The organism is Pseudomonas sp. SYWMCR5 (assembly GCF_057197165.1).
This window is the reverse complement of the sequence record NZ_JBXUNH010000002.1, coordinates 961,236-1,018,258: the sequence shown is the minus strand read 5'-3', so window position 1 is coordinate 1,018,258 and position 57,023 is coordinate 961,236. Positions and strand designations below refer to the sequence as shown.

48 protein-coding genes and 1 pseudogene (2 of these 49 cut by a window edge) are annotated in these 57,023 nt (G+C 64.8%); 30 read left to right on the top strand and 19 right to left on the bottom strand.

Annotated features, from left to right (window positions below; translation table 11 throughout):
• From AC2CGW_RS10370 to AC2CGW_RS10355, 4 genes are all read right to left on the bottom strand, one after another.
• Positions 1 to 881 carry the 5' portion of a LysR family transcriptional regulator gene (locus tag AC2CGW_RS10370; RefSeq protein ID WP_186669743.1) on the bottom strand. Its footprint begins 58 nt before the window's first position, so 881 of the gene's 939 nt are visible here — the first part of the coding sequence; it begins with the start codon at positions 879 to 881; its stop codon lies off the left edge, out of view.
• Between the two features lie 96 nt (positions 882 to 977).
• Positions 978 to 2,501, bottom strand: a complete 1,524-nt coding sequence (locus AC2CGW_RS10365; RefSeq protein ID WP_186669741.1) for a tripartite tricarboxylate transporter permease — start codon at positions 2,499 to 2,501, stop codon at positions 978 to 980.
• Entirely contained in the window at positions 2,498 to 3,028 is a 531-nt protein-coding gene (locus AC2CGW_RS10360) for a tripartite tricarboxylate transporter TctB family protein (RefSeq protein WP_186669739.1), read from the bottom strand. The genes AC2CGW_RS10365 and AC2CGW_RS10360 overlap by 4 nt, the downstream gene beginning before the upstream one ends.
• A gap of 20 nt (positions 3,029 to 3,048) precedes the next feature.
• Entirely contained in the window at positions 3,049 to 4,062 is a 1,014-nt protein-coding gene (locus tag AC2CGW_RS10355) for a Bug family tripartite tricarboxylate transporter substrate binding protein (RefSeq protein WP_186669737.1), read from the bottom strand.
• Positions 4,063 to 4,289: 227 nt separating this feature from the next.
• Between AC2CGW_RS10355 and AC2CGW_RS10350 the strand changes: the two genes are divergently transcribed.
• The 8 genes from AC2CGW_RS10350 (at position 4,290) to AC2CGW_RS10315 (ending at position 14,367) form a co-directional block, all read left to right on the top strand.
• Positions 4,290 to 5,615, top strand: coding sequence for an MFS transporter (locus AC2CGW_RS10350; protein WP_484574000.1), 1,326 nt, complete (start codon positions 4,290 to 4,292; stop codon positions 5,613 to 5,615).
• The gene (locus AC2CGW_RS10345; protein ID WP_186669734.1) at positions 5,608 to 6,567 is read left to right on the top strand and encodes an amidohydrolase family protein; all 960 of its coding nucleotides are present in this window, start codon (positions 5,608 to 5,610) and stop codon (positions 6,565 to 6,567) included. Before AC2CGW_RS10350 ends, AC2CGW_RS10345 begins: the two co-directional genes overlap by 8 nt.
• The gene (locus AC2CGW_RS10340) at positions 6,564 to 7,577 is read left to right on the top strand and encodes a 4-hydroxythreonine-4-phosphate dehydrogenase PdxA (protein WP_186669732.1); all 1,014 of its coding nucleotides are present in this window, start codon (positions 6,564 to 6,566) and stop codon (positions 7,575 to 7,577) included. The genes AC2CGW_RS10345 and AC2CGW_RS10340 overlap by 4 nt, the downstream gene beginning before the upstream one ends.
• Positions 7,578 to 7,680: 103 nt before the next feature.
• Entirely contained in the window at positions 7,681 to 8,931 is a 1,251-nt protein-coding gene (locus AC2CGW_RS10335; RefSeq protein WP_186722503.1) for an OprD family porin, read from the top strand.
• 257 nt (positions 8,932 to 9,188) lie between these two features.
• Positions 9,189 to 10,502, top strand: a complete 1,314-nt coding sequence (locus AC2CGW_RS10330; RefSeq protein ID WP_484573999.1) for an MFS transporter — start codon at positions 9,189 to 9,191, stop codon at positions 10,500 to 10,502.
• 32 nt (positions 10,503 to 10,534) lie between these two features.
• A complete protein-coding gene (locus AC2CGW_RS10325) occupies positions 10,535 to 11,710 on the top strand; it encodes an L-lyxonate dehydratase (RefSeq protein ID WP_186669726.1) in 1,176 nt (391 codons plus the stop codon).
• 55 nt (positions 11,711 to 11,765) lie between these two features.
• Entirely contained in the window at positions 11,766 to 12,761 is a 996-nt protein-coding gene (gene araD1, locus AC2CGW_RS10320) for an AraD1 family protein (protein ID WP_186669724.1), read from the top strand.
• Positions 12,762 to 12,777: 16 nt separating this feature from the next.
• A complete protein-coding gene (locus AC2CGW_RS10315) occupies positions 12,778 to 14,367 on the top strand; it encodes an aldehyde dehydrogenase (NADP(+)) (protein WP_186722507.1) in 1,590 nt (529 codons plus the stop codon).
• A gap of 155 nt (positions 14,368 to 14,522) precedes the next feature.
• On the opposite strand, the gene AC2CGW_RS10310 is transcribed toward AC2CGW_RS10315, so the two are convergent.
• Positions 14,523 to 15,440, bottom strand: coding sequence for a DUF6708 domain-containing protein (locus AC2CGW_RS10310; protein ID WP_484573998.1), 918 nt, complete (start codon positions 15,438 to 15,440; stop codon positions 14,523 to 14,525).
• 227 nt (positions 15,441 to 15,667) lie between these two features.
• On the opposite strand from AC2CGW_RS10310, the gene AC2CGW_RS10305 reads away from it, so the two are divergent.
• The gene (locus AC2CGW_RS10305) at positions 15,668 to 16,084 is read left to right on the top strand and encodes a hypothetical protein (RefSeq protein WP_484573997.1); all 417 of its coding nucleotides are present in this window, start codon (positions 15,668 to 15,670) and stop codon (positions 16,082 to 16,084) included.
• Between the two features lie 15 nt (positions 16,085 to 16,099).
• Here the strand turns inward: AC2CGW_RS10305 and AC2CGW_RS10300 are convergent, their stop codons facing one another.
• Entirely contained in the window at positions 16,100 to 17,221 is a 1,122-nt protein-coding gene (locus AC2CGW_RS10300; protein ID WP_484573996.1) for a mechanosensitive ion channel family protein, read from the bottom strand.
• Between the two features lie 211 nt (positions 17,222 to 17,432).
• On the opposite strand from AC2CGW_RS10300, the gene AC2CGW_RS10295 reads away from it, so the two are divergent.
• The 4 genes from AC2CGW_RS10295 to AC2CGW_RS10280 all read left to right on the top strand — a co-directional run bounded on the left by AC2CGW_RS10295 (position 17,433) and on the right by AC2CGW_RS10280 (position 22,411).
• Positions 17,433 to 17,948 carry a sigma-70 family RNA polymerase sigma factor gene (locus tag AC2CGW_RS10295; RefSeq protein ID WP_186669697.1) on the top strand — a complete coding sequence of 172 codons (516 nt, stop codon included), beginning with the start codon at positions 17,433 to 17,435 and terminating at the stop codon, positions 17,946 to 17,948.
• Positions 17,945 to 18,892 carry a FecR domain-containing protein gene (locus AC2CGW_RS10290; protein ID WP_186669696.1) on the top strand — a complete coding sequence of 316 codons (948 nt, stop codon included), beginning with the start codon at positions 17,945 to 17,947 and terminating at the stop codon, positions 18,890 to 18,892. The genes AC2CGW_RS10295 and AC2CGW_RS10290 overlap by 4 nt, the downstream gene beginning before the upstream one ends.
• Positions 18,893 to 18,959: 67 nt before the next feature.
• Complete coding sequence (locus tag AC2CGW_RS10285; protein ID WP_484573995.1) at positions 18,960 to 21,353, top strand: TonB-dependent siderophore receptor; 2,394 nt, start codon at positions 18,960 to 18,962, stop codon at positions 21,351 to 21,353.
• A gap of 152 nt (positions 21,354 to 21,505) precedes the next feature.
• Positions 21,506 to 22,411, top strand: a complete 906-nt coding sequence (locus AC2CGW_RS10280) for a LysR family transcriptional regulator (protein WP_054892743.1) — start codon at positions 21,506 to 21,508, stop codon at positions 22,409 to 22,411.
• 64 nt (positions 22,412 to 22,475) lie between these two features.
• Here AC2CGW_RS10280 and AC2CGW_RS10275 read toward each other — a convergent pair whose 3' ends face one another.
• Entirely contained in the window at positions 22,476 to 22,892 is a 417-nt protein-coding gene (locus AC2CGW_RS10275) for a RidA family protein (protein WP_063544388.1), read from the bottom strand.
• Positions 22,892 to 24,211: a flavin-containing monooxygenase gene (locus tag AC2CGW_RS10270; protein WP_186711117.1), complete on the bottom strand. Its 1,320-nt coding sequence runs from the start codon at positions 24,209 to 24,211 to the stop codon at positions 22,892 to 22,894. The genes AC2CGW_RS10275 and AC2CGW_RS10270 overlap by 1 nt, the downstream gene beginning before the upstream one ends.
• A gap of 281 nt (positions 24,212 to 24,492) precedes the next feature.
• Here AC2CGW_RS10270 and AC2CGW_RS10265 point away from each other — a divergent pair, with 281 nt between their 5' ends.
• Complete coding sequence (locus AC2CGW_RS10265; RefSeq protein ID WP_186711116.1) at positions 24,493 to 25,170, top strand: DUF1028 domain-containing protein; 678 nt, start codon at positions 24,493 to 24,495, stop codon at positions 25,168 to 25,170.
• Complete coding sequence (gene argE, locus AC2CGW_RS10260) at positions 25,163 to 26,323, top strand: acetylornithine deacetylase (protein ID WP_186669689.1); 1,161 nt, start codon at positions 25,163 to 25,165, stop codon at positions 26,321 to 26,323. The genes AC2CGW_RS10265 and argE overlap by 8 nt, the downstream gene beginning before the upstream one ends.
• 323 nt (positions 26,324 to 26,646) lie before the next feature.
• On the opposite strand, the gene AC2CGW_RS10255 is transcribed toward argE, so the two are convergent.
• Positions 26,647 to 27,558, bottom strand: coding sequence for a LysR family transcriptional regulator (locus AC2CGW_RS10255; RefSeq protein WP_186722104.1), 912 nt, complete (start codon positions 27,556 to 27,558; stop codon positions 26,647 to 26,649).
• A gap of 121 nt (positions 27,559 to 27,679) precedes the next feature.
• Between AC2CGW_RS10255 and AC2CGW_RS10250 the strand changes: the two genes are divergently transcribed.
• The 7 genes from AC2CGW_RS10250 (at position 27,680) to AC2CGW_RS10220 (ending at position 33,495) form a co-directional block, all read left to right on the top strand.
• On the top strand, positions 27,680 to 28,378 hold the full coding sequence (locus tag AC2CGW_RS10250) for a CoA transferase subunit A (protein WP_054893208.1): 699 nt from the start codon (positions 27,680 to 27,682) through the stop codon (positions 28,376 to 28,378).
• Positions 28,379 to 28,412: 34 nt separating this feature from the next.
• The gene (locus AC2CGW_RS10245) at positions 28,413 to 29,069 is read left to right on the top strand and encodes a CoA transferase subunit B (RefSeq protein ID WP_054893209.1); all 657 of its coding nucleotides are present in this window, start codon (positions 28,413 to 28,415) and stop codon (positions 29,067 to 29,069) included.
• A gap of 189 nt (positions 29,070 to 29,258) precedes the next feature.
• Positions 29,259 to 30,677, top strand: a complete 1,419-nt coding sequence (locus tag AC2CGW_RS10240; RefSeq protein ID WP_054893210.1) for a short-chain fatty acid transporter — start codon at positions 29,259 to 29,261, stop codon at positions 30,675 to 30,677.
• A gap of 181 nt (positions 30,678 to 30,858) precedes the next feature.
• Positions 30,859 to 31,080 (top strand): MbtH family protein, encoded by a 222-nt coding sequence (locus tag AC2CGW_RS10235; protein WP_054893211.1) that lies wholly within the window; start codon positions 30,859 to 30,861, stop codon positions 31,078 to 31,080.
• A 3-nt stretch (positions 31,081 to 31,083) separates the two neighbouring features.
• Positions 31,084 to 31,803, top strand: a complete 720-nt coding sequence (locus tag AC2CGW_RS10230) for a thioesterase II family protein (protein WP_484573994.1) — start codon at positions 31,084 to 31,086, stop codon at positions 31,801 to 31,803.
• 61 nt (positions 31,804 to 31,864) lie between these two features.
• Positions 31,865 to 32,416, top strand: a complete 552-nt coding sequence (locus AC2CGW_RS10225) for a hydrolase (RefSeq protein WP_186669687.1) — start codon at positions 31,865 to 31,867, stop codon at positions 32,414 to 32,416.
• A gap of 26 nt (positions 32,417 to 32,442) precedes the next feature.
• A complete protein-coding gene (locus AC2CGW_RS10220) occupies positions 32,443 to 33,495 on the top strand; it encodes a DUF1615 domain-containing protein (protein ID WP_484573993.1) in 1,053 nt (350 codons plus the stop codon).
• A gap of 42 nt (positions 33,496 to 33,537) precedes the next feature.
• Here the strand turns inward: AC2CGW_RS10220 and AC2CGW_RS10215 are convergent, their stop codons facing one another.
• Entirely contained in the window at positions 33,538 to 34,764 is a 1,227-nt protein-coding gene (locus AC2CGW_RS10215) for an MFS transporter (protein ID WP_186711112.1), read from the bottom strand.
• Positions 34,765 to 35,099: 335 nt separating this feature from the next.
• Between AC2CGW_RS10215 and AC2CGW_RS10210 the strand changes: the two genes are divergently transcribed.
• The 6 genes and pseudogenes from AC2CGW_RS10210 (at position 35,100) to AC2CGW_RS10185 (ending at position 39,128) form a co-directional block, all read left to right on the top strand.
• Complete coding sequence (locus AC2CGW_RS10210; RefSeq protein WP_484573992.1) at positions 35,100 to 36,083, top strand: DUF1852 domain-containing protein; 984 nt, start codon at positions 35,100 to 35,102, stop codon at positions 36,081 to 36,083.
• A gap of 26 nt (positions 36,084 to 36,109) precedes the next feature.
• Positions 36,110 to 37,138: a methionine synthase gene (locus AC2CGW_RS10205; protein WP_411384237.1), complete on the top strand. Its 1,029-nt coding sequence runs from the start codon at positions 36,110 to 36,112 to the stop codon at positions 37,136 to 37,138.
• 12 nt (positions 37,139 to 37,150) lie between these two features.
• Positions 37,151 to 37,651: a flavin reductase family protein gene (locus AC2CGW_RS10200; protein ID WP_484573991.1), complete on the top strand. Its 501-nt coding sequence runs from the start codon at positions 37,151 to 37,153 to the stop codon at positions 37,649 to 37,651.
• A gap of 44 nt (positions 37,652 to 37,695) precedes the next feature.
• Positions 37,696 to 37,818: pseudogene (locus tag AC2CGW_RS10195) on the top strand (LysR family transcriptional regulator); the annotation flags it as partial.
• A 160-nt stretch (positions 37,819 to 37,978) separates the two neighbouring features.
• Entirely contained in the window at positions 37,979 to 38,530 is a 552-nt protein-coding gene (locus tag AC2CGW_RS10190) for a GNAT family N-acetyltransferase (RefSeq protein ID WP_484573990.1), read from the top strand.
• Between the two features lie 64 nt (positions 38,531 to 38,594).
• Entirely contained in the window at positions 38,595 to 39,128 is a 534-nt protein-coding gene (locus tag AC2CGW_RS10185) for a P-loop NTPase family protein (RefSeq protein WP_186669679.1), read from the top strand.
• Here AC2CGW_RS10185 and AC2CGW_RS10180 read toward each other — a convergent pair.
• Entirely contained in the window at positions 39,122 to 39,856 is a 735-nt protein-coding gene (locus AC2CGW_RS10180; protein WP_186722120.1) for an SDR family oxidoreductase, read from the bottom strand. The two genes, AC2CGW_RS10185 and AC2CGW_RS10180, sit on opposite strands and share 7 nt — an antisense overlap.
• 334 nt (positions 39,857 to 40,190) lie before the next feature.
• Between AC2CGW_RS10180 and AC2CGW_RS10175 the strand changes: the two genes are divergently transcribed.
• Positions 40,191 to 41,108 carry an AraC family transcriptional regulator gene (locus tag AC2CGW_RS10175; protein ID WP_484573989.1) on the top strand — a complete coding sequence of 306 codons (918 nt, stop codon included), beginning with the start codon at positions 40,191 to 40,193 and terminating at the stop codon, positions 41,106 to 41,108.
• A gap of 100 nt (positions 41,109 to 41,208) precedes the next feature.
• Here AC2CGW_RS10175 and AC2CGW_RS10170 read toward each other — a convergent pair whose 3' ends face one another.
• The 8 genes from AC2CGW_RS10170 to AC2CGW_RS10135 are packed head-to-tail and all read right to left on the bottom strand — an operon-like array spanning position 41,209 to position 47,290.
• Complete coding sequence (locus tag AC2CGW_RS10170; RefSeq protein ID WP_484573988.1) at positions 41,209 to 42,111, bottom strand: metal ABC transporter solute-binding protein, Zn/Mn family; 903 nt, start codon at positions 42,109 to 42,111, stop codon at positions 41,209 to 41,211.
• Entirely contained in the window at positions 42,108 to 43,007 is a 900-nt protein-coding gene (locus AC2CGW_RS10165; RefSeq protein ID WP_186711106.1) for a metal ABC transporter permease, read from the bottom strand. The genes AC2CGW_RS10170 and AC2CGW_RS10165 overlap by 4 nt, the downstream gene beginning before the upstream one ends.
• Positions 43,007 to 43,753 carry a metal ABC transporter ATP-binding protein gene (locus tag AC2CGW_RS10160; RefSeq protein ID WP_186669673.1) on the bottom strand — a complete coding sequence of 249 codons (747 nt, stop codon included), beginning with the start codon at positions 43,751 to 43,753 and terminating at the stop codon, positions 43,007 to 43,009. Before AC2CGW_RS10160 ends, AC2CGW_RS10165 begins: the two co-directional genes overlap by 1 nt.
• Entirely contained in the window at positions 43,750 to 44,652 is a 903-nt protein-coding gene (locus tag AC2CGW_RS10155; protein WP_484573987.1) for a metal ABC transporter substrate-binding protein, read from the bottom strand. Before AC2CGW_RS10155 ends, AC2CGW_RS10160 begins: the two co-directional genes overlap by 4 nt.
• Before the next feature lie 16 nt (positions 44,653 to 44,668).
• Positions 44,669 to 45,238, bottom strand: a complete 570-nt coding sequence (locus AC2CGW_RS10150; RefSeq protein ID WP_484573986.1) for a DUF6162 family protein — start codon at positions 45,236 to 45,238, stop codon at positions 44,669 to 44,671.
• Complete coding sequence (locus tag AC2CGW_RS10145) at positions 45,235 to 45,555, bottom strand: hypothetical protein (RefSeq protein ID WP_484573985.1); 321 nt, start codon at positions 45,553 to 45,555, stop codon at positions 45,235 to 45,237. The genes AC2CGW_RS10150 and AC2CGW_RS10145 overlap by 4 nt, the downstream gene beginning before the upstream one ends.
• Positions 45,555 to 46,097, bottom strand: a complete 543-nt coding sequence (locus AC2CGW_RS10140; RefSeq protein ID WP_054893235.1) for a hypothetical protein — start codon at positions 46,095 to 46,097, stop codon at positions 45,555 to 45,557. The genes AC2CGW_RS10145 and AC2CGW_RS10140 overlap by 1 nt, the downstream gene beginning before the upstream one ends.
• Positions 46,094 to 47,290 carry a PepSY-associated TM helix domain-containing protein gene (locus AC2CGW_RS10135; protein ID WP_112897992.1) on the bottom strand — a complete coding sequence of 399 codons (1,197 nt, stop codon included), beginning with the start codon at positions 47,288 to 47,290 and terminating at the stop codon, positions 46,094 to 46,096. The genes AC2CGW_RS10140 and AC2CGW_RS10135 overlap by 4 nt, the downstream gene beginning before the upstream one ends.
• Positions 47,291 to 47,927: 637 nt before the next feature.
• Here AC2CGW_RS10135 and AC2CGW_RS10130 point away from each other — a divergent pair.
• On the top strand, positions 47,928 to 57,023 hold the 5' portion of the coding sequence (locus AC2CGW_RS10130) for an amino acid adenylation domain-containing protein (protein ID WP_484573984.1). The gene runs 102 nt beyond the window's last position; the window shows 9,096 of its 9,198 coding nt (coding positions 1–9,096); it begins with the start codon at positions 47,928 to 47,930; the stop codon falls past the right edge of the window.

Here is a 57,023-nt window from a genome sequence, read left to right as displayed (position 1 = left end):
TGCACGCGATTGCGCCGGGTGATCAAGCCATACGGCGGCAGGCGCGGTTCAAGCTGGATGGGCAGCACGGCCAACAGGTGCCGCCCCGCGTAGTCCTCGACCACCGAGCGGGGCGTGATGCCGATCATGTCGGTTTGCTGCAGCAGTGACAGCAGGGTCATGATCGAAGTGGTTTCGACGATGCTGCTGGGCAGGTCGATGCGGGCGTTGTGGAACGCCTGGTTGACGATGGTGCGCATTGGGCTGGGGTGCTGCTGCAGCACCCAGGTCATGTCCTGAAGCTCGGTCCAGGCCAGTTTTTTCTGCTTGGCCAAGGGGTGTTGGGCGCCGGCGATCACGCACAGGTCTTCTTCACCCAGGCTGTCGAACTGCAGGTCGTCGGTGCGTGCGTTGCTGGGGATGCGCCCCAGTACCACATCCAGTTGGTCCTGCTGCAGGGCTTGCACCAGCACGTCGCTGGTGTCCACCTGCAGGCTCATCGACAGGCGCGGGTGGCTTTGCTTGAGGGTGGCAATGGTGCGGGTGAGCAAACCCGAAGCCAGCGCCGGGATGGCGCCGATGGTGACCCGGCCCAGGTTGCCTGACTCCAGGGCGACCATTTCCTCGCGCATGCCCGACAGCTCGGCAAAGATCATGCGTGCGTAGTAAATCAGTGTTTCGCCAAACGGAGTGGGGCGCATGCCGCGCGCCAGGCGTTCGAACAGCTCGACGCCCAGCAAGTCTTCGGCTTCATGCAGCATCTTGGTCGCGGCCGGTTGGGTCATGCCGATTTCCTCGGCGGCCCGGCGCAGCGAGCCCAGTTCATCCAGGGCCAGCATCAGGCGCAGTTGCCGCAAACGCAGGCGGCTGTGGATGATGTTGGCGTCGGGGATGCGGGACATGGTCTGGCTCGTGGTCATGGGGAGGGCCAAGATTGACAAGAATTGGGCGAGGGCGCCAGCCGCGCAGGGGCACATGTGCCCCCGCGCGGTGGCGGGTCAGGCGATGCGCCGGGCCAGCGTGCGGCCAAGCAGGGTGCGCAGGCCGTTGATGCCTTTGGCCAGCAACGGCCAGCACAGCATCACCAGTGCCGCGCAGGTCAGGCTGCCCACCAGCGGGTTGGACCAGAAGATCGACAGTTGCCCGTCCGAGAACAGCATCGACTGGCGGAACGCATCCTCGGCCTTGTCACCCAGCACGGCAGCCAGCACCAGCGGCGCGATGGGGTAGCCAAGCTTCTTGAACAGGTAACCCAGCGCGCCGAACACCAGCATCAGGCCCACGTCGGTCATGGAGTTGTGCACCGAGTAGGCACCGATGGCGCACACCATGATGATGATCGGCGCGATGATCGAGAACGGGATGCGCAGGATCGAGGCAAACAGCGGCACTGTGGCCAGCACTACGATCAGGCTGACGACGTTGCCCAGGTACATGCTGGCAATCAGGCCCCAGACAAAATCGTGCTGTTCAACAAACAGTGTCGGCCCCGGGTGCAGGCCCCAGATCATCAACCCGCCCAGCATCACTGCTGCCGTGGCCGAGCCGGGGATGCCCAGGGTGAGCATCGGCAGCAGGGCGCTGGTGCCGGCGCTGTGGTCGGCGGTTTCCGGCGCGATCACGCCTTCCACCTCGCCGCTGCCGAAGCGCTCGCGGTTTTTCGAGAAGCGCCGCGCCAGGCTGTAGCTCATGAACGACGCCGCCGTCGGGCCTCCCGGGGTCACACCCATCCAGCAGCCGACCAGCGCGCTGCGCAGCCAGGTCAGCCAGTAGCGGGGCAACTTGGCCCAGGTACGTAATATCACCATGGGCGTGATGCGTGCCCGTTCGCCGCGAAACACCAGGCCTTCCTCGACGGTGCAAAGGATTTCGCCAATGCCGAACAGGCCGATCACCGCCACCTCGAAGCTCAAACCCGACAGCAGCCAGGGTTGGTCGAAGGTCAGGCGCAGTTCGCCGGACACCGTGTCCATGCCCACCGCGGCCATGCCGAAGCCGATCATCATCGCCACCACGGTTTTCAGTGGCGGGTTTTTGCTCAGGCCGATGAAGGTGCAAAACGCCAGCAGGTACACCGCAAAAAACTCCGGTGAACTGAATTCCATGGCGAACTTGGCAATGTGGGTAGACAGGAACGTCAGCAGCAACACACCCATCAGGGCACCCAGCAGTGCCGAAGTGAACGCTGCCGTAAGTGCTTCGCCGGCCTGGCCGTTGCGGGCCATGGGGTAGCCGTCGAAGGTGGTCGCCACCGATGAAGGCTCGCCGGGGATGTTGAACAGGATCGAGGTGATCGAACCGCCGAACAACGCCCCCCAGTACATGCACGACAGCAGAATGATTGCCGACACCGGCTCCATGGTGAAGGTCAGCGGCAACAGCAATGCCACGCCGTTGGGTGCACCCAGCCCCGGCAGCACACCGACCAGTATGCCAAGCAGCACGCCGACCACCATCAGGCCCAGGTGGTGGGCGGTGAGAATCAGGCTCAAGCCCTGCATCAACGAATCGATTTCACTCATGGCCGCAGCCCTCCCAGGTAGCTCGCCAGGTCACCCAGCACGCCGGCCTGCAGCGGTACCTTGAACCAGACCGCGAAAATCAGGTAGCTGGCCAGTGCGGCGCAGCAGGGGATCAGCGCGATGGTCAGCCAGCGGTGGCCTTGCCCAGCCTTGCGCGCTCGCCACATGAACCCGCCGATGAACAGCACCGAAGCCAGGTAGATGCCCATAAAGGGCATGGCCGCCACGTACACGGCAATGGGTACGAACACGGCCAGCACCTGGGCAAATGCCCGGCGCCCGACGAACGCTTCGGCCATGGCCTGGCGCCGCACCACGGCCAGCAGCAGGTTGCCCAGGCTGGCGCAGCTCAGCAGCAGGCCGATGTAGAACGGGAAGTAGCCCGCCTCTGGCCCGGCATCGCCCCAGCCAATGCCGATGGCCAGGCTGCCGTATATGAGGGTGCCGCCCAGCGCGGCGGTGAACAGGGCCAGGCCGATTTCCACCCAGCGGGTGGCAACCAGAGGCGCATCGTTGGTGGTGGACATGGTGGTCTCCCTTGTCGCGCTCACTGGCGCAGCCAGCCGGCGTCCTTGAACAGTGGCATCACGCGTTCACGGTCCTGTTCGATGTAGCTCACCAGCGCCTGGCCTTCGAGGAAGGTCGGCGCCAGCGCCGAGCGCTCGATGTAGGCCTTGAACTCTGGCGTCTGGCTGACTTTGCGCAGCAACTCCACATAGAACGCCCGCTGTTCGTCGCTGATCGCGCCGGGCAGGAAGACTGTGCGGGGGAAGCGGTACTGCTCAATGGCCAGGCCCTGTTCATGGCAGGTAGGGATGTCGGCCCAGGACTGTTCGGCGGTGACCTTGTCGCGGTAGATCATCCGCTCACGGCTGAACACGCACAGCGGCCGCACCTGGCCGCCGCGCCACTGGCTGAGGCTTTCGGCCGGGTTGTTGAGGTTGGCGGCAATGTGCTTGCCGGCCAACTGGATCGAAGCCTCGCTGCCGCTTTTGAAGGGGATGTAGGTGAGCTTGCTGCCCACCTGCTGGCCAATCAGCAGGGCCAGTGTCTGGTCCACGTCCTTGGACTGGCTGCCGCCAAAGCGCATCTTGCCGGTATTGCTTGCGAGCGCCTCCTTGAACGCGGCGGCGTCGCCCCAGGGGGCGTCCTGGTAGGTCCAGAGAATGAAGTCGTCCTCGGCCACGGCGGCCACCGGGGTAAGGTCGGTCCACTGGTAGCCCAGCTTGGCCACCAACGGCAGCAGGTACACGTTGTTGGTGCCGATCACCAGCTTGTGGGCATCGCCCTGGGCCAGTTTCATGTCGAGGAAGGCTTCGGCGCCGTTGCCACCGCCTTTGTTCAGCACCACGGTGTTGACGTCCAGCAGGTGATGCTGGCTGATCGCTTGCTGGATCAGGCGCGCCAGCTGGTCGGTGCCGCCGCCGGGGCCGCCGGCCACGACGATCTCGACGTTCTTCTCGGGCTTCCAGGTGTCGGCAAGGGCAGGCAGGGCGGTGGCGCACAGCAGGCCGCAGGCGGCCAGCAACGACGAAATGTGACGCGCGTAGGCGTTTCGCATGGGGACCTCTTTGTTGTCTTTGTTATGGGTCACCGAAGTCTGCGCAGCTAACCGATAAGCGTCCACTCAAAGTTACGCATACACCGATAGCCAGGGGTTATAGCTGAGCGATAACCACAGGCAATGGCTGTATGAGCAGCTTTGATTAGACGGTTATCGACGGCCCGGCCATATTGGCACTGCCGGACATTACCGGATTACAACAATAACAAGCAGAGGTACCTCCCATGGCTCAGGCACAAAACCCTGTGCTGCACGCTGGGCAATCGGCCGACACACCTGTCGCGCTGAAGGCCAGCAACGTGCGCTGGCGCATCTTCGCAATCATTTTTGCCCTGACGGTGATCAACCTGATCGACCGTGTTTCGCTGTCCATTGCCATGCCTACCATTGCCGCGGAGTTCGAGCTTTCGCCCAGCATGCAGGGGCTGATTCTCAGCAGTTTCTTCTGGGCTTACGCGCTGTTACAAATTCCTGGTGGCTGGTTGATTGACCGCTTCGGCCCGCGCCGGGTCATTGGTTGGTCCACCGGCCTGTGGGGCGCGTTCCAGACCTTGGCGGCGTTCACCACCGGTGGCCTGTCGCTGATGTTCGCCCGGGTTGCCCTGGGTGCGGCGGAGGCGCCACTGTTCCCCTCGGGCGGCAAGCTCAACTCATTGTGGCTGGGCGCCAACGAGCGCAGCCGCGGCGCGGTGCTGATGGATTGTGGCGGCCCGCTGGGCGCGGCCTTGGGCGGTTTGATCATCGCCTACCTGATCGCCGTGCTTGGCTCGTGGCGCATCGCCTTCTTCGTCGCCGGTATCGCCACGCTGGCCATGGCCTGGCTGGCCTGGCACTACCTGCGCGACAACCCCGCCGAGCATGCCGCCGTCAACGCCGCTGAGCTGGACAAAATCAACCACGGCCGCGCCGTACCGTTGGCCGAGGCGGCGCAACAGCCGGCCAAAGGGCTGGGCATCGCGGCGCGTTCGCTTACCGGCATCCTGCTGGGCCGCGCCAGCTGGGCGATGGTGTTCTTTGGCTTGCTGACCTGGGGGCCGAGCTACCTGGCCCATGCCCGTGGCTTCGACATCAAGGGCATCGGGGCGGCCACGTTCATCATTTTCCTGTGTGGCGCAGTGGGCTCGCTGGTGGGCGGATTCCTGTGCGACACCCTGATCCGCAAGGGTGTGCGCCGTGGTTTGGCGGCCAAAGGCCTTTTGACCTTCTCGGGCCTGGTGGCGCTGTGCGCCTTCCTGCTGCTGCCTAGCCTGAGCGACGCCTACGCGGCGGTGGCGCTGCTGTCTTTGACGGCGTTCTTCCTGATGTGGGGCAGCTTGTACTGGAGCTTCCCGGCGCTGCTCGCGGCACCGTCGCGGGTGGGCCTGATCGGTGGGGTGATGAACCTGGCCGGCAGCCTGGGCGGCATCGTGGTGCCGATCCTGGTGGGCGTGCTGTTGCAGCACCTGGGCGGCTACCCGGCGGTGCTTGGCTTCTTTGCCCTGTGCTCGGGGCTGTTCATCGTCGGCACGCTGTTGATCTCGCTGGACAAGACCGAGGTACACCATGGCTGAGTTGTACGAAGGGCCGATCGTCGATGCCCATCATCATTTCTGGGACCCGCTGAACAACCCGCACCCGTGGCTGTCGGGCACCGGAAACATCCCGTTTCGTTACGGGGATTACAGTGCCCTCAAGCGGCGCTACTTTCCCGAAGATTACCTGGCCGACGCAGGCAGGCATCAGGTGGTCGAAACCGTCTACGTGGAAACCGAATGGGACCCGCGTGACCCAGTGGGTGAAACGCGCTTCATCCATGGCCTGGCAGCACGTTACGGGGCGCCCAATGCCGTGGTGGCCCAGGCTTGGCTGGACGCGCCGGACGCCGCCCGGGTGCTGGCCGAACAGGCGGCGTTCGAGCGAGTACGCAGCGTACGCCACAAGCCCGGTGGGCCATCGTGCCCGGCCGAGGTTGGGCGCCTGCACAGCCTGATGAGCGACGTGAACTGGCGCCATGGCTATGCGCAGCTGGCGCGCCACGGCCTGCATTTCGACCTGCAAACCCCGTGGTGGAACCTCGACGAGGCTGCCCGCCTGGCGCAGGACTTTCCCGATACGTTGCTGATTCTGAACCATGCCGGCCTGCCTTCGGACCGCAGCCCGCAAGGCCTGGCGGACTGGCACGCGGCCATGGCGCGGTTTGCCCGATGCGACAACGTGGCGGTGAAGATCTCGGGCATTGGCCAGGCCGGCCAACCCTGGCGTGCCGAGGACAACGCCTGGATCGTGCGCCAGGTCATCGCGTTGTTTGGCAGCGAACGGGCGATGTTTGCCAGCAACTTCCCGGTCGATGGCCTGTGCGGCAGCTTCGACACCATTTACAGCGGCTTCAAGCACATCGTCGCCGACTTGCCGCACACCGCCCAGCAACAGCTTTTCTACAGCAACGCACGGCGCCTGTACCGCACCGTGCCCGACACCTTGCGCCTGAATCAGGTGTTGCCCCACACAAGGACCCCCGCATGAACAAGCAAACCCTTCCACGCCTGGCCATGGTACTGGGTGACCCGGCCGGTATCGGCCCCGAACTGATTGCCCGCCTGTTGGCCGAACCCGAGGTGCGCGGCAAGGCGCAAGTGGTGCTGATTGCCGATGAGCAGGAGATGCGCCGTGGCATGCAGATCGCGGGTTGTGAGTTCCCGTACCGGCGTATCGATTCGCTCGACGTGCTGGATTTTGCCGACGACACGCCGCTGTTGTTCCCCTACCGAGGCGCCGCCATTGGCGAGTTCCCGCGCAGCGAAGCCAGCGTGATTGGCGGGCGTTACAGCCTCGACACCTTGGCCGTGGCGCTGGAGCTCACCGACTCGGGCAAGACCGACGCCATCCTGTTCGGCCCGCTGAACAAGACTTCGCTGCACATGGCCGGCATGGGCCACAGCGACGAGCTGCACTGGTTTGCCGAACGCCTGAATTTCAGCGGGCCGTTCTGCGAATTCAACGTGCTCGATAACTTGTGGACCTCGCGAGTAACTTCCCACGTGGCGTTGGCCGAAGTGCCCGGCATGCTCAGCCAGGCGCGCGTGCTCGAAGCCATTGGCCTGATCGACACCGCGCTCAAGCGCAACGGTTTGCAGCGCCCACGCATCGGCGTTTGTGGCCTGAACCCGCATAATGGCGACAACGGCAGCTTTGGCCGCGAAGAGCTGGACATCATCGGCCCGGCGGTGCAGCGCGCGCGGGAGCAGGGCATCGACGCCGATGGCCCCTACCCGGGGGACACTATCTTCCTGAAGGTGCAGGGCGACGCCCAGGCCTTTGATGCGGTGGTGACCATGTACCACGACCAGGGCCAGATCGCCATCAAGCTGATGGGCTTCTCCCGTGGTGTGACGGTGCAGGGTGGCCTGCCAATCCCGATCACCACCCCGGCCCACGGCACCGCGTTCGACATCGCAGGCCAGGGCAAGGCCAATGTCGGCGCCACCCGCCAGGCCTTCGAGATTGCCTGCCGCATGGGGCGCAACGCCCGCTGAGTGCATGGCGGCTCCGTTCGGGGCCGCTTTTTCCTGCTTTCAACCGCGCCTGGAGCCTGTCGGCTCCACGGCTCGCATCACCCTGTAAAAAGGAAAAACAACAATGACAAAAGCCTTTTCCTACCTGCTGACCGGCAGTGCGGTGACACCGCTGTTGCTTACCTGCTTGCCACAAATCGCTAGTGCAGAAGGGTTTATCGACGATGCCAGCATCACGTTGGGCCTGCGCAACCTGTATTTCAACCGTGACTTTCGCCAGCCCGGCGCGGCGCAGTCGAAGCAGGAAGAGTGGGCTCAGGGCTTTTTGTTGCAAGCCAACTCGGGGTACACCGCCGGGCCGTTGGGTGTGGGCGTCGACGTGCTTGGCCAGTTGGGCGTGAAGCTCGACAGCAGCCCCGCGCGCAGCGGCTCGGGGCTACTGCCCCGGCACGATGATGGCCGGGCGGCGGATGAGTTCTCGCGGGTGGGGTTGGCGCCCAAGCTGCGGTTTTCAAAGACCGAACTGAAGGTGGGCGAGTTGATGCCCGAGCTGCCGATCCTGCTGCGCAACGACGGCCGCCTGCTGCCGCAGACCTTTCAGGGTGGCATGCTGAGTTCGAAGGAAATTGCCGGCCTGAACCTGCAGGCCGGGCAGATGCGTTCGCTGAGCCAGCGCAACTCCACCAACCATGAAGACTTGTCGGTGGACGGCCGCGGTGGTGTGTTTGCCGACCGTTTCAACTATGTGGGCGGCGATTACCGCTTCAATGCCGAGCGCACCCAGGTAGGCGTGTGGCAGGCCCGGCTGCAGGACATTTATCGGCAGAACTACTACAGCTTCAGCCACAAGCAGCCACTGGGTGACTGGACCCTGGCCGCCAATGTGGGCTGGTTCAGCACCCGTGAAGACGGCAGCGCCGACCTGGGCAACCTGGATAACCGCGCCCTCACCAGTTTCGTCAGTGCCAAGCGTGGCGGGCATACCCTTGGCGCGGGTTACCAGCGCATGTATGGCGACAACGGGATGGTCTACATCGCGGGTACCAGCACGCCGTTGGTCAACGACATCCAGGTGCGCAACTTCACCACGGCGGGTGAGCGCTCCTGGCAGGTGCGATATGACTATGACTTCGTTGCCCTTGGCATCCCGGGTTTAACGTTTATGACTCGCTACGCCAGCGGTGATCACGCCCAGGTGGCAGGCGGCAGCGATGGGCAAGCGTGGGAGCGCGACCTGGACGTCACCTATGTGATCCAGAGCGGGCCGCTGAAGAACCTGGGCGTTCGCTGGCGCAATGCGGCGGTGCGTTCCAATCATGTGGCCGATGTGGATGAGAACCGGCTGATTCTGACGTATACCCTCAAACTGTTGTAGGCCACAGGGCCAGCTGGATTGTGTTGCCTGTGCTGGCCTCTTCGCGGGGCAAGCACAGGCAACACGCTTTCTGGGTCTCAAAGGCGATAACCCCACCACCCCTGAACCGTAAAAAGGTATTACCCCAGGCTATTGATGGATACGCATAAGTGATTATCCAGTCAGGCCTGCCCACTCTAAAGTCGCCCCAACACCAACAACAAAAAGCCCGCCCCAAAGCGTCTCGGGGCACACAGGGCAACAGCGGGGACACCTCCATGAGCGATCACGCCAGCTCCCTGGCTTCGGCCATTTCCACCAGCCGCGCGCGGCTGCTGCCTTTTCTGATCCTGATGTACGTCTTGGCCTTCATCGACCGCGCGAACGTCGGTTACGCCCGGGCTTTCCTGCAGGCCGACACCGGCCTGAGCGACGTCGCCTTCGCCTTCGGTGCCAGTATCTTCTTCATCGGCTACGCCTGCTTCGAAGTGCCCAGCAACCTGATGCTGCACCGCCTGGGCGCCCGCGTCTGGCTGTGCCGGATAATGGTCACCTGGGGCCTGGTCAGTGCGGCGATGATGTTTGCCGACAACGCCACCACCTTCTACGTGCTGCGTTTCTTGCTGGGCATTGCCGAGGCCGGCTTCTTCCCCGGCATCATCCTCTACCTCACTTACTGGTTCCCGCAGCGCAGCCGCGCCCAGGCGCTGGGCCTGTTCTACTTTGGCCTGCCGCTGGCGCTGGTGCTGGGCGGCCCGTTGTCGGGCTGGCTGCTGGAGTTTCATGACGTGTTCGGCCTGCGCAACTGGCAGTGGCTGTTCGTGGTGGAAGGGTTGCTGGCCTCGCTGGTTGGCATCGCCGCCTACTTCTACCTGGTCGACCGCCCACGCCACGCCCGCTGGCTGAGCGATGCGCAAAAGGATGCACTTGAAAGCCAGCTGGCCGAAGAAGATGCACAAAAGCAGGCCCAAGGCCCGCACGGCTTCCTGGGCGCATTGCGCAACGGCCAGGTGATGAAGTTCTGCCTGGTGTATTTCACCGTGCAGATGAGCGTGTACGGCGTGGTGTTCTACCTGCCGACGCGCATCGCCAGCTTCCTGGATGGCCAGGTGGGCCTGAGCGTGGGCTTGTACACCGCTATCCCCTGGGCCTGCGCCCTGGTGGTGACGCGCCTGGTCACCCGCCATGCCGACCGCACCGGCCAGCATCGCCAACTGGCGGTGGCCATGTTGGCCATGGCCGCGGCGGGCATTGCTGCCTCGGCACTGGCCGGCAGCCTGCCACTGGCGGTGCTGGCGTTCTGTTTCGCCGCCGCAGGCTTTGTTGCCGTGCAGCCGTTGTTCTGGACCTTGCCCACCGGCTACCTCAGCGGCGCGGCCGCCGCCAGCGGCATCGCCCTGATCAACTCGCTGGGCAACCTCGGCGGCTTCGCGGCACCGAACCTCAAGACCCTCACCGAAACCCTGTTCGCCGACCCGCGTGCGGGCATGTTCGCCCTGGCGATCGTGGGTGTGCTGGGCGCCTGGCAGCTGTCCCGGCTCAAATTCTCCAAACCCACGCCTGCCGCGCTGGAGCCGGCGCAGGTTGGCTGATCAACACGCTCTATTGAAAGGAACCTGCAAGCATGAAAATCAAAGCCGTTCGTACCCGTGTTTTTGAATGGAAAGGCAAGGTCGTGCCGCCCCAGGCGCACTTCTGCACCAACGCCAGCGACATCCTGTTCGAGCGTGGCGATGCCATGGGCTCGTTCCGCTTCCACGGCTGGCTGGTGGTCGAAATCGAAACCGACACCGGCATCGTCGGCATCGGCAACTGCGCCCTGGCGCCACGGGTGGCCAAGGAAATCATCGACCTGTACCTGGCGCCGATCTGCATTGGCGAAGACCCGTTCGACAGCGAGTACATCTGGCAAAAGATGTACCGCCGCACCCACGCCTGGGGCCGCAAGGGCATTGGCATGGCCGCCATTTCGGCAATTGACCTGGCGATCTGGGACATCATGGGCAAGGCGGTGAACAAGCCGGTGTTCAAGCTGCTGGGTGGCCGCACCAAGGAAAAGATCTGGACCTACGCCTCCAAGCTGTACGCCAATGACAACCTCGACCTGTTCCTCGAAGAAGCCCAGGGCTACCTCAACCAAGGCTTCACTGCCCTGAAAATGCGCTTTGGCTACGGCCCCAAGGACGGTCCGGCCGGCATGCGCCGAAACATCGAGCAAGTGCGCGCCCTGCGTGAACTGGCCGGCCCCGACGTGGACATCATGCTTGAGTGCTACATGGGCTGGACGCTGGAATATGCCCGCCGGATGCTGCCAAAACTGGCCGAATTCGAGCCGCGCTGGCTGGAAGAGCCGGTGATCGCCGACGACATCGAAGGTTATATCGAGCTGAAGAAGATGGGCATCATGCCGATTTCAGGCGGCGAGCACGAGTTCACCGGCCATGGCTTCAAGGACCTGCTCGAGCGCCGCGCCGTGGACGTGATCCAGTACGACACCAACCGCGTCGGCGGCATCACTGCCGCGCGCAAGATCAACGCCATGGCCGAAGCCTGGTCGGTGCCGGTCATTCCCCATGCCGGGCAGATGCACAACTACCACCTCACCATGGCCAGCACCGCCTCGCCGATGGCCGAGTTCTTCCCAGTGTTCGACGTAGAGGTGGGCAACGAGTTGTTCTACTACGTGTTCAAGGGCGAGCCGCAGCCCGTCAACGGCTATATCCAGCTGGACGACGACAAGCCGGGCCTGGGCCTGGAAATTTCCGAAGAGTACCTCTCGGACTTCAACATCATCGAATGAATGCGCGGGGGCACCCCGGCGCGGCGGTGCCCCGGCCAGGCAAGGAGAGTGACACATGCGGTTGATTCAATTCGAAGACGTGGCCGGCCAGCGCCGGGTGGGCGTGGTGGAAGGTGCCCAGGTGCACCCGGTACGTGCAACCTCCAGCACCCGTGAGCTTGCCCTGGCGGCAATCCGTGCCGGGCATGGCCTGGTTCAGCAAGTGCTGGCGCGTGGCACTGACCCAGGCCCCGACTACGCCGAGCTGCTGGAAGCGGGCAGGGTACTGCCGCCGCTGGACCACGAAGACCCGGCCCATTGCCTGGTCAGTGGCACCGGCCTGACCCACCTGGGCAGCGCGGCGACGCGTGATAAGATGCACCAGCATGGCGAGCAGGATGAAACGTCGCTGACCGACACCATGCGCATCTTCAAATGGGGCCTGGAAGGCGGCAAGCCGGCAGCGGGTGAGGTTGGCGCGCAACCGGAGTGGTTCTACAAGGGGGATGGCAGCATCGTCGTGCGCCCCGGGGCCGATCTGCCGCTGCCGGCTTTTGCCGAGGATGCCGGTGAGGAACCCGAGCTGGTGGGCCTGTACGTGATCGGCGATGACGGTACGCCCCACCGCCTGGGGTATGCCTTGGGCAACGAGTATTCCGACCATGTCATGGAGCGGCGCAATTACCTGTACCTGGCCCATTCCAAGCTACGCGCCTGTGCCTATGGCCCGGAGTTGCGGGTGGGCGAACTGCCGGCGCACCTGCAAGGCAGCAGCCGCATCTGGCGTGATGGCAAGGTGCTGTGGGAGCGTGAGTTCCTGTCTGGCGAGCAGAACATGTGCCACAGCCTGCAGAACCTGGAATTTCACCACTTCAAGTACGCGCAGTTCCAGCGGCCGGGTGATGTGCACGTGCATTACTTCGGCACGGCCACTCTGTCGTTTGCCGACGGCATCAAGGCCGCGCCGGGCGATACCTTTGAAATTGCCATCACCGAGTTCGGCGCGCCACTGCGCAATGGCATTGTCGAGGCGCAAGCACCGAGAGTGCCCGGGTCGGTTGCCATTCTCTGAGGTTGAAGAGGTCGTTATGCCCAATCTACTTGGTTACAACTACATCGCCGGGGCCCGCAGTGCTGCTGGTTCCGTGGCACTGTACAGCGTCGATGCCAGCACTGGCGAAACGCTGCCTTACCGGTTTACCCAAGCCACCCCTGACGAGGTGGACGCCGCTGCGCAGGCTGCAGAGGCGGCGTTCCCTGCCTACCGGCACTTGCCACCCGAACGGCGGGCCGCGTTTCTCGATGCCATAGCCGAAGAAATCGACCTGCTGGATGACACCTTCGTTGCCCTGGTGTGCCGCGAAACAGCCTTGCCCGAAGCGCGCATCAAGGGCGAGCGGGCGCGCACCAGCAACCAGATGCGCCTGTTCGCCCAGGTGCTGCGCCGCGGCGAGTGGTTGGGGGCGCGTATTGACCGTGCCCAGCCCGAGCGCCAGCCGTTGCCACGGGTGGACCTGCGGCAATGCCAGGTCGGCATTGGGCCGGTGGCGGTGTTTGGGGCCAGCAACTTCCCGCTGGCCTTTTCCACCGCAGGTGGCGATACCGCCGCTGCGCTCGCAGCGGGTTGCCCTGTGGTGTTCAAGGCGCACTCCGGGCACATGGCCACTGCCGAGTGCGTGGCCGATGCCATCGTGCGGGCGGCCCAACGCACCGGCATGCCTGATGGCACCTTCAACATGATTTTTGGAGGGGGCGTTGGTGAGCAGTTGGTGAAGCACCCGGCGATTCAGGCCGTTGGTTTTACCGGCTCGCTCAAGGGTGGCCGTGCCCTGTGCGACATGGCCGCTGCCAGGCCGCAGCCGATTCCGGTGTTCGCCGAAATGAGCAGCATCAACCCGGTGGTCATATTGCCAGGCGCGCTGACTCGACGTGGCGAAGGCATCGCGGCGGACCTGGTGGCGTCGGTGGTGCAAGGGGGCGGACAGTTCTGTACCAACCCGGGTTTAGTCATCGGCCTTCGCTCTCCGGCGTTCTCGCAGTTTGTCGAGCACCTTGCCGGGCACATGGCCGAGCAGCCGGCACAGACCATGCTCAACGCTGGCACCCTCGCCAATTATGCTCGCGGTGTCGCGGCCCTGCACGCACACCCCCGCATTCACCACCTGGCCGGCTCATCCCAGCAAGGGCAGCGGGCTCAGCCCCAGCTGTTCCAGGCCGATGCCCGGTTGCTGTTGTTGGGAGACGCGCTGCTCCAGGAGGAGGTGTTCGGCCCGGCCACCGTGCTGGTGGAGGTGGCTGACCAAGCGCAGTTGCTGCAAGTATTGCAGTCATTGCATGGCCAGCTCACGGCAACGCTGATTGCCGAGCCGGATGACCTCCAGGCGTTTGCCCCATTAGTACCGGTGCTTGAACGCAAGGCGGGGCGTTTGTTGCTTAACGGTTACCCCACTGGCGTCGAGGTGTGTGATGCCATGGTGCATGGCGGGCCATACCCGGCGACGTCGGACGCGCGCGGTACCTCGGTGGGGAGTCTGTCGATCAACCGCTTCCTGCGGCCGGTGTGTTACCAGAACTACCCGGATGCATTGTTGCCGGATGCGCTAAAGGACTCTAATCCGCTAGGTATCGTGCGTTTGGTGGATGGAGTACAGAGCGCGGCTACGGTGTCGAGAGGTTAGGGCAATCCCAGACGCTAGCCTTGCCAGGCTGGCGTTAACTGTGCTTGAGCTTGGCCGGGCGGCTTGCTGATGAGTTAGGGAAACTCCGAACAAGTTGCTCATCAGCCGGAATGGGCGGTTTAGGGATACCGAAAAGCCTGATTTTCAGCCGCTGATCAATGGATAACCAAGGCAAAGCCTTGGTTATCTGCCCTCACCAGGCCGATCTTGGTGATTCGAGAGGAGGTACGAAAATAGCGGGTCAGCCCTTCGAATTGAGGTGTGAAGGCTTGCCAGGGCCAGGGGAAGTGCGAGGTGATGCGAGGGCGCGGTAGACCCTCTGGTCCCTCATCCATGAAGCGGCGGATGAACTCCCATTCGTCTTGTAGTTCCGCGAAGTTGTTGGTGGCCTTGCCTACGTAGATGAATTCGGGGTGAAGTGCGCCGGCGAACGATGCCGGCCATACGAGATTCAAAGGAAGGCTCAAGCCACCGGCAGTGGCGTATTTTTTATCCGAGCCACTAGACGTCACACCGCGCCATGGGAGTGTGACGATGCCGCCACAGTACGATGGGCGATGCAGGTAGACTTGCTGGGTAGTGCGGTTGAAACGTATCAGCAAGTGGCGGGATGTGAACATCTCGAATCGTGTGAAGCGAAGCCCAAATTTTAAGTAAAGCCATAATGTGCCTATGCCCATGGTTAGGAAAAATGATGCTAGGAAAAGTTGTTCGCCATAGGGCTCGCCTTGATAGGTTTGAGTGAGTGGTATTAAGATTCTTATGGATTTTATCGCGTTATATGCGTCGCTCATTATCATGAATATTATAGTGAGAGACAGTATGCTAATTAGACCTCGCTTATCTTCCCACATGCCGCTACGCATTTCCAATATGTGCTCATTATAAATATATACTGGTCCACGACTTTTGGGTGTGTTGCAGGCAGGCTTTTTGGCGGACTCGAGCATTTCCAGGTCATCGCTTTCGTATAAGGCTTTTCTTTTGACTTTCTTATGTTGCTTTTCAAAAGCATCGCGCTCTTCTTTTGGATCAATGTAGGCAAGCCATGTGAGCCATTCAACAAAATACATTATATGACCTCACTTATCGCACTGAACAAAGCCTCAAGTTCTTCTGCATCCTTGGCGTAACCTTTGTGAGATAGTTGAATGCGGAAGCAGCATTTGCTGCACCATTTTTCTAGCGCGTTTTCATCGAGAATCATTAAGGCGATACTGCTAACGAGCACGATGGCGCCTCCAATCCTGCTTTGCCAACGAGTGGCTGAAAGCTGTAACGCAAGTCAGATTGGCTAGGCATGAGTGGTGCGATTCTGTGCCTGTACGTGCTGTTCCACCTGGCCAATCATCTGACCGGGCTGGTCGGGCCCGAGCTGCACGTTGAGGTCATGGACCTTGGCCGTACCCTTTACCGGGCGGGCTTCATTGAACCGCTGCTGGTACTGGCATTCGTCTTCCAGGTGGTCAGCGGCCTGCATCTGGCCTGGCGTTGGAGCGCGCGCGTGCTGCTCGATCCCTGGAACATCCGCCTGGTGCCGCACTACGCCCTGGGTGTGTTCCTGGTACTGCTGCACCTGCTGCTTGGGCTGCGCATGGTGATGCAGGCGCACGGTTTACAGGCTCGGGCAGTGCGTCTGATCTGGCGCAGTGGCGTGATCGCCTGCGCGGCCATTGCGCTGGCGATCATTGCCGGGATGTGCGGGGTGCGGCTGTAGCGCCGGGGGCGGCGTTCAGTTCCCCTGCGAGTCCCGTCCCCTGACATGAGTAAGCTGGTTCGAAGCCTCCGGCAAGCCTGTCACCTTGATCGAGCGCGCGCCGACGGCAAACTTGGCGCCGACCTTGGAGAAGCGTTCGAGCAACTGGAAGTTGATCGCCTGCTGGATGTCCATGTACAGGTTGTAGCCCGGGTCGAGCACGATGTAGACCGCTTCGAACTCCAACGCCTCCTTGCCGAAGCCGCGCAGGTGGGCGCGGTCGAAGCGCACCTGGCCCTGGGCCTTGATCGACTCCTCGACGATCGCCGGGGCCTTTTTCACAGCCTCGGTGGGCGTGTCGTACGACAGGCCGAACTCGAAGACGATGCGCCGTTCCTGCAGGCGCTTGTAGTTCTGGATGGTGCTGCTGATCATGCCGGCGTTGGCCATGACGATCTGTTCGCCGCCGAGGCTGCGGATGCGCGTGGTCTTCAGGCCGATGTTCTCCACGGTGCCGGCGAGCGAGCCGATGACGATGAAGTCGCCGACCTCGAACGGTTTGTCGACGGCAATCGACAGCGAGGCGAACAGGTCGCCCAGCACATTCTGCACCGCCAGCGCCACGGCGATGCCGCCAACGCCAAGGCTGGCGACGAAGGCGGTGATGTTCACGCCCAGGTTCGACAGCATCGCCAGCAGCACCACCGACCACAACAGCACCCGCGCGCCCCAGCCCGACAGGGTCGCCAACGCGCTGCCGCGGTAGGCATTGCCGCTGTCGTGGCGGGCGAAGTAGCGGGTCAGGCCGAGGGCGATGGCGCGGTTGGCCCACAGGCCGATCTGCAACGCAGCGACCACGAACCACAGGCTGCCGACCCGGTCCAGCCAGCGTTCCGGCAGGTCCAGCACGCCAAGGCCGACCAGCAGCGAGGCGAGCATCAGCAGGAAGTTGCTGGTGCCTTCGAGTACTTGGGTGATGAGCCTGCTGAGCTGCCCGTCATGGCTGGACCACTGGCGGGCACGGCGCTTGAGGAAACTCAGCGCCCAGCGCGTCACCAGGAAGGTGATCACCGTCACCGTCAGTGCCAGCAGCAGGTTGAGGATGGAGATGCCGAATACCGTGGTGGTGGTCAGCAACTGCAGAAATCGTTCGTCCATCGGGTCCCCCTCCGAGGTGTTGTTGATTGCAGGGTGTGCCGTGGGCACAACCTGTTTAGAAGGGGGAGGTGGGTGAGGGTTTAATTGGATTTTGCCGGTGGCCGTAGCCGCCGCTTCGCGGGCGGATGACAGCAGGGCACCTTGGCGAGCGGATGAGAAATAATTAGAATCACTCGCATTCGTATCTCATCCTCCCTCAGCGTGCCTCCGAATGTCCGACCCCGCCGCGGCAGCCGAACCCAGTTTCAACACCCTCTATCGCGACCATCGCAGTTGGCTGCAAGGTTGGTTGCACCGGCGCCTGGGCGATGCCTGGACTGCGGCGGACCTGACCCAGGACACCTTCCTGCGGGTGCTCGCGGCGCAGCAGGGCAACGCCGTGCCGAGCCTGCGCGAGCCACGGGCCTACCTGCTGACGGTCGGGCGCCGGTTGCTGGTCAACCACTACAAGCGGCGCAGCCTCGAACAGGCCTATCTGGATGCCCTCGCCAACCTGCCCGAGGCGCTGGCGCCGTCGCCGGAGCAGCGCTGGTTGCTGCTGGAAACCTTGCAGGCCCTGGATGACCTGCTCGATGGCCTGCCTGCCGTGGTACGCCGGGCCTTTCTCTGGTCGCAGCTAGAAGGGCTGGACTACGCCAGCATCGCCGGGCGCCTGGAGGTGTCAGAGCGAACGGTGAAACGCTATATGGCCAAGGCATACGAACACTGCCTGCTGGTGGACCTGTGAGCACCCCGGTGGATGCCGGTGCACGCCAGTTGGCCCGTGAGGCGGCGCAGTGGCTGGCCTTGCAGGATGCCGGCCAGCTCGACACGGAGCAGGCTGCTGCACTGCAACGCTGGCGAGCCCGCAGTGCCGCCCATGAAGCCTTGTGGCAGAAGGCCGAGGGTCTGCGTCAGCGCTTCGCCCAGGTCCCGGCGCCACTGGCGGTGGCTTGCCTGGACCGTCCCGATCCGGATCGCCGCCGCCTGCTGGGGCAAGTGCTGGGCTTCGGCGCACTGGCACCGCTGGCCTGGCTGGGTTATCGGCAGTTGCCGCTGGACGACTGGCGTGCCGACCTGCGTACCGCCACGGGCGAGCGCCGCGGCTTGACCCTGCCCGATGGCAGCCGGTTGCAGCTCAACACCGGCACTGCGGTCAATCTGGACTTCGCCGAAGGTCGCCACAGGCTGCAACTGGTGCAGGGCGAAATTGCCCTCGACACCGTGGGCCCGCTGCAGGTGCAGACCCGCGACGGTCTGGTGCGGGTGCATGGGGCCAGTTTCTGCGTGCGTGAGCGTGCGCAGGGCTGTGTGGTGTCGGTGACACGTGGCCAGGTCAGCCTGCAACCGCTGGCCGGGCCGACGGTTCGCCTGGAGGCCGGGCAGCGGGCGATGCTGAGCGCCTCCGGGGTGACAGCCAGCCAGCCGTTCGACGCCCAACTGCCGGGTTGGCAGCAGGGGTTGTTGATCGTCGACGACCAGCCCCTGGGCGATCTGCTGCGTGAACTGGATCGCTACCGCCCCGGGCTGCTGCGTTGGGACCCGGCGCTGGAGCAGTTGGCGGTGACCGGCACCTTCCAGCTCGATGACACCGACCGCATTCTCGCCCTGCTGGCGGCGAGCCTGCCGCTTCAGGTGCATTACCGCACCCGCTACTGGGTGTCGCTGACCCCTCGCAAGAAAATTGCCTGAAGCCTGTCCCTTTTTTTGCGCCCGCTTGTCATCAAGGGTATCCACCCCTGACCTGAGAGCGTTCCGGATGTCCCGCACCCCTTTGCTTCGTCCTCTATCCCTGCACCTGATGCGCGCTGGCCTGCTGCTTGCGCTGGGGCTGCCCGCGCCAGGTTGGGCCGATGAAGCGCGGCGCAGCTACCAGGTGCCGGGCGGCAGCCTTGGCGCGGTGCTGACACGCTTTGCTGGCCAGGCTGGGGTCAGTTTGTCGGTGGACCCGGCGTTGGTTGCCGGGCGCAGCAGCCTGGGGCTTGCGGGCGAATACGGGGTGGAGGAGGGCTTCGCCGCCTTGCTGCAGGGCTCGGGCCTGATACTGGTCTCGGCAGGGCCCGGTAGCTTCACCCTGGTGCGCCAGGCCGCGCCGGTCGAGGGCGCGCATGTGCTGCCCGACACCAATGTCCATGGCCAGGGCGCTTCGCTGGCAGACGACGCCTACGCCGGCGGCCAGGTGTCGCGACGCGGCAGCCTCGGCATGCTGGGCGAGCGCGACTACATGGAAACGCCCCTGAGCATGACCTCCTACACCCGCGAGATATTGCAGAACCAGCAGGCCCGCACCCTTGCCGATGTCGTCGCCAACGATCCCTCGGTGCGCAGCACCAACCCCGCAGGTGGACGCTTCGAGCAGTTCTCCGTGCGCGGTTTCAGCCTGTACAACAGCGATGTGGCCTACGGCGGATTGTATGGCGTGCTGCCGACCTATTCGATCGACATGGAGATGGTCGAGCGGGTCGATATCCTCAAGGGGCCGGGCGCGCTGCTGGGCGGCCTGGCGCCCAATGGCAGCATTGGCGGCGGGGTCAACATCGAGCCCAAGCGCGCTGGCCAGACACCGCTGACCGAGTTCACCGCGTTGTACGCCTCGGCGGGACAGGGGGGCGGTCATCTGGACATCGGTCGGCGTTTTGGTGAGGAGCAACGTTTTGGCGTGCGCCTGAACGCGGTGCGCCAGGCCGGCGACACCGAGTGGGATCACCAGCACATGGACCGCGAGGCGACGGTGCTGGGCCTGGACATGAAAGGCGAGCGTACCCGCCTGTCGCTGGATATCGGCCATCAGGCGCGTGACGTGGATGCGCCGATGGAGCGTGTCGGCCTTGCCGCAGGGCTCAAGGTGCCGGATGCCAAGGACATTCATCACAATTTCGCCCAGCCCTGGAGCTACTCGCGGGCCAAGGATACCTTCGGCGCCGTGCGCGGCGAGTACGACCTGAGCGACAACTGGATGCTGCTGGGCGCCCTGGGGGCGCGCAAGGGCGACTACGACTTCATGCGCCACGCCGTGCAGGTGGTCAACGATGCCGGGCGCTTCACCGTCAGCCCGCGCGCCTTCCAGCGCGAGGAAGACGTGGTGACCGGCACGGTCGGCGTGCGCGGCTGGTTCAACACCGGCGCGGTCGGCCATACCCTCAATATCAGCCTCAATCGCTTCGACCTGACCTTCGACAACAGCGGTGCACGCTACGCCAACGGCGTCAGCAACCTGTTCGACCCGGTGACCTTGCCCGCACCGGGCGCGCCGTTGTCCGACGACAACCCGACCCACACCAACACGGTGCTGTCGAGCCTGGCCCTGGCCGACACCCTGAGTTTCGCCGACGACACCCTGCTGCTCACCCTCGGCGCGCGCCTGCAGCGTGTCGAGGTCGACAGCTCCGAGCCCGGTGAGCCCGACCAGCGCTACGACGAGCGCGCCACCTCGCCGGCCATGGGCCTGGTGTGGCGCACCACCGAGCAGCTGTCGCTGTACTTCAACTACATGGAGGGCCTGACCCAGGGCCAGGTGGCACCGGAAACGGCGAACAACGCCGGCAAGGTCTTCGCGCCGTACCGCAGCAAGCAACTGGAGGTCGGCGCCAAGTACGACATGGGACGCTTCAGCACCACGGTCAGCCTGTTCCGCATCGAGAAACCGTCGTACTTCACCGATGCCCAGAACAACCTCAGCGCCGACGGCCAGCAGCGCAACCAGGGCCTGGAAATCAGCCTGTTCGGCGAGCCACTGGACGGGGTGCGGGTGTTGGGTGGAGCGATGTTCCTCGATGCCGAGCAGACACGCACCGCCAATGGCCGCAACGATGGCAACCGGGCCATCGGCGCGCCGGTGGTCAATGCCAACCTTGGCGTTGAGTGGGACCTGCCGGCCATCGACGGGCTGACCCTCAGCGCCCGCGTCATCCATACCGGCAACCAGTACCTGGATGCCGCCAACCGGCAGAAGATCGACGCCTGGCAGCGTTATGACCTGGGCGCGCGCTACGCGCTCAAGCTCGGTGACAAGGACGTCACCCTGCGTGCCAGCGTCGAGAACGTGCTGGACAAGACCTACTGGGCCTCGGCCAACGTTCCCGACGGCACCGCCACCGGCCTGACCCTGTCGACCCCGCGCACGTGGTTGCTGTCGGCGACGGTCGGGTTCTGAGGGGCCGTTGCCCTGGGGGCGGCCAACAAGCGAGCAAAAATATGCTCAGCCCCCAGGCAAATCCTAGGCTGCACTGGCCGCACGCATGCCAGCCACTAAGGTAAGGTGAGAGGAAAATTCCGCGCGCCGCCCACGGCGCCCCAGAGGTGCCCATGGCTTCCTATACCTTGCGACAACTCAAGTACTTCGTCACCACCGTGGAGGCCGGCAGTGTTGCCGAGGCTTCGCGCCAGCTGTACATCGCCCAGCCGTCGATCTCCACCGCGATCAAGAGCCTGGAAGAGAGCTTCGGTGTGCAGTTGTTCATTCGTCACCACGCCCAGGGCGTGTCGCTGACCCCCAGTGGCAAGCGCTTCTACGCCAAGACCAAGGCGCTGCTGCAGATGTCCCACGAGTTCGAGCAGAACGCCCTGGCCGACAACGATACGGTGGCCGGGCAGATCGACATCGGCTGCTTCGAGACTGTCGCGCCGCTTTATCTGCCACGGCTGATCGCAGGTTTTCGCGAGCGTTATCCCGGTGTGGATATCCGCCTGCGCGACGGCGAGCAGCAGGAGCTGATCCAGGGGCTGACGGCGGGCACCTTCGACCTGGCGTTTCTCTACGACCACGATCTGGACGGCACCATCGAGGCCGAGCCGCTGATGCCGCCGCAGAAGCCCTATGTGCTGCTGCCCGAGAAGCACCGCTTCGCCAGCCAGGCCCAGGTTTCGCTGCGCGACCTTTGCCCGGAGCCGATGATCCTGCTCGATGTCGCGCCGAGCCGTACCTACTTCGTCAGCCTGTTCAACGAAATGGGGCTGACGCCGAACATTGTCTTCAGCTCGCCATCGATCGAGATGGTGCGGGGGATGGTAGGGCAGGGGTTCGGCTTTTCGCTGCTGGTGACCCGGCCGCACTCACCCTTCACTTACGATGGCAAGCGCCTGGTGACGCTGGATATCGCCGAGCCGGTGGCGCTGTCGGGGCTGGCGGCGGCGCACCTCAAGCGTGTGCAGTTGACCAAGCCTGCGCAGTTGTTCGTCGAGTTCTGTCGCGAAGAGTTGGCGAAGCTGTAAACGATTCGCGGCGGTTCGGTTGCCCGAACCGCCGCGAAAAGAACACTGCGGTGGCGATCAGTGCTTACTGCTCATCCGGCACCACCGCGATCACATCGATTTCCATCAACCACTCAGCCTGCGCCAGGCCCGCGACCACCAGCCCGGTGGAGATCGGGAACACGCCCTTGAGCCACTTGCCGACTTCGCGGTACACCGGCTCGCGGAAGCGTGGGTCGGTGATGTAGGTGGTGGTCTTGACGATATGCGACAGGTCGGAACCGGCCTCTTCAAGCAGTTGCTTGACATTTTTCATCGCCTGCTCGGCCTGTGCCTGCGGGTCGCCCAGACCGACCAGCCGGCCTTCGAAATCGGTGCCGACCTGGCCGCGTACATAGATGGTGTTGCCGGCGCGCACGGCCTGGCAGAGGTCGTTGTCCAAGGTCTGGTTGGGGTAGGTGGCCTTGGTGTTGAACATGCGGATGCGGGTATGGGTAGGCATCAGTGGGCTCCGAGGGTGCTGACGTTGCTGATCGAGGTGTGTAGCTGTTGATCCGCGTCGCGCTGGTCACGGTCGCGGTAGGCCAGGTAGGTGCGCTGGGTGGCGATATGGCCGGCGACGTGCTTGGCGTCGTGCCAGACGCCCCAGATGAACGACGAGCCGCGGCGCGACAGCCAGGGCAGGCCGAGGAAGTACACCCCCGGCTCGCGGGCCACGCCGCGCTGGTGCTGGGGTTTGCCATTGGCGTCGAAGGTGTCGACCTGCAGCCAGCTGAAGTCCACACCGTAGCCGGTGGCCCAGATGATGCTGGTGACGCCGGCCTTGGCCAGGTCCAGTTCCAGCAGCGGGTTGCTGACGCAGTCCGGGTCGGCCAGGCGTTGGCGCGCTTCGGGCTCTTCTGGCAGGTCCAGGCCGTTGCGCTCGATGTAGGCATCGGCGGCATCGAGCAGGGCCAGGTAGTTCTCGTCACCGCGGTTGATGTTGTCGGCGAGGTTGTCCTGGAAGCGCACCACGCCGTCTTCGAACGACTGGGTCAGGCCGACCAGGGTCATGCCTTGGTGGGCGAGGGCGCGGAAGTCCACGGTATGGCCGCCACGGGCACCGCTGACGGCAATGGTCACGTGCTCGCGGCCGGGCTTGGCGATTTCCGCGTCCCACTCACCCAGCACGCCCAGCCACCAGCAGAAGTCGCGGTTGCGGTAGGCACGTGGCGGGCGGTCGTGGGCGCCTACCGAGAGGTAGACCTGGCGCCCGGCGCGCATCAGCTCTTCGGCGATCTGCACCCCGGAAGACCCGGCGCCGACCACCAGCACCGCGCCTTCAGGCAACTGCTGCGGGTTGTAGTAGGCGGCGGAGTGGATCTGGTGCAGGCGCTCGTCCTTTGGCGCAATGGCCGGGATCACCGGTTTCTGGAACGGGCCGGTGGCAGCGACCACGCGGTTGGCACGGATCACGCCTTCATTGGTTTCGATGGTGAAGCCTGGACGGTCGCCGTTGCGCACCACGCGCTTGACCTCGATGCCGGTACGCACCGGCAGGTTGTACTTGCGCACGTAGCGTTCGAAGTAGTCGGCGACCTGGTCCTTGCCGGCGAAGGCATCGGCGTCGAGGTCGAATTCAAGGCCGGGGAAGCGGTCGTGCCAGACCGGCCCGTTGGCCACCAGCGAGTCCCAGCGCCCGGTACGCCAGGCCTCGGCGATGCGGTTGCGTTCCAGCACCAGGTGCGGCACGCCGAGTTTGCTCAGGTGTTCGCTCATGGCCACGCCGGCCTGGCCGGCGCCGACCACGAGGGTGTCGATTTCGAGATTGTTCAGTGTCATGTCCGAGCCCTTGTTCAGGCGGTTTTTGTCAGGTCGGTTGTGGAGGACCGCCGTTGCCTGGGGCCAGACTAGGGATGCACGGAATTTCGCGAAAATAGTATTTAGCTGGGGCTTGCCGATAAATTGGCGAAGGGTGGCAGCGCTGCAGCGAGCAGCCCGGCAGATTTGCCCGGCAAACCTGCGGTGCCCAGTTTTTTCCTCGCCAATGCCAAGCAAAATGCTCGTTTCGCCGCCGCCAGGGCTTGCCGAGAATGCCGGTAAACCCAGAAAGGAGCTGCACCATGACCTTCTCCATCATCGGCCGCTGCCAGGAAACCGGCCAGGTCGGCATCGCCATCAGCTCGTCCAGCATCGCCGTCGGTGCCCGCTGCCCATGGGTGCGCGCCGGGGTCGGGGCGGTGGCGACGCAGAACATCACCTTGCCGGCCCTCGGCCCACAGATCCTCGACGCCCTCGAGCAGGGCCAGTTGCCGCCTGCCGCAGCGCTGGACCGGGTGCTCAGCGCCAACGGCTGGAGCGAGTACCGCCAGGTGACGGTGATCGACAGCCACGGCCAGGTCGCGCTGTTCACCGGCAAAGAAGCACTCGGCGTGCATAACGCGGTCGCCGGCGAGCAGTGTGCAGCCGCGGGCAACCTGCTGGCCTCGCCGCAGGTGATCGAGGCGATGGTGCACGCGTTCGAGCAGGCGGGCGGGCACCTGGCCGATCGCTTGCTGGCGGCGATGCACGCGGCCTTGGCTGCCGGTGGCGAGGCGGGCCCCGTGCACTCGGCAGCGTTGAAGATCGCCGGCGAGCTGACCTGGCCGCTGGTGGACCTGCGTGTGGACTGGGCCGAGCACGATCCGATCGGCGAACTCGACCGCCTGTGGCAGGCCTATCGCCCACAGATGCAGGATTACGTCACCCGTGCCCTGAATCCGACCACGGCCCCCAGCTACGGGGTACCGGGCGATGAGTGATCTCACCAGCCGCGCCGTGCTGGAGCGCCTGATCGGCTTTGCCACGGTCAGTCGCGACTCCAACCTCGAACTGATCGGTTTCATCCGCGATTACCTGGCGGGGCTGGGGGTCGAGAGCGAACTGTTCCTCAACGAGGAGGGCACCAAGGCCAACCTGTTCGCCACCATCGGCCCGACCGATCGTGGCGGCGTGGTGTTGTCCGGGCATACCGATGTGGTGCCGGTGGACGGCCAGGCCTGGAGTGTCGAGCCGTTTCGCCTGAGCGAGCGCGATGGGCGCCTGTATGGCCGTGGCACGGCCGACATGAAGGGCTTCATCGCCTCGGTACTGGCGGCGGTGCCGGCGTTCCTCGCCCAGCCGCTGACAACGCCGGTGCACCTGGCATTCTCCTATGACGAAGAGGTCGGCTGCCTCGGTGTACGCTCGATGCTGGAGGCGCTCGAACAGCGCCCGAACAAGCCGCGCCTGTGCCTGATCGGCGAACCCACCGAGCTCAAACCGGTGCTCGGGCACAAAGGCAAGTTGGCCATGCGCTGCCAGGTGCACGGCGCCGCGTGCCACTCGGCTTATGCACCCTATGGCGTCAATGCCATTGAGTATGCCGCGCAATTGATCGGCAAGCTGGGCGAGATCGGCGGCGAGCTGGCGCGTCCCGAGCACCATGACGCGCGCTTCGATCCACCGTTCTCTACCGTCCAGACCGGCGTGATCAAGGGCGGGCGGGCGTTGAACATCGTGCCTGAGGAATGCGAGTTCGACTTCGAGGTGCGTGCCTTGCCGGGCTTTGAAGCCAAGGTCGTGGCCGAGCGCTTGCAGGCCTACGCCGAAACCGACCTGCTGCCGCGCATGCGTGCCGTCAGTGATGCCAGCGATATCCGCCTCAAGCCACTCAGCGCCTACCCGGGGCTGGCAACGCCCGAAGACAGCGAAGCGGCGCGCCTGGTGGCGCTGCTCAGCGGTTCGGAAGATTTCGGCACCGTGGCCTTTGGCACCGAAGGCGGGTTGTTCGACCAGGCGGGGATCCCGACCGTGGTCTGCGGGCCGGGCAGCATGGACCAGGGGCACAAGCCGGACGAGTTTGTCAGCGTTGCGCAACTGCAGGGTTGTGATGCGATGTTGCTGCGGTTGCGTGATTATCTCGTTGGTAACTGATTGCTACGGGGAGGTGCTTGCCGCAAGTTTTTCAGCGCCTATGAGATCGAGCGCCGCCCGCGCGGCGCTTCGCGGGCAAGTCGGAGCGCCGAACCGCCGCCCCCACGTTTGTTTCGGGCCAGTTATGCCTGTGCCACAGGCGCGCGACCGCCTGGTGTGTACGACTAGATATCGCGCCGTGCGCCAAAGGGGGGCGCGCGAAAATGCCACAGGACCCATTGGCCCGAAACAAACTGTAGGAGCGGGCTTGCCCGCGAAGCGCCGCGCGGGCGGCGCTCGATCTCACCGGCGCTGAAAAACCTCAGGCAAGCACCTGTCAGCCCTCACGCAATCCCATGCGAACACACCTCCGGCGCACGCGTATGTGACAGCAACACATCCAGCAACGCCTGCGCCGCAGTGGACAACTTGTGGTCGCTCAGGGCGATGACGCCGATGCGCCGCTCGACGGTGGGCTCGACCAAGGGCACGCAACGCGCACCCAATTCCTGCATCTGGTTGATGCACAGCGCCGGTACGGCACTGACGCCCAAGCCGTTGGCGACCATGCGCCCGACCGTGGACAACTGATGGCTTTCGAACGCCACCGCCAGCCGACCATGCTCGGCGGCCAGGTGTTGCTCCAGCAGCAGGCGCACCGCCGACGGGCGTTGCAGGGCGATGAAGTCCTGGGTCAGCAGTTCGCGCCAGCTCACCTGGGGCTGCTGCGCCAGGGGTGAATCGCCAGGCACTACCGCGACGAAACGGTCCAGGTACAACGGGTGGAACTGTAGGGCATCACTGCGCTCGGGTTCGAAGCCTATGCCCAGTTCGACGCGGCGGTGGCGAACCAGCTCCAGCACCTGCTCGTTGATCACGTCGTGCACGGTGACGTTGACCTTGGGGTAGCGCTGGCGAAACACCTTCAGTGACTGCGGCAGCAGGTTCCCGGCAAAGGCCGGCATCGCCGCCACCGACACCCGTCCCAGTTGCAGGGTAAAGCGCTGGCGCAGCATTTCCTCGGTATCGTCCCAGTCGGCCAGCAGGCGCCGGGCCAGTGGCAGCAGCACTTCGCCCTCGGCGGTGAGGCTGACGCTGCGGGTGGTGCGGGTGAGCAGGGCGCCGCCGAGGTTGTCCTCCAGCGCCTTGATGGTCAGGCTCAGTGCCGGTTGCGAAATGTGCAGGTGTTCGCCGGCCTGGGCGAAGCTCTGGTACTTGGCCACGGTGACGAAGGCGCGCAGTTGCTTGACGTTCATGACGGATCCGCTGGTTGTTTTGCAAAAGTTATCAATCGATGACGAAAACAAAATTAACAAATCAGTCGCCAGCGGTGAAGATGCCTTCCACACGCTCAAACAACTACAAAGGCGGATCAGCATGGCCGGACTGGACAAGCGCGTAGCAACCTATGAACAGGCTCTCGAAGGCCTGACCGACGACATGACGGTACTGGCCGGCGGCTTCGGCCTGTGTGGCATCCCCGAGAACCTGATCGCCGAGATCAAGCGCCGCGGAGTCAAGGGCCTGACGGTAGTTTCCAACAACTGCGGCGTCGACGGCTTCGGCCTGGGCGTGCTGCTCGAAGACCGGCAGATCCGCAAGATGGTTGCCTCTTATGTCGGCGAGAACGCCGAGTTCGAGCGCCAGCTGCTCAGCGGCGAGCTGGAAGTGGAGCTCACCCCCCAGGGCACCCTGGCCGAGAAGATGCGCGCCGGCGGCGCCGGTATCCCGGCTTTCTACACCGCCACGGGCTACGGCACCCCGGTCGCCGAAGGCAAAGAGGTACGCGAGTTCAACGGTCGCAAGTACATCCTCGAAGAGTCCATCACTGGCGACTTCGCCATCGTCAAGGGCTGGAAGGCCGACCACTACGGCAACGTGGTGTACCGCAACACCGCCCAGAACTTCAATCCGCTGGCCGCTACCGCCGGCAAGATCACCGTGGTCGAGGTCGAGGAAATCGTCGAGCCGGGCGTACTGCTGCCCAGCGAGATCCACACGCCGGGGATCTTCGTCGACCGGGTCATCGTCGGCACCTTCGAGAAGCGCATCGAGAAGCGCACCGTCAAGGCCTGAGCGCCGCCCACAGAACAACAAAGAGATCCTGACCATGGCACTGACCCGCGAACAGATGGCTCAACGCGTCGCCCGTGAACTGAAGGACGGCTACTACGTCAACCTCGGCATCGGCATCCCCACCCTGGTGGCCAACTACGTGCCCGCCGACATGGACGTGATGCTGCAGTCGGAAAACGGCCTGCTCGGTATGGGCGAGTTCCCCACCGAAAGCACCCTCGACCCCGACATGATCAACGCCGGCAAGCAAACCGTGACCGCCCGCCGTGGCGCGTCGATCTTCGATTCGGCGCAATCCTTCGCCATGATCCGTGGCGGCCATGTCGACCTCACCGTGCTGGGCGCCTTCGAGGTGGACGTGGAGGGCAACATCGCCTCCTGGATGATCCCCGGCAAGCTGGTCAAGGGCATGGGCGGGGCCATGGACCTGGTGGCCGGCGCCGAGAACATCATCGTCACCATGACCCACGCCTCCAAGGACGGTGAGTCCAAGCTCCTGCCACGCTGCAGCCTGCCGCTGACGGGCGCCGGCTGCATCCGCAAGGTGCTCACCGACCTTGCCTACCTCGAGATCGAGAACGGCGCCTTCATCCTGCGCGAGACCGCGCCTGGGGTGAGCGTCCAGGAGATCGTCGAGAAAACCGCCGGCAAGCTGATCGTGCCGGACGATGTGAAAGAGATGACGTTCTAGCGCTACTGCTTTACCTCCCCCCTGTGAGGGCGGACTCGTTGTGGGAGCGGGCTTGCCCGCGTATACGTTGGTGAATGTACCGGCGCATTCGCGGGCAAGCCCGCTCCTACAACAAGCCCCGCGCCCACAGGGGTTTTGCGTTGATCGACAAGCAACATCCACCAATAAGACCAAAAAAGGAAAACACTCGTGGCCGCTGAAATCCAAGACAGCCGCTCCGCCCGCTTTGCCCTGCGCTGCTCCAACTGGGCCGAGCGCTGGTTCCCCGACTCCTGGGTGTTCGCCGCCCTGGCCGTGATGCTGGTGTGCCTGGGGGCCCTGGCGATGGGCGCCAAGCCCACCGACACCGCCAAGGCCTTTGGTGACGGCTTCTGGAGCCTGATCCCGTTCACCATGCAGATGGCCTTCGTGGTCATTGGCGGCTATGTGGTCGCCAGCTCCCCGCCCGCTGCACGCCTGATCGACCGCCTCGCGCGCCTGCCCAAGAACGGCCGCTCGGCGGTGTGCTGGGTGGCGCTGATCTCGATGCTCGCCTCCTTGCTCAACTGGGGCCTGTCGCTGGTGTTCGGCGGCCTGCTGGTGCGTGCCCTGGCCCGTCGCACAGACCTGAAGATGGACTACCGCGCCGCCGGTGCCGCCGCCTACCTGGGCCTGGGCGCGGTATGGGCGCTGGGCCTGTCGTCCTCGGCCGCACAGTTGCAGGCCAACCCTGCCAGCCTGCCGCCGTCGATCCTGTCGATCACCGGCGTCATTCCGTTCACCGAGACCATTTTTCTCTGGCAGTCCGGGGTGATGCTGGCCGCGCTGGTGATCGTCTCGCTGGTCGTCGCCTATGCCACCGCGCCCGGTCCGAACAGTGCGCGCAGCGCCCAGGACTGCGGTGTCGATCCGACCTTCACCGCCCCACCTGCGCCGCAGCGCACCCGCCCCGGCGAGTGGCTGGAGCACAGCCCGATCCTGATCCTGCTGCTGGTGGCCCTGGCGGCCGGCTGGCTGTACCAGGAGTTCGCCACCAAGCCTGCGATCACCGCGATCTCCGGGCTGAACACCTACAACCTGCTGTTCATCATGCTGGGTGCCTTGCTCCACTGGCGTCCACGCAGCTTCCTCGACGCCGTGGCCCGTGCGGTGCCGACCACCACCGGCGTGTTGATCCAGTTCCCGCTGTACGGCTCGATCGCCGCCATCCTCACCCAGGTGAAGGGTGCCGACGCCCAGACCCTGGCGCACCACATCTCGGTGTTCTTCACCCAGATCGCCACCCATGACACCTACGCCTTGTTGATGGGCGTGTATTCGGCGGTGCTGGGCTTCTTCATTCCATCTGGCGGCGGCAAGTGGATCATCGAAGCGCCCTACGTGATGCTGGTGGCCAACGACTTGCAGTACCACCTGGGTTGGGCGGTGCAGATCTACAACGCCGCCGAAGCGCTGCCGAACCTGATCAACCCCTTCTACATGCTGCCGTTGCTGGGGGTACTGGGCTTGAAGGCACGGGACCTGATCGGCTTCTCCTTCGTGCAACTGCTGGTGCACGTGCCCCTGGTGCTGGTGCTGCTCTGGGCGCTGGGCACCACCTTGCAGTACGTGCCGCCGGTAATGCCGTAGCAGCATCACCGCGCAATACCGCGCTGCGGGCCGCAATGGCCCGCAAGCGCTGTCCGCCGCTCGACGCCCTTGCAGGTCGAGCCGTGAAAAAAGCGTAATTTTCCCCCGTCTTCCTTCGTTTTCCTGAGAGCTGCCCTGCGTCCAGACGGACCGGGCCATCATCACCCCAAGGAGACAGGCAATGACTTCCGTTTTCGACCGCGACGACATCGTGTTCCAGGTAGTGATCAATCACGAGGAACAGTACTCGATCTGGCCCGACTACAAGGCGATCCCCAACGGCTGGCGCGCCGCAGGCAAGAGCGGTCTGAAGAAAGACTGCCTGGCCTACATCGATGAAGTGTGGACCGACATGCGCCCCCTGAGCCTGCGCCAGAAGATGGCCGAAGCTGCGGTGCAGTAAGGCGTGACGGCACTCAACCTGCTATGCCTGCCTTACTCGGGCGCCAGTGCCATGATCTACAGCCGCTGGCGGCGCAAGCTGCCGGCCTGGTTGCAGGTGCGCCCGGTGGAATTGCCCGGGCGCGGCGCTCGCCTGGGCGAGCCCCTGCAAACCGACATGCAGGCACTGGCCCGGCAACTGGCCAGCGAGCAGCGCCTGGCGGCGAGCACGCCCTATGCGCTGCTCGGCCATAGCCTGGGGGCGCTGCTCGCCTTCGAGCTGGCCCACGAGCTGCAAGCCCTGGGTTGCAAGGCGCCGGTCGCACTGTTTGCCTGCGGCACGGCGGCACCGACCCGACGTGAGGACTACGACGGCAAGGGCTGGCGTGAACCCAAGACCAATGCCGAGCTGATCGACGAGTTGCGCCAGTTGCAAGGGACCCCCGAGGAGGTGCTGGCCAACGAGGAACTCATGGGCCTGACCTTGCCGATTCTGCGTGCCGATTTCCTCATGTGCGGCCGCTACGACTATCGCCAGCGTGCGCCGTTGCACTGCCCGCTGCATGTCCTGGGCGGCGAGGCCGACCGTGCCAGCGAAGAGCAACTGCTGGCCTGGCGTCGCGAAAGCCTTGGCGATTTCTCCCTGGAGGTCTTCCCCGGTGGGCACTTCTTCATCCACGAGCACGAAGACCGGGTGCTGAGCCTGCTGGCCGCCTCTCTGGAACCTCATCGACTTTCGGCATGATTGACGTAGGCCTTTGCCTGGGGGAGGCTGGGGGCTTTCCCACAGGACAAGGGTTGTCCCCATGCTGATCGATCCCCGCCAGGCCACGCTGCTGGTCGTCGATATCCAGGAGCGCCTCATTGGCGCCATGAGCGATCCCGAGGGCACCCGCGCGCGGGCCCGCGGGCTGCTGGCCGCCACCGCCGAACTCGAACTGCCCACGGTGATTTCCGAGCAGTACCCCAAGGGCCTGGGCCCGACCCTGGCCGAACTCAAGGCCGCGGCGGCAGGGGCCGAAATCGTCGAGAAACTGCACTTTTCCTGCGTGGCTGCCGAGTGCCTGCCGGCCAGTCTGCTGGCGCGTGAGCAGGTGATCGTCTGTGGCATGGAAACCCACGTCTGCGTGCTGCAGACCGTGCTTGGCCTGCTGGGCCTGGGCAAGCAGGTGTTCGTGGTCGAGGACGTCTGTGACAGCCGCACCCCGGCAAGCAAGGCGGCAGGCCTGGCGCGTATGCGCGACGCCGGGGCGCAGATCGTGACCCGCGAGATGGTGCTGTTCGAATTGCTGGGCAGTGCCAGCCACCCGTTGTTCCGCCATATCAGCAAGACCTACATCGTCGGTGACCTGTCCTGAACCTGCGGCTGCTGGGCGCTGGGCTGATGCTGCTGGCCCTGCTGCAAGGCTGTGCCGGGCGCCGCGAGGAAGCGCCTGAAGTCGACCCTGCCCAGGTCCGCGCCCAGCTCATGCGCCTGCTGCCTGCCTCGGTCAAGGACCGCCAGGGCTGGGCCGAGGACATCCAGGTCGCGTTCACCGCCCAGCGCATCGCGCCCAGCCGCAGCAACCTGTGTGCGGTGCTGGCGGTGACCGAGCAGGAGTCCACCTTCACCGCCGACCCCCAGGTGCCCAACCTGGGCCGTATCGCCCGCGAGGAAATCGACCGCCGCGCCGCGCGTCTGCACATCCCCAGGCTGCTGGTCGATGGCGCCCTGGCCACCCCTTCGGCCAACGGCCAGAGCTACCAGCAGCACCTGCTGGCGGTGCGCAGCGAGCGGCAACTCAGTGCGCTGTTCGACGATTTCATCGCCGGCCTGCCGCTGGGCGACAAGCTGCTCGGCGGGCTCAACCCGGTGCGTACCGGCGGGCCGATGCAGGTCAGCATCGACTTTGCCGAACGCCATGCCAAGGACTACCCCTACCAGCGCCAGGGCACGATTCGCCAGGAGGTCTTCAGCCGTCGCGGCGGCCTTTACTTCGGCATCGCCCACTTGTTGGGGTATCCCGCCCACTATGAGCGGCCGCTGTACCGCTTCGCCGATTTCAACGCAGGCTGGTACGCCAGCCGCAACGCGGCTTTCCAGGCAGCGCTGAACAGTGTGACGGGGGCGGAATTGGCGTTGGACGGCGACCTGATCGCACCGGGCTCGATCCTGCCAGGCACCACCGAGCGCGCGGCGCGCAGCCTTGGGGTGAAGCTTGGGCTGCGCAATCCACAGATTCGCAGTCAGTTGGAATTGGAGAACAGCCTGGCGCTCGATGACAGCGCCTTGTACCGCGGCGTATTCGCACTCGCCGATGCCAAGGCGGGCAAGCCACTGCCACGTGCGGTGCTGCCAGGGATCGTGCTCAAGAGCCCGAAGATCACCCGCAAGCTGACCACGGCGTGGTTTGCGGGGAGGGTGGATGAGCGCTACCAGCGCTGCATGGCGCGCTGATCGACGCAAGGTACAGGGGCCGCCAGGCGGCCCCTGCAGAGGTCAGGCAGGCTGGGCCGCCAGGCTGTTGCTGACATTACGCCCCAGCACCAGCACGGTGACGAATCCGCAGCCGACCAACGCCGTGGCCAGGCTCAGCAGCACCGAGCTGCCCATCTGGTCGACGATCCGCCCGCCGAAGAACGAGCCCAGTGCAATGATCACCTGGAACATGGCCACGAACAGCGGCATGCCGCGTTCGACATCCTTGGGCGCGACCACGAACATCCAGATGCTGGCACAGGCCGGGAAGGCACCGAAGGCAAAGCCCCACAGCGCGATCAGCATCACCGCCCCGGTCATGCCGGTGGCGAAGTAGGGGAACAGCGCGGTGCTGACGCCGATCAGCAAGGCCACCAGCAGCAGGGTGTAGCGCACGCTGCGGTTGGCGGCGAAGCCGGCGAACAGGTTGCCGATGACGCCTGCTACACCGTAGAGCAGCAGCAGCGAGCCGATGGTTGCCCCATCGAAGCCGGAGCTTTGCTTGAAGAACGGTGCGACATAGGTGTACGCGGCAAAGTGCGCCAGGCCAATCAGCAACACCGCGATCAGGCCGACCCGCGCCAGCGGATTGATGAACAGCGCCGGCAGGTCACTGATGCGGATGGCCTTGTCCGGATTGAGCCGCGGCAGCAGGAAGACCTGCGCGAGCAGCACCGGCACACCCAGCAGGGCGGTCACCAGGAAGGTCATGCGCCAGCCCATCAGGCCGCTGAGCCAGGTGCCGACCGGCACCCCCAGCACCGTGGCCAGGGTGACCCCGACCATGATGATCGAGGTCGCCTGCGCCACGCCCACCCCCTTGGGCGCCAGGCGCCCGCTCAGGGCAATGGCCGTGGCCCAGAAGCCACCGATGCTGATACCCAGCAGCACGCGGCCGAATAGCAACAGGCTGAAATCGCTGGCATAGGCCACCACCGAGTTGGCGATGATCATGATCAGCGTCAGGCCGATCAGCAGGTAGCGGCGGTCCATGGCGCCGATGCCTACCGACAGCAGCGGGGCGGCGAGGGCGGCCATGATCCCGGGCAGGGTGACCATCAGGCCGGCCTGGCCGGCACTGATGCCCAGGTCGCTGGCCACATCGTTGAGCACGCCCACCGGCAGGAATTCACTGGTGACCAGGGCGAAGGCGCCCACGGCAACCGAGAGAATCGCCAGCCACTGCTGTTTGACGCTCTGTTGGTTATGTTCAAGAAGGCCATCGGGGGCCTGATTGACGCTTGGCATGGTACGGATTCCAAGTGTTGTCGCCTGGAGCAGGCGCAGGAGGCGGGAAAATAGGAGGGCGATTATAGGAGTCGGTTTTGCAAGGCCCATAGGCGGGCCGTTCGATAGTAATCATCAGTGTGATCGATGGAAGGCTCTAGCTTCTGGATTGCACCCAACCCAGGCGCAAGAGCGATCATGAAAATTACTAAGGTTGAATGCAAAAAAAATGAGTTTGCTTCATGAGCGCCTGATCTCGACAATTCCCCCACTCGGAACCGGACATCCGTATCGGCAGGCACCTTCGCTGCGCGAGGCGTTCCAGGTTTACCTCAGGAATCAGGATTCAGATCACCATGGCCAAAGACTTCACTTTCGCGATCAAGCGGATTTGTTTCGATGAGCACTACCAGCCCTCGGACAACACCCGCATCACCACCAACTTCGCCAACCTGGCGAGGGGCGAGCAGCGCCAGGAAAACCTGCGCAATACCTTGCGGATGATCGACAACCGCTTCAATGCCCTGGCGCATTGGGACAACCCTGAAGGTGACCGTTACAAGGTCGAGCTCGAAATCATTTCCGTCGAGATGGACCTGGGGGCTGACAGCACTGCCAATGCGCTCCCGTTGATCGAGATTCTGAAAACCAACATCGTCGATCAGAAAACCAACGAGCGCATCGCCGGGATCGTAGGGAACAATTTTTCTTCCTACGTGCGTGATTACGACTTCAGCGTGCTGCTGCTGGAGCACAACAAGGGCAAGCCTGGCTTCGGCACCCCGGATGATTTCGGCGACCTGCATGGCAAGCTGTTCAAGTGCTTCCTGAATTCGCAGGCCTACAAGGCCAACTTCAGCAAGTTGCCGGTCATCTGCCTGAGCGTCTCCAGCAGCAGGACCTACCACCGCACGCAAAACCAGCACCCGGTACTGGGGTTCGAATACCGTCAGGATGAATACTCGTTGACGGATGAGTACTTCAGCAAGATGGGCTTGAAGGTCCGTTATTTCATGCCCGCGAACAGCGTCGCGCCCTTGGCGTTCTACTTTACGGGCGACCTGCTTGCCGACTACACCAATCTCGAGCTCATCAGCACCATCAGCACGATGGACACCTTCCAGAAGATCTACCGGCCGGAAATCTACAACGCGAACTCTGCGGCAGGGCAATCCTATCAGCCAAGCCTCAAGCACCAGGATTATTCGTTGACCCGAATCGTTTATGACCGCGAGGAACGCAGCCGCCTGGCGATCGAACAAGGGCGGTTTGCCGAGGAGCACTTCATCAAACCCTATCGGGCGGTTCTCGAGCAGTGGTCTGCTCAGTACGCAATCTGACTTATCGAATTCACAAGGCTTCCATCATGAAAAAACTGCTCCCTACCTCAACCGCCGGCAGCTTGCCCAAGCCTTCCTGGCTGGCGCAGCCCGAGACCCTCTGGTCGCCCTGGAAACTGCAGGACGAAGGGCTTGTCGAGGGCAAGCAGGATGCACTGCGTCTGGCGTTGCACGAACAGCAGCAGGCCGGTATCGACATCGTCAGCGACGGCGAGCAAACCCGCCAGCACTTCGTCACCACCTTTATCGAGCACCTCAGCGGCGTTGATTTCGAGAAGCGCGAAACCGTGCGGATCCGTGATCGCTACGATGCGAGCGTCCCGACGGTGGTGGGTGCAGTCGAGCGTCGCAAGCCTGTGTTCGTCGACGACGCCAGGTTCTTGCGCCAGCAAACCCGTCAACCCATCAAGTGGGCGCTGCCGGGTCCCATGACGATGATCGATACGCTGTACGACGCCCACTACAAGAGCCGCGAAAAGCTGGCGTGGGAATTTGCCAAGATCCTCAATCAGGAAGCCCGGGAGCTGGAGGCGGCGGGTGTCGACATCATTCAGTTCGACGAGCCTGCATTCAACGTCTTCTTCGACGAGGTGAACGATTGGGGCGTCGCCACCCTGGAACGGGCCATCGAAGGCCTCAAGTGTGAAACGGCGGTGCACATCTGCTACGGCTATGGCATCAAGGCCAACACCGACTGGAAAAAGACGCTGGGGTCGGAGTGGCGCCAGTATGAGCAGGCGTTCCCAAAGCTGCAGAAATCCTCTATCGATATCGTTTCGCTCGAATGCCACAACTCCCACGTGCCCATGGATCTGATCGAGCTCATCCGCGGCAAGAAAGTGATGGTCGGCGCCATCGATGTGGCCAATCACGCCATCGAGACTCCGGAAGAAGTCGCCAATACCCTGCGCAAGGCCCTGCAGTTCGTCGATGCCGACAAGCTTTATCCGTGCACCAACTGCGGCATGGCGCCACTGCCACGTCGCGTCGCGAGTGGCAAGCTCGAGGCGTTGGTCGCAGGTGCGGATATCGTTCGGCAAGAACTGTCGAACTAGGGTCTGTCTGTCATGGCGCAGCTTGGAACCGCCATCGAGCCTCTGCGTTTTCGCGAAGCGCTCGGGCATTACGCCTCCGGTATCACGGTGGTGACTTCGTTCATCGATGACCAGCCGATCGGCTTTACCTGCCAGTCGTTCTACAGCGTGTCGATGAGCCCGCCTCTGGTGTCGTTCAGCGTGATGTCGAACTCGGCCAGCTACCCGAGGATTCGCCAGGCCGGTCGATTTGCAGTCAACATCCTTTCGGATGAGCAGGTCGGTATTTCCAACCAGTTCGCGCGCCGTGGCACCGACAAGTGGCACGGCGTCGAATGGCAGTCGTCGCCTCTGGGGAATCCACTCATCGTCGGCAGCCTGCACTGGCTCGATTGCGAAATCCACGCCGAACATGCCGCAGGCGATCACCTGATCGTGATTGGGGAAGTGAAAGCGCTGAACCTGCAAGAGGCCGGGGCGACGCAGCCGTTGCTGTATTTCAAGGGACAATACTGCAACCTCGCGGCCGTTTGAGCGGTTCAGGTTTCGCTATTTTGCACAGGGTTGAAGTTCTGCCCATGATCGACTTGAGACACCTGCGCACCATCGACGCCCTGCGGGAAATGGACAGCCTGCACGACGCCGCCGAACGCCTGCACCTGACACAATCCGCGCTGTCGCACCAATTTCGCGAGTTGGATATTTCCTTTGCGACGCTGGAGGGGGTCAATGCCCTGTCGGGGAGCGTCATCTGAGACGGGCAGGTCGGCCCAGCGCCCCCGTTGGGCCGAGCGCTCGACACAGCCGGGGCAATCGCCGACCATCAAGTGCCCTGCACAAGGGTACTCAGGAGCGAATGCCATGGATTGCCTTGCGACGCTGTATACAGAACGCCTTGTTCTCACCCCTCTGCAATTGGAAGACGCGCCTGCGATCCAGCAGTTGTTTCCGCAGTGGGAGGTGGTCCGTTATCTCGATCGCCGCGTGCCATGGCCGTACCCGGAAGACGGCGCGTTGGTCTACGTGCGTGATATCGTCCTGCCAGCCATGGCCGCGGGCCGTGAATGGCATTGGATGATCCGCCTGTGCGGTGAAGACCCGCGCATCGTCGGCAGCATCAGCCTGTACGACGAACCCGGGAACAACCGGGGTTTCTGGCTTGCGCCGCAGTGGTGGGGGCAAGGCTACATGCGTGAAGCCTGCCGAGTGGTCAATGCCTATTGGTTCGAGACCTTGTCTCGCCCTGTCATGCAGGTGCCCAAGGCCGTTGCCAATCACGCCTCTCGAAAAGTCTCTGAGCATGAAGGGATGCGCCTGGTGGACACGCGCGACGGGCATTTTGTCTCCGGGCCGTTTGAGGTGGAGATATGGGAGATGACACGCCGTGAATGGCTCGCCCGTTCCTTGGGTTGACGCTGCTGGACATTTCCGTAGAATCGCGCGCCCTATTCAACATGCATGGCGAAAAGGAGCTTCGATGCAGCGGATCATGATTGTCGGCCAACCCGGCGCCGGGAAGAGCACATTGGCGCGCAAGTTAGGCGAATACACGGGGCTGCCGGTGGTGCATATCGACACCATCCACTGGCAGCCCGGCTGGGTCGAGCGCAGCCGGGACGAGAAGACACGCTTGTGCCATGAAGTGGAGGCGCGCGATCGCTGGATTTTCGAAGGCGGCCATTCAACCACCTGGAGCAATCGACTGGCTCGCGCCGATCTTCTGATCTGGATCGACCGGTCGGCGACGCTGCGATTCTGGCGGGTGCTGACCAGAGCGCTGCGTTATCGCGGACAGTCCCGTCCGGACCTGCCGCACAACTGCCCGGAGCGGCTGGCCAACTTGCCGGCGTTCTTCAGGTTCATGTGGCAGACCAAACGCTCGGCTCGAACGAAGATGGAGCAACTTGCGGCGAGCGCGCCGGTGGGTTGTCGGGTGGTCTGCCTGCGCTCCGATCGGGACACCAGCGCATTTCTCGCGAGCATGAAGCCGACGCCCAGGAGTGCTCAATAAGGACTGGCAGTCGGTCGCACCACAAGCTCGCTGACATCCACATCATCCGGCTGCTCGATGGCATAGACCAGCGCCCGGGCAATCGCGTCGGCCTCCAGCGCCACGCGTCGGAATGTTCTCATGGCCTCGCGGGCCGTGTCGTCGGTGATCGTGTCGGCCAGCTCCGATTCCACCACCCCAGGACACACCACCGTCACCCTGATCTTGTCGGTTTCCTGGCGAAGGCCATCGGAGATCGCCCGAACGGCGTACTTGGTCGCGCAATACACAGCAGCGGTGGGGGAGACCGAAAGCCCGCCGATCGACGAGATGTTGATGACCTGACCATGTCCTTGCGCCTCCATGCCTGGGAGCACCGCGGCGATGCCGTGCAGCACTCCGCGCACGTTGACGTCGAGCATCCGGTTCCATTCCTCGACTTTCAGTGAGTTCAGTGGCGACAGCGGCATTACCCCTGCGTTGTTGATGATCACATCGACCTTGCCGTACTGCGCCTTGGCAAACTCGACAAAGGCTTGCATGGAATCGAGGTCGGTCACGTCCAGTGCGCGGGCACTTGCCGAGCCGCCTTCGGCGCGGATTTCACTCACCAGCTGTTGCAGGCGATCGATACGGCGGGCGCCGAGTACCACGTGAGCACCCTTGGCGGCGATCAGCCTGGCGGCGGCTTCACCAATGCCGCTGCTGGCGCCGGTGATCAGCACGACTTTATCGTTGATGTTGGACATATGCATATCTCCTGTACATGAAGGTTCAGGCGTCTGCAGGGAAGGCAGACGTTGCTGCTGGGTACGCAGAAAAGACTAAGGTTGTGGGGCGGCACGATGCGTGCCGAAACCTGCGCGACCTTTGCCTATTCGTGTCGGTGATCCGCGCAGCCTCGTGCCACGCGCCGGAGCGGAAGGATCAGGCAACTCGACGACAGTTTCGACCTAACGCAGGTGTTTTTCGCGGGGGACAATGGGTGCCTGGCCCTGACGACGCCGCCAGGTAGCCCCCATGGTCTGCCGTCACACCAAGACCGTGATACAACGCCGAATTCCAACATGCGAGAGCCCTTGAATGGCGCAGAACGATGCTTTTCTCCTGCAAACCACTGCCTTGTACCGTGGCGAGCTCGTCCGCTCGCTGACCGAGCGCTTTACCGCGCCGGGCGTTTACGAAACTGCCATCGCGCCGCTGCACGTGATTCGAATGGATGCGCCGTCAGACATCATCCATACCGTGCACAAACCGGCGCTGTGCCTGATCGTGCAGGGGCAGAAAGAGGTGGGCCTGGGCGAGGATCGTTATCTGTACGACCCCCTCAACTACCTGGTGGTGTCGGTGACGCTACCGGTGTCTGGTCGGGTGCTGACAGCCAGCGCGCAGGCGCCTTACCTGTGCATCCGCCTGGACTTCGAGCCAACCGAGCTTGCCCAGGTGATCGCCGATGCGCCGCCCGCGGGCGTACCGGATGAGCCCGAGCGCGGGTTATTTCTCGAACAGATCGATGTGTCGCTGCTGGAAACCATGTTGCGCCTGGTGCGGTTGCTGGAGTCGCCACGGGATATCGGCATGCTCGCGCCATTGGCACTGCGTGAACTGCACTACCGTCTGCTGCGAGGCGTGCATGGGCGTCGGCTGTACGAGTTGGCCATGGGCGACTCGCAGACCCGGCGCGTGAGCAAGGCCATCGACTGGTTGAACAACCACTACACCCAGCCGCTGCGCATCGAGCAACTGGCGCGGATCGCCAATCTGGGCAGTTCGACCTTGCATCACCGTTTCAAGGCAGTCACCGCCATGAGCCCGTTGCAGTACCAGAAGCTATTGCGCCTGCAGGAGGCTCGGCGGCTGATGTTGGGGGAGGGGCTGGATGTGTCGAGCGCCTGTTATCGGGTCGGCTATGAAAGCCCGTCACAGTTCAGCCGCGAGTACAGCCGCCAGTTTGGGTGTGCGCCGTCTCGGGACATAAACCTGGCCCGGCGGCCATCATGAAGATGCCACTGCGGGCCGAGCAGCTGGTGCCAGTGCCTGGCCGTGGCTTGTACGAAGCGATCGCCGGTCCATGCTCTGATCTGCCGAAACAGGCGTTTCGTCATCCTTTGACCAATACGGCCACCACAGCGTCGACAGTATTCCTGAGCCCCGCCACCGTTTCCTCCGGATCGCTGTCGACCACCACCAACCTGGCGCCTGCCGCCTCGATCACCTTGAGCACCTGCGGCTCAGGCTGACGATGGTGCAGCACCAACGCCACATCCTGCGTCTTGAGGGTCTCTCCCAGCGCCTTCAGCGCCGCTTCATCCCACTTGCCATCTGCCGGCAGTGCCTGTGACACCACATCCAGGTTCAACCCGCTGACCAGATAGCCCAGACGTTCCGACAGGCTGACCACGCTGAGGTTATCGGCCTCGGCCAGGCGCGTCTGGCTGCTGGAGGTCAGCTCCAGCATCTGTCGCTTGAGCCCGGCAAGGTTGGCCTGGATCTTGTCCTTGTCAGCGGGGGACAAGCGCTCCAGGTCGTTGGCCACCACATCGGCCATGCGCCCGAGGTTGATCGGGTTCAACCAGGGATAGCTGGCGAATGCATTGTCGCCATCCACCGCGATGCCGGGCAGGGCGCCATCGACCGGGCGCGCGGCATCGATTTCGACGATGCGGATGTTGCTGCGCCGCGCCATGGGATAGAGCGGGTCGTCATGCCAGATCGAGCGCACGCCGATCACTGCCGTGGCCTGCTGAGCATCTTTGTGCAGGCTCGCACCGCCACGCCCCTCGAAGTACGACGGCTGGCGGCTGGCTGGAAGGTTGGCCGGTGCTGCGCGCTTGAGCTGCACCGAGGTGCCGTCGAGCAACGCGACAGCGAGGCTGTGGGTCACCGGCAGGGTGGTCAGCACTTGCGTGGCTGCGGCGCTGCTGGCGGGCTGTGCGGCCAGCACCAGGGTGGGCGCACCGGCCAGGACCAGGGCCAGGGTGAGGCGTTTGAGCGTGAGGTTCATGCCGGGTTTCCTTGCAGGCGTGGGACGAGGGCGCGGGCGAGGGCCGCGAGGGCGAAGCACATACCGGCTACCAGGATGATTGCAGCGCCGGAGGGCACGGGCAGGTCGAAGACGATCGGCAGCAGGATGCCGAGCAGGGTGCTGAGGGTGGCGATCAGCACCGAGGCGAAGAAGAAGCCCTTGAGCGACTGGCTGACCAGGCGCGCGGCGGCAGCGGGGATCACCAGCAGCGCACCGACCAGGATGGCGCCGATCACCTTCACCGAGGCCACGGTCACCAGGGTCACCAGCACCACGAACAGGTAGTCGAGGGTCTTCACCGCCACGCCGCGCACGGCCGCCAGTTGCGGGTTGAAGCTGGCGAGGATGATGCGGTTGTACAGCGGCAGGGCCAAGGCCAGCACCAGCACGGCAACGATGCCGAGCACCAGCAGGTCGTGAGGGCTGACGGTAAGTACCGAGCCGAACAGCACGTTCTCGAGGATGTGCACGTTGATCTTGCCGGCCAGCATCAGCAGCAGGCTGGCACCCAGGGCCAACGAGACGGAGAGGAACACGCCGATCAGGGTGTCCGGCGAAAGGCCCGTGCGGTTGCGCAGGAAGTTCAGCAGGATGCCGAACAGCAGGCAGTAGCCGAACAAGCTGCCGTAGGGCCCGGTATAGGGCTCGCCAAGCAGGATGCCGATGGCCACGCCCGTGAGTGCGGCGTGGCCGACGGCCTCGGAGAAGAACGCAAAGCGCTTGACCACGACCAGGGTGCCGAGCCCGCCCAGCACCGGGCCGATCATCAGGCCGGCGATCAGGGCGTTGATCACGAACCCATAGGCGAGGGCCTCGGGCAGGTAGCCAGCGGTGGCCCATTGCTGGACCAGTTGGCGGAAAGCTTCATAACTCATCAGGCAAGGCTCTCGCTGCGCGGGTGGACGGAGAACAGCCCGAGCAGGCGCTCCGGGGTCAGGGCCTGTGCGGGCGGGGCGTCGAACAGCAGCTTGCGGCTCAGCCCGGTGACGCGGTCGGCCAGGCGCAGTACCGCTTCAAGGTCGTGCTCGATCCACAGCACCGTGGTGCCGGCCTGGCGCCAGCCGTGCAGCAGTTGCTCGAACACCTGGATACCGGCTTCATCCAGCGCCGACATGGGTTCGTCCAGCACCAGCAGTTGCGGCTCGGGGATCAGCCCCTGGGCCAGCAGCACGCGCTGGCGCTCGCCACCGGACAACGCGCCCATGCGCCGCTTGCGCTTGTCGAGCATGCCGACCTTGGCCAGGGCAGCGTCGATGTCGGGTCGCACACGGCGCGACAGGCCGAGGAACGCCGGGCGCTGCTGGCACATGGCTGCCATGAAGTCGTCGACGGTCATCGGCAGGCCACGGTCGAACTCCAGCGCCTGCGGCACATAGCCGATCACCTCGCGCTCGGTGGGCCAGTGCAGGGTCAACTGGCCCTGGTGCGGCATCTGCCCGAGCAGGGTCTTGATCAGCGAGCTCTTGCCGCCACCGTTGGGGCCGACGATGGCATGCACGCTGCCGGCGGCAACGCTGAAGCTCACCTGCTCGAGGATGCGCGTGCGCCCAAGGGTGAGGTCGATGCCGGCGAAGTCGATGCGCGGGCCCTGGGCGCTGACCAGGTTGGCCGCGGCGGTCATGCGCGATTCTCCTGGATGGCCTTGACCACGGTCTCGAGGTTGCGCTTCATCTCCACCTCGTACTTGTCGGCGGTGTATTCGCCGTAGGAGATGTGGGTCAGCGGATAGATCTTCACCCCGGACTCGCGCTCGATGGTCTCGACGTAGGCGGACGGGAAGTCCATCTCCGAGAAGATCACCTTCACATCCAGGGCCTTGAGCTGGTCGATGGTTTTCTTCAACTGCGCCGGGCTCGGCTCGATGCCATGAGCCGGCTCGACCACTGCAGTGACTTCCAGCCCGAAGTCGCGCACCAGGTAGTCGTAGGCGGCGTGGATGGTCGCCACGCGAAACTCCGCGCCCGGTGCCTCGGTGACCTTGGCCAGGGCTTCGGCGCGCAGCGCGCGCAGGCGCTTGGCATAGGCGCGGGCGTTCAGGGTGTAGAACTTGGCGTTGTCCGGGTCGAGCTTGCCCAGCTCGCGGGCAATGTTGTTGACCTGGGCGATGCTGGCGCTGATCGACAGGAAGGTGTGCGGGTTGACCACCTTGCCGGCGCCGCGCGCGGCGATGCCGGTGGCGGCCAGCAGCGGGACGTTCTGGTTGGACTCGATGGTCTTGATGGCGGGCTTTTCGCTGGCGGCGATCATGCGATCGGCGAAGTCGTCGTGGCCGATGCCGTTGAGCACGATCACGTCCAGGGTGCCGATGCGCTTGATGTCTTCGGCGCGCGGCTCGTAGGCATGCGGGTTGAAGCCTGCCGGAATCAGCGGCACCACTTCAGCCTTGTCGCCGACGATATTGCTCACGTAGCTGTAGTAGGGGTGCAGGGTGATGCCGATGCGCAGCGGTTTGCCGCTGTCGGCCAGGGCCAATGCCGGGAGCAGGCAGGCCAGGAGAAAGGCGAGGGCGGAGCGGAGCATGGCGCGGTCCTTGGGTTCAGTGACGGTGTTCGCGGGTGACCCCGGCGTCGTAGTGGCTGACGATTTCCTGCCAGCCGGCGGCGATCAGCGCGGCCTGGCCAAGATCGTCGGGGGCCCGGGTGCTGTGGTCGCGGCGCAGCCACACCTGGGCCGGTGCGGTGTCGGCCTGCGGCAGGATCAACAGGAAGCTGCCGGCAACGTCGGCGTCCTGGCTCGAGCCGAGGTAGGCGCCACTGGTCAGCCACTGCCACTGATGGCGGCCCCGGCTGGCACTGCTGGTGTCGTCGACGAAGGGCGGCAGCGCATCATCGGCCAGTGCCTGCACTGCGGGCGCCTGGCCGTTTTCCTGGCGCAGGGCGAGGATTTCCTCGGTGGCCACGTGCAGGTCGGTGTAGACGCCCTGTTCGGCGGCGTTGAGGTCGCGGCGAGCGTCGATCTGGTGGCTGGCGATAGGCTGTTCGTCGACCCGTTCACCACGCAGCCCGACCACGGTCGCGGCGAGGGCGGCGATCAGCACGGCGGCCAGCAGCACATAGAGGGTTTCGTGCCCGGCGCCGGCTGGGCGGATGACCTGGGCGCGGCTCATGGCGAGCCTATATCGGCATGGTCGACTTCCACCACGTGGCCGGGGCCGGCGTCGAACAGCACGTAGAACTCGCCGTCGGGGCGCTTGAAGGTGAGGGTCGAGTCGTCGCCAAGCTTGCCGCCGACCAGCACTTGCTCGTCGTAGCCGATCACATCCAGCGTCACGCCCGGCGCGCCGCTACCGTCGGAGAAGCCGCCGGTGCACTTGATCTGATCGCCCGCCACCGGTACGCAGTTGCACATCGGGTTGTGCGCCAATGCCGGCAGGGCGGTGAAGGTCAGCAGGGGCAGGGCAAGCCTGCGCAACAGGTGTTTCATCATTTGCCTCCTTGTTTCTCGAGCCAGGCGACAGTGGCCGGCGATGCCTTGGCCAGCGGTACGGATGCCTGGTGCATGCTGCCGTCCCAGCCTTCGATGGTGATCCAGATCTCGGCGTCTGGGCGGGTGCGGGGCGGGATCGGCAGCGAGGTGCTCATGCGGTAGGGCGAGCCGAAGAAGATCGAGCCGGCGGCGCGCAGGTTGCGCGGCTTGCCGATGCGCAGGTAGATGGCCTTGGCGCCTTCGGTGCAGGTTTGGCAGAGCGCGGCGTTGAACACCTTGAAGTGCCCGGCCGGGCCGTCCGCACGTGGGGCTTCGTCGCGCAGCTCGGCCAGGTCCAGGCGCCAGCGGTCGACCTGGATGTCCTTGACCACGTTGGCGCCCAGGCCGCTGTCACCGCGGAACAAGCTGGCATCGGCGAAGTACTTGGGCATGAAGCCCAGCGGGATGAGGATCAGCAGGATGTTGAAGTGGAAGCGCCATTTCAACCACCACTGCTTCAGGCCGCTGGGCGGCAGGGTCTGAGTCTGGGTCTGGCTCATGGCTGGGCCTCCACGGGGGTGTCTTCATGCCTGCGCACGCGCGCCGGGCGCTCGCTGCGCTTGAGCGCCGCGGCGGTGGCCTGGGCGGTGCGCTTGGTCCAGATCAGCAGGCCACTGAGCACCATCAGGGTGAGCACCAGGCCGAAGAAGAACCAGATCAGCTTGATCGGCAGGCCACCGAAGTCGCCGGTGTGCAGCGGGCGCATGGATTCGGTGACGAACTCCAGGGTCGAGCGATCGCCGAGCAGGAACTGGCTGTCGACGTTGCGGGTGTACGGGTTGACCTCGGCGGTCTGGAACATCAGCGGATACCAGCCTCGTCCGCCCATGCTGATATGGCTGTAGGCGGTGGCCGGCAGGGTGATGAAACTGATGTCCAGGCCCGGGATGGCCTCCTGGGCGATGCGGGCGGCCTCGTCCAGGTCGATGCGCGGCACCGGATTGCCGTCCGGGCTCTGTGGCACTTGTTCGCGGGCGATGACCGGCACGATCGGCTCGGTGGAAATGGTGACGTGGTTGTCGCCGAGAATGGCCTGGATCAGGAACCAGGTGCCGGTGATCGAAATCACCGCGATGAACCAGATCGACCACACCCCGGCCAGGCGGTGCAGGTCGCCCCAGAAGATCCGCGAGCCATGCTGGGTGCGCACGGGTTTGAAGAACCCGCGCCAGAATTTCTTGTACACCACAAGCCCTGTGACCAGCGAGGCGAGCATTGGCAGGCCGAGCAGCGACACCAGGTACCAGCCCCAGCTATAGCCGTTGGTGAACGGCACCAGCCACCAGCCGTGCAGGGCGCGGGTAAAGGCCTGGAAGTTGAAGTCGGGGGTCTTGCCCTGGATGGCGCCGGTATAGGGGTTGACGTAGAGCGTCGGTGACGTGCCGTCGGGATAGGTGACTGCGGCCTCGAGGGCGAAGTGCGAGCCGTCCGGCTGGCTGATGAAGCGCACCGCCATGTCCGGTTCGGCCTTGTTCAGCGCACTCAAGACCTGCTGGAAGCTCAGCCGCTCGGCGTTGTCGTCCGGTTGGCTGGCACGCACGTCGGGGTTCGCCAGCCAGACGATCTCCTGGCTGACCACCGCGAGCATGCCGGTGAAACAGACGATCAGGACAAAGAACCAGATCGGCAGGGCAAGCCAGCTGTGGACCAGGAACCACAGCTTGGACTTGGATTTTTTAGTTTGTCGGGCCATCAGTCGTTCTTCTGAGGAAAATTGCGGTCGAGTTTCATCTCAACCTTGAAGGCTGCATCTAATAGGACGAATGAGAATCAGAAACCTGAAGCCTCAAATGAAAGCAAATGTTTCAAACAAGCTCCGCTCCCGCTCTTGCTCTTGCTCTTGCTCTTGCTCCCGCTCTTGCTCTTGCTCTTGCTCTTGCTCTTGCTCTTGCTCTTGCTCTTGCTTCTAAGCGCGCGATAGCCCAGGCGCCACCCATCGCGACCTCAGGAGGCCGAGCAGAGGCGTCTGGAGGGCCCTGGCGCGCAGCGCCCTTCGGCGTCCCGCCGAAGTCGCGAGATGTAGACTTGCGCAGCAAGTCGGAGTCCGCGAAGGCCCGGAAGGCGCCGGCGCGAGGGAACCCCGGAGCGCAGCGTAGGGGCCGTATGTGGGAGCAAGCGGTTTTTGCCTACTTTTTTCCAAGAAAAAAAGTAGGTCGCCGTAAAGGCGAAAAGGTGAATCCGCGTCGCCACCCAAATCGGATATTCACGCGCCACGAGCACCACCCAGCGCCCCCCAAACCCCCACCAAAACCTAACTTTTTGCAAGATGTATCCGTTTCGTAGGGATAGCCGGGCCCCGCCCGATACCCCACCCGTACGGAAGCAATCTGATGAATGCCGAGAAGTCCCTGCAACTGGCCCGCCGTTTCATTGAACTGCCGCTGGAAAAGCGCCGCGTGTTCCTCGAGACCCTGGCCAAGGAGGGCATCGACTTTTCCCAGTTCCCCATCCCCGCCGGTGTCGAGGCCCCAGACCGCCATGCGCTGTCCTATGCCCAGCAACGCATGTGGGTGCTCTGGCAAATGGACCCCCAGAGCGGCGCCTACAACCTCCCAGGCGCCGTACGCCTGCTAGGCCAGCTGAACGAAGCCGCCCTGGAGCAGGCCTTCGCCACCGTACTGGCCCGTCACCAAAGCCTGACCACCGTCTTCGAACCCCAGGCCGATGACCGCCTGGAGCAGGCCCATCGCCCGCTCACCCGCGTGAACATCGAGCGCGTCGACCTGCGCAACCTCGCCGCCGACCTGCGTGAGGCACAGGTCCGTGCCGAAGCCGAGGCCGAGTCGCTACGCCCGTTCGACCTGGCGCAAGGCCCACTGCTGCGGGTGCGCCTGCTGCACCTCGATGCGCAGGAGCACGTGCTGCTGCTGACCCTGCACCACATCGTTTCCGACGGCTGGTCGATGAATGTGCTGATCGATGAGTTCAGTCGCGCCTATGACGCCTTTGCTGCAGGCCAGGCACCGCAGTTGCCAGCACTGCCCATCCAGTACGTCGACTACGCCCTGTGGCAGCGCCGCTGGCTCGAAGCGGGCGAGATGGAGCGCCAGTTGCAGTACTGGCAGGCCCAGCTGGGCGAGGAGCAGCCGGTGCTGGAGCTGCCGCTGGACCACGCGCGCCCGGCCACTCCCAGCTTCAGCGGCAGCCGCCAGTCATTCCCGCTCGACGCGGCACTGACCGAGCAGGTGCGCGGTTTTGCCCGCCAGCACAACCTGTCGCTGTTCATGGTCCTGCTCGCCAGCTTCGGCATGCTCCTGCAACGCTACACCGGCCAAAGCGACCTGCGCATCGGCAGCCCAGTGGCCAACCGCAACCGCGCCGAGGTCGAGGGGCTGATCGGGCTGTTCGTCAACACCCAGGTGCTGCGCCTGCAGCCACAAGCGCAACAGGACGTGCTGGGTTATCTGCAAGCGGTACGTCAGATCGTGCTGGGCGCCCAGGCGCACCAGGACCTGCCGTTCGAGCGCCTGGTCGAGGCGCTCAAGGTCGAGCGCAGCCTCAGCCACGCACCGCTGTTCCAGGTGATGTACAACCACCAGCCGCAGGTCGCCGACCTGACCACCGTCACCCTGGCGTCCGGCCTGCAACTGGCGCCGCTGCAATGGCGCAGCCGCACCACCCAGTTCGACCTCAGCCTCGACACCTACGAGCAAGGTGGCGTGCTGCACGCGGCCTTCACCTATGCCAGCGACCTGTTCGACGGCGCCACCATCGAGCGCATGGCCCGGCACTGGCAGGCCCTGCTCCGAGGCCTGGTCGAGCAGCCGCAGCAAGCGCTGTGGCAGGTGCCGATGCTCAATGACGCCAGCCTTGCCACCGTGCTCCAGGACTGGAACGCTACGGCCCGTGACTACCCGCTCGAACGCCCGGTGCACCAGCTGTTCGAAGACCAGGCACGCCGCGCGCCGCAGGCCCCGGCCCTGGTGTTTGGCGAGCATGCGCTCAGCTACGCCCAGCTCGACGCCCGCGCCAACCAGTTGGCCCACTACCTGCGCGCCCAGGGCGCCCGGGGCGACAGCCTGGTCGGCATCAGCGTGCAGCGCAGCGTCGAAATGGTGGTGGGGCTGCTGGGCATCCTCAAGGCCGGTGCTGCCTATGTGCCGCTGGATCCGGAGTACCCCGCAGAACGCCTGGCCTACATGATCGAGGACAGCGGCATCGACCTGCTGCTGACCCAGCAGGCACTGCTCGACAGCCTGCCGCTGCCCCAGGGTGTGCAGTGCGTGGCGCTCGACCAGTTGCTGCTCGACGAGCAACCCACCAGCGCCCCGTTGGTGGATATCGACCCCGAGCAACTGGCCTACGTCATCTACACCTCCGGCTCCACCGGGCGGCCGAAGGGCGCCGGCAACAGCCACCGGGCCCTGGCCAACCGCCTGCACTGGATGCAGGAGGCCTACGCCATCGGCGCCGACGACACCGTGCTGCAGAAGACCCCCTTCAGTTTCGACGTGTCGGTGTGGGAGTTCTTCTGGCCGCTGATGACTGGCGCGCGCCTGGCGGTGGCCGCGCCGGGTGAACATCGCGATCCGGCACGCTTGATCGAGACCATCCGCCGCTTCCAGGTCAGCACCCTGCATTTCGTGCCGTCGATGCTCCAGGCGTTCATCCACGAGCCGGGTGTCGACGCGTGCAGTAGCCTGCGGCGTATCGTCTGCAGTGGTGAGGCCCTGCCGGTGGATGCCCAGTTGCAGGTGTTCGCCCGCCTGCCGGGCGCAGCCCTGTACAACCTGTATGGCCCGACCGAGGCGGCCATCGACGTCACCCATTGGACCTGCCGCGACGAAGGCCGGGACAGCGTGCCGATCGGCCTGCCGATCGCCAACCTGCGCACCTACGTGCTCGACGCCGGCCTCGAGCCGGTTGCCCCCGGTGTTTCCGGCGAGCTCTACCTGGGCGGTGTCGGCTTGGCCCGGGGCTACCATCGCCGCCCGAGCCTGACCGCCGAGCGCTTCGTCGCCGATCCTTTCGTTTCTGGCCAGCGCCTGTATCGCACCGGCGACCGTGTGCGCCAGCGCCACGATGGCGTGATCGAATACCTGGGCCGCTTCGACCATCAGGTGAAGATTCGCGGCCTGCGCATCGAGCTGGGCGAGATCGAGGCGCGCCTGGCCCAGCATGAGTGGGTACGTGAGGCCGTGGTGCTGGCGCTGGACGGCAAGCAGCTGGTGGCCTACCTGGTACTCAACGAGCAGTCCGATGGCTGGCAGCAGGGCCTCAAGGACTGGCTGTTGCAGGCGCTGCCCGAGTTCATGGTGCCCACGCACCTGATGCCGCTCGACCGCCTGCCGCTGACGCCCAACGGCAAGCTCGACCGCAAGGCGCTGCCACAGCCCGATGCGGCGCCACGCGGCGCCTATGTCGCTGCGCAAACGCCGGTGCAGCAGATCCTTGCGCAGGTCTGGAGCGAGGTGCTCGGGGTCGAACAGGTCGGCCTGGACGACAACTTCTTCGAACTGGGCGGCGACTCGATCATCGCCATCCAGGTGGTCAGCCGCGCCCGACGCCAAGGCTTGCAGTTCAGCCCGCGTGACCTGTTCCAGTTCCAGACCCTGCGCGGCCTGGCTGGCGCTGCCGGGCGTGCGACGCAGGTGCAGGCCGAGCAGGGGGCGGTGCAGGGCCCGGCGCTGCTGACCCCTATCCAGCGCGCCTTCTTCGAGCAGGCGGTGCCTGCACGGGCGCACTGGAACCAGTCGCTGCTGCTGACGCCGCGCCAGGCCTTGGACGCTGGTCGCCTGCAGCAGGCGCTGGTGCGCCTGGTCGAACAACATGATGCTCTGCGCCTGCGCTTCCAGCTGCACGACGGCCACTGGCAGGCCGAGCACGGTGCGCTGCCCGCCGGGCTGCTGCGTGAAGAAACGGCTGCCGATGCCGAGGCGCTGGCGGCGCTCTGCGACACCACCCAGCGCAGCCTCGTCCTGGCCGACGGGCCGCTGCTGCGCGCGGTACTGGTGCAAATGGCCGATGGCAGCCAGCGCTTGCTGCTGGTGATCCACCACCTGGTGGTCGATGGCGTGTCCTGGCGCGTACTGCTCGAAGACTTGCAGCACGCCTACACGCAACAGCCGCTGCCCGCCAAGACCAGCGCCTGGCAGGCCTGGGCCGCGCGCCTGCCTGCCCTGGCTGCGCAACAGGCCGGCGAGCTGGACTACTGGCGCGCCCAGCGAGTCGAGCATGACCTGCCGTGCGACATGCCCCAGGGCGCCGCGCTCAACCGCCACGGCCGCACCCTGGAAACGCGCCTGGACGCCGAGCTGACCCGTCAGTTGCTGCAACTTGCCCCGGCCGCCTACCGCACACAGATCAACGACCTGCTGCTGACGGCGCTGGCCCGGGTGGTCGCGCGCTGGAGCGCGCAGCAGGCGGTGCTGGTGCAACTGGAAGGGCACGGTCGCGAAGAGGTGTTCGAGGATGTCGACCTGTCGCGCACCGTGGGCTGGTTCACCACGCTGTTCCCTGTGCGCCTGAGCGTCAGTGACGATGTGGGCGCCTCGATCAAGGCGGTCAAGGAGCAGTTGCGCGCGGTGCCGGGCAAGGGGCTGGGCTACGGCCTGCTGCGCTACCTGGGCGATGAGGCCCAGCGCCAGGCGCTCGACCAGGCCACGCCTGCGCGTATCACCTTCAACTATCTGGGGCAGTTCGACCAGCAGTTCGATGCCCAGGCACTCTGGGCGCCCGCCACCGAGCGCAGCGGCCAGGCCCAGGACCCCGAGGCCCCCTTGGCCAACTGGCTGACCCTGGAAAGCCAGGTCTATGCCGGCGAGCTGTCGCTGCGCTGGGGCTACAGCGGCCAGATGTACCATGACGCCACTGTCGAAGGCCTGGCCCAGGCCTACAACGACGAGCTGGCACAACTGATCGCCCACTGCCTGCACACCCCGGCCGGCCAGGCGACGCCTTCCGACTTCCCGCTCGCACGCATCGACCAGGCGCAGCTCGACGCGCTGCCGGTCGCTGCCAGTGCTATCGAAGCGCTCTATCCGCTGTCGCCGATGCAGCAGGGCATGTTCTTCCACGCCCAGTACGAGCCCGAGGCCGGTGCCTACATCAACCAACTGCGCCTGGATATCCAGGGGCTGGAGCCCGCGCGTTTGCGTGAGGCCTGGAGCGAGGCAATGGCGCGCCACGAGATCCTGCGTGCCAGCGTGCATTGGGAGGGCTTGAGCGAGGCGCATCTGTTGGTGCAGCGCCATCTCGACTTGCCGCTGCAGGTACTGGAGGGCGTGCACGACCTCGATGCCCTGGCCGCCGCCGAACGCCTTCGCGGCTTCGATCTGCGCCAGGCGCCGCTGTTCCGCCTGCAACTGGTGGCACTGCAGGGCGGTGGCTGGCACCTGATCTACACCAGCCATCACATCCTCATGGATGGCTGGAGCAATGCCAGCCTGCTGGCCCAGGTGATCCAGACCTACGCCGGGCAACCGGTGGCTGCCGCCAGTGGGCGTTTCAGCGACTACCTGGGCTGGTTGCAGCGCCAGCCTGTCGATGCTGGCGAGCGTTTCTGGAAGGCCGCGCTGGCGCCGTTGCAGGGACCGACCTTGCTGGCCTCGGCGTTGCGGCGGGCGCAAGGGCAAGGCAGTGGCGAGCACCTGCATGTGTTCGACGGCGCCTTCGCCGAGCGCCTGGGCCAGTTCGCCCGCCAGCGCAAAGTGACCCTCAACACCCTGTTCCAGGCGGCCTGGGGCCTGGTACTGCAACGTCACACCGGCCAGGCCTGCGTAGCGTTCGGCGCGACCGTCAGCGGGCGCTCGGCGCCGTTGCCGGGGATCGAAGAGCAACTGGGGCTGTTCATCAACACCCTGCCGGTCCTGTGCAGCGCAGCACCTGGCCAATCGGTCGGCGAGGCCCTGGAAACCCTGCAGGCGTTCAACCTCGACCTGCGCGAGTTCGAGCACGTGCCGCTGTACAAGGTCCAGGGTTGGGCCGGCCAGCAGGGCGGTGTGCTGTTCGACACCTTGATGGTGTTCGAGAACTTCCCGGTGGCCGAGGCCCTGCGTGATGGCGCGCCAGCCGGGTTGCAGGTGGGCGCGCTGCGCAATCACGAGCGCACCCATTATCCGCTGACCCTCGGCATCGAGCTGGGTGCGCGATTGAGCGTGGAGTTCGCCTACGACCTGGCGCACTTCGATGCTGCGCAGGTCGAGCAGTTGTGCGCCGCTTTCTGCCAGGCGCTCGAGCAGATGCTCGAGCAGCCCTCGGCCGCGCTGGGCAGCCTGCGGCTGCTGGATGACACCACGCAGCAGGCGGTGTTGGCGCACAGCCAGGGCGAAGCGATCGACCTGTCGGCCACGCCGCTGGTGCACCAGCGCATCGCCGCCCAGGCCGCGCGCAACCCCGACGCCCTGGCCGTGTTGTGCGAGGGCCGCTCGCTCAGCCATGGCCAACTCAACCGCCAGGCCAACCGCCTGGCGCACCTGCTCATCGCCCAGGGCTTGGGCCCGGGCAAACGTATCGGCCTGGCCCTGCGCCGCAGCCCGCAACTGATCGTCAGCCTGCTGGCGGTGCTCAAGAGTGGCGCAGCCTATGTGCCGCTTGACCCAGCCTACCCGGATGAGCGCCTGCGCTACATGATCGAAGACAGCCAGCTCGACTTGCTGCTGTGCGACGACGGCCTGTTGCAGGGCCTGAGCCTGCCACCCCAGGTGCCGCGCCTGGTGACCGGCGAGCTGGTGCTGGACGTGCAGCCCGACCATGACCCGCTCGTGCAGCCTCACGCCCAGGACCTGGCGTACGTGATCTACACCTCCGGCTCCACCGGCCGGCCCAAAGGTGTCGCGATCAGCCATGCCGCCCTGCGCGAGTTCTGCCAGAGCGGTGCGCAGTATTCGCACCTGAGCGCCAACGACCGCGTGCTGCAGTTCGCCACGTTCAGCTTCGACGGCTTCGTCGAGCAGTGCTATCCGCCGCTGGCACTGGGGGCGGCGCTGGTGATGCGGGGCGAGTCGCTGTGGGATGTGCAGCAGTTGGCCGAGCACATCGTGCAGCACGAGGTCACCTTGGCCGACCTGCCAGCGGCCTACTGGTACCTGCTGGCCAAAGAGTGCGCCGCGCAGCCGGGCCGTGGCCTGGGCGCACTGCGCCAGGTGCACGTCGGCGGCGAGGCGATGTCGGTGGAAGGGCTGCGCCTGTGGCACGCCGCGGGCTTGGGCGAGGTCGCGCTGATCAACACCTACGGCCCGACCGAGGCCACCGTGGTCTCCAGCGTGCATGCCTGCCGCCTGGGCGATGCCAGCGACAGCCACGGCGTGCCGATTGGCCGGGCCATTGCTGGCCGTGCCCTCTACGTGCTCGACGGTGCTGGCGAGCTGTTGCCGGCGGGCGCGGTCGGTGAGTTGTGCATCGCCGCCCCGGCCTGTCTGGCCCAGCAGTATTACCAGCGTCCGGGCCTTACGGCCGAACGCTTCCTGCCCGACCCGTTCGCCCGCGAGCCGGGCGCACGGCTTTATCGCAGTGGCGACCTGGCCTGCTACAACGCCGAAGGGGCGCTGGAGTACGTTGGGCGCATCGATCACCAGGTGAAGATTCGCGGCATGCGCATCGAAATGGGTGAGATCGAAGCCTGCCTGCAGGCCCAGCCGGGGGTGCGCGCTGCTGCGCTGATCGCCCAGGCGACCGGCCAGGGTGCGCAGTTGGTGGCCTTCGTCGTGCCGGTTGCCAGTGAGGCGGTGCAGGGCGATGCGCGCACGGCCCTCGTCGCCGCGCTGCGCGATGCGTTGCGCCAGTCGCTGCCGGAGTTCATGGTGCCGGCGCACCTCGTGGTGTTGGAGCAACTGCCGCTGAACAACAACGGCAAGCTCGACCGCACGGCGCTGCCAGCGCCAGAGATCATCGCCAGCGGCGGCGTCGAACCGCTGCAAGGAGCATTGGAGCAGCAGGTCGGGCACATCTGGCAGCAAGTGCTGAAGGTCGAGGGGATAGGCCGGCAGGACAGCTTCTTCGAACTCGGCGGGCATTCGCTGCTGGCCACCCAGATCGTTTCCCAGATGCGTCAGCAACTGGGGCTGGCGGTCAGCCTTCGCTGCCTGTTCGAACACCCGCGCCTGAGCGATTTCGTCGCCCAGGTGGTCGGCATCGCGGCGGGAGTCGGGCGCCCACCGATGCAGCGCGCCGCAGGCCGCGGTCCCCAGCCACTGTCCTTCGCCCAGCAGCGCCTGTGGTTCCTCTGGAGCCTGGAGCCATACAGCTCGATGTACAACATGCCGGGTGCGCTGCGCCTGCGCGGACCTTTGGACACCGATGCGCTGCGCCAGACCTTCGAGCATCTGCTGCAGCGCCATGAAGTGCTGCGCAGTACCTACCACGAAGCTGACGGCGCCACCTGGCAGCAGGTGCGTGACGACCTGCCGCTGGCGCTACGGGTCACTGACCTGCGTGGTCACGAAGATCCGCAGCTGACGGCCCAGGCCCTGGCCCGTGAAGAAGTGGCGCAGCCGTTCGATCTCGCCAATGGCCCGCTGCTGCGGGTGCACCTGGTGCAACTGGCCGAGCAGGACCATGTGCTGCTGCTCACCATGCACCATATCGTCGCTGACGACGGCTCGTTCCGCGTGCTGATCGACGAGTTCGTCCAGCTCTACCTCGCACTCAGCCGCGCCGAGCCGCCACACCTGCCCGAGCAGACCCTGCAATACGCCGACTTCGCCGGTTGGCAGCGCCAGTGGCTGGAGCAGGGCGGTGAGCTGCAGCGCCAGTTGGACTACTGGCAGGCGCGCCTGGGCGACCGCCACGAGGTGCTGGAGTTGCCGCACGACCCGGACGCGCCAGCCGGCGATGGCCAGGGCGGCAACAGCCATTTCACCTTCAGCCGTGAGCTGAGCGCCGCCCTGCGCCAGTTTGCCCGGCAGCGCAACCAGTCGTTGTTCAGCGTGCTGCTGGCGGCCTTCAACGTGGTGCTGCAACAGCGCACCGGCCTACAGCGCCTGCGCATCGGCACCGATATCGCCAACCGCAACCACGCTGAGCTCGAGCGCATGGTCGGTTTCTTTGTCAACCAACTGGTGCTGCAGGTGGACTTGGACGCCGAGTTATCGGTGGAGCAGTTGCTGGCGCGCTGTCGCGAGGCGGTAATCGAGGCCTCCGAGCACCAGGACCTGCCATTCGAACGGCTGGTCGAGGCCCTGCGCCTGCCACGTCGCAACGGCCGCTCACCGCTGTTCTCGGTGAAGCTGATTCACCAGGAAGGGGTCGGGCGTCTGCCGTCGATGGGCCAACTGCAGATCGAGGACTTCCCGTCGGGGACGCAGGCCGCCGAACTCGACCTGGTAGTGGCCTTCTACAACGACGATGACCACGTGCACCTGAGCTTCGAATACCCAGCCGGACGTTTTGCCCCGGCCACCCTGGTGGCCATGTTCGAACAGGTCTGTGCCGTGCTGCGGGCCTTGCTTGACGGCGCCACCGGTCTGCGCGAGCTGGCCGCCAGCGCC

Excerpts from the sequence above, each read along its gene's own strand:
- AC2CGW_RS10350 (WP_484574000.1), top strand. The coding sequence starts at position 4,290 with ATGGCTCAGGCACAAAACCCTGTGCTGCACGCTGGGCAATCGGCCGAC.
- AC2CGW_RS10270 (WP_186711117.1), bottom strand. The coding sequence starts at position 24,211 with ATGACACTGAACAATCTCGAAATCGACACCCTCGTGGTCGGCGCCGGC.
- AC2CGW_RS10295 (WP_186669697.1), top strand. The coding sequence starts at position 17,433 with ATGTCCGACCCCGCCGCGGCAGCCGAACCCAGTTTCAACACCCTCTAT.
- AC2CGW_RS10175 (WP_484573989.1), top strand. The coding sequence starts at position 40,191 with ATGGCGCAGAACGATGCTTTTCTCCTGCAAACCACTGCCTTGTACCGT.
- AC2CGW_RS10340 (WP_186669732.1), top strand. The coding sequence starts at position 6,564 with ATGAACAAGCAAACCCTTCCACGCCTGGCCATGGTACTGGGTGACCCG.
- AC2CGW_RS10135 (WP_112897992.1), bottom strand. The coding sequence starts at position 47,290 with ATGGCCCGACAAACTAAAAAATCCAAGTCCAAGCTGTGGTTCCTGGTC.
- AC2CGW_RS10185 (WP_186669679.1), top strand. The coding sequence starts at position 38,595 with ATGCAGCGGATCATGATTGTCGGCCAACCCGGCGCCGGGAAGAGCACA.
- AC2CGW_RS10200 (WP_484573991.1), top strand. The coding sequence starts at position 37,151 with ATGGCGCAGCTTGGAACCGCCATCGAGCCTCTGCGTTTTCGCGAAGCG.
- AC2CGW_RS10330 (WP_484573999.1), top strand. The coding sequence starts at position 9,189 with ATGAGCGATCACGCCAGCTCCCTGGCTTCGGCCATTTCCACCAGCCGC.
- AC2CGW_RS10275 (WP_063544388.1), bottom strand. The coding sequence starts at position 22,892 with ATGCCTACCCATACCCGCATCCGCATGTTCAACACCAAGGCCACCTAC.
- AC2CGW_RS10265 (WP_186711116.1), top strand. The coding sequence starts at position 24,493 with ATGACCTTCTCCATCATCGGCCGCTGCCAGGAAACCGGCCAGGTCGGC.
- AC2CGW_RS10345 (WP_186669734.1), top strand. The coding sequence starts at position 5,608 with ATGGCTGAGTTGTACGAAGGGCCGATCGTCGATGCCCATCATCATTTC.
- AC2CGW_RS10225 (WP_186669687.1), top strand. The coding sequence starts at position 31,865 with ATGCTGATCGATCCCCGCCAGGCCACGCTGCTGGTCGTCGATATCCAG.
- AC2CGW_RS10285 (WP_484573995.1), top strand. The coding sequence starts at position 18,960 with ATGTCCCGCACCCCTTTGCTTCGTCCTCTATCCCTGCACCTGATGCGC.
- AC2CGW_RS10215 (WP_186711112.1), bottom strand. The coding sequence starts at position 34,764 with ATGCCAAGCGTCAATCAGGCCCCCGATGGCCTTCTTGAACATAACCAA.
- AC2CGW_RS10180 (WP_186722120.1), bottom strand. The coding sequence starts at position 39,856 with ATGTCCAACATCAACGATAAAGTCGTGCTGATCACCGGCGCCAGCAGC.
- AC2CGW_RS10325 (WP_186669726.1), top strand. The coding sequence starts at position 10,535 with ATGAAAATCAAAGCCGTTCGTACCCGTGTTTTTGAATGGAAAGGCAAG.
- AC2CGW_RS10315 (WP_186722507.1), top strand. The coding sequence starts at position 12,778 with ATGCCCAATCTACTTGGTTACAACTACATCGCCGGGGCCCGCAGTGCT.
- AC2CGW_RS10300 (WP_484573996.1), bottom strand. The coding sequence starts at position 17,221 with ATGGACGAACGATTTCTGCAGTTGCTGACCACCACCACGGTATTCGGC.
- AC2CGW_RS10205 (WP_411384237.1), top strand. The coding sequence starts at position 36,110 with ATGAAAAAACTGCTCCCTACCTCAACCGCCGGCAGCTTGCCCAAGCCT.
- AC2CGW_RS10250 (WP_054893208.1), top strand. The coding sequence starts at position 27,680 with ATGGCCGGACTGGACAAGCGCGTAGCAACCTATGAACAGGCTCTCGAA.
- AC2CGW_RS10220 (WP_484573993.1), top strand. The coding sequence starts at position 32,443 with ATGCTGCTGGCCCTGCTGCAAGGCTGTGCCGGGCGCCGCGAGGAAGCG.
- AC2CGW_RS10255 (WP_186722104.1), bottom strand. The coding sequence starts at position 27,558 with ATGAACGTCAAGCAACTGCGCGCCTTCGTCACCGTGGCCAAGTACCAG.
- argE (WP_186669689.1), top strand. The coding sequence starts at position 25,163 with ATGAGTGATCTCACCAGCCGCGCCGTGCTGGAGCGCCTGATCGGCTTT.
- AC2CGW_RS10245 (WP_054893209.1), top strand. The coding sequence starts at position 28,413 with ATGGCACTGACCCGCGAACAGATGGCTCAACGCGTCGCCCGTGAACTG.
- AC2CGW_RS10170 (WP_484573988.1), bottom strand. The coding sequence starts at position 42,111 with ATGAACCTCACGCTCAAACGCCTCACCCTGGCCCTGGTCCTGGCCGGT.
- AC2CGW_RS10365 (WP_186669741.1), bottom strand. The coding sequence starts at position 2,501 with ATGAGTGAAATCGATTCGTTGATGCAGGGCTTGAGCCTGATTCTCACC.
- AC2CGW_RS10235 (WP_054893211.1), top strand. The coding sequence starts at position 30,859 with ATGACTTCCGTTTTCGACCGCGACGACATCGTGTTCCAGGTAGTGATC.
- AC2CGW_RS10305 (WP_484573997.1), top strand. The coding sequence starts at position 15,668 with ATGAGTGGTGCGATTCTGTGCCTGTACGTGCTGTTCCACCTGGCCAAT.
- AC2CGW_RS10140 (WP_054893235.1), bottom strand. The coding sequence starts at position 46,097 with ATGAGCCAGACCCAGACTCAGACCCTGCCGCCCAGCGGCCTGAAGCAG.
- AC2CGW_RS10155 (WP_484573987.1), bottom strand. The coding sequence starts at position 44,652 with ATGCTCCGCTCCGCCCTCGCCTTTCTCCTGGCCTGCCTGCTCCCGGCA.
- AC2CGW_RS10360 (WP_186669739.1), bottom strand. The coding sequence starts at position 3,028 with ATGTCCACCACCAACGATGCGCCTCTGGTTGCCACCCGCTGGGTGGAA.
- AC2CGW_RS10190 (WP_484573990.1), top strand. The coding sequence starts at position 37,979 with ATGGATTGCCTTGCGACGCTGTATACAGAACGCCTTGTTCTCACCCCT.
- AC2CGW_RS10150 (WP_484573986.1), bottom strand. The coding sequence starts at position 45,238 with ATGAGCCGCGCCCAGGTCATCCGCCCAGCCGGCGCCGGGCACGAAACC.
- AC2CGW_RS10310 (WP_484573998.1), bottom strand. The coding sequence starts at position 15,440 with ATGTATTTTGTTGAATGGCTCACATGGCTTGCCTACATTGATCCAAAA.
- AC2CGW_RS10280 (WP_054892743.1), top strand. The coding sequence starts at position 21,506 with ATGGCTTCCTATACCTTGCGACAACTCAAGTACTTCGTCACCACCGTG.
- AC2CGW_RS10355 (WP_186669737.1), bottom strand. The coding sequence starts at position 4,062 with ATGCGAAACGCCTACGCGCGTCACATTTCGTCGTTGCTGGCCGCCTGC.
- AC2CGW_RS10160 (WP_186669673.1), bottom strand. The coding sequence starts at position 43,753 with ATGACCGCCGCGGCCAACCTGGTCAGCGCCCAGGGCCCGCGCATCGAC.
- AC2CGW_RS10145 (WP_484573985.1), bottom strand. The coding sequence starts at position 45,555 with ATGAAACACCTGTTGCGCAGGCTTGCCCTGCCCCTGCTGACCTTCACC.
- AC2CGW_RS10165 (WP_186711106.1), bottom strand. The coding sequence starts at position 43,007 with ATGAGTTATGAAGCTTTCCGCCAACTGGTCCAGCAATGGGCCACCGCT.
- AC2CGW_RS10335 (WP_186722503.1), top strand. The coding sequence starts at position 7,681 with ATGACAAAAGCCTTTTCCTACCTGCTGACCGGCAGTGCGGTGACACCG.
- AC2CGW_RS10210 (WP_484573992.1), top strand. The coding sequence starts at position 35,100 with ATGGCCAAAGACTTCACTTTCGCGATCAAGCGGATTTGTTTCGATGAG.
- araD1 (WP_186669724.1), top strand. The coding sequence starts at position 11,766 with ATGCGGTTGATTCAATTCGAAGACGTGGCCGGCCAGCGCCGGGTGGGC.